The organism is Neptuniibacter caesariensis (assembly GCF_000153345.1).
Taxonomy (GTDB): domain Bacteria; phylum Pseudomonadota; class Gammaproteobacteria; order Pseudomonadales; family Balneatricaceae; genus Neptuniibacter; species Neptuniibacter caesariensis.
This window is the reverse complement of the sequence record NZ_CH724125.1, coordinates 818,344-876,014: the sequence shown is the minus strand read 5'-3', so window position 1 is coordinate 876,014 and position 57,671 is coordinate 818,344. Positions and strand designations below refer to the sequence as shown.

The following is a 57,671-nucleotide window of genomic DNA, read 5'->3' as shown; positions in this document are numbered from 1 at the left end:
CGGTTCGAAGACATGTTCTCAATATACAGCGTCAAGAAGCTCACAAGATGAATTTTTGATATATAGATCATGGATCGCAGGATACATAACAGGTTTTGGAACAGTTTTTACTAAGCATAATGTTTTTCTTAAGGATCTTAAGATAAACAATATGTATAAAAGTTTAGATCGTATTTGTGCCACTGAACCCGAGAGAACTTTAGATGACGCACTCAGTGAAATACTTACCCCAATCGTTTCAGCTGCTGTGACTAAAAACCAACAGAGCAATTAACGTCAGAAAATTCCATAATGATTTCTCGTAGGCTTCGATAATCTGATCTTTCAAAATAACCACTAGTTCCCAGCCTCTGCTTTTCCTCTAGCCATGAAATGGCGTGCTCTAGCAGCGGAGCTGCGTCCTCTAGGCGAAGCCGTCCTCAAGCTGCACAGCAGCGTCCTAAGCGGCTACGCCGCTACTCCCACCTAACTTCTGAAGTGAACATATACCCTGCTCCGTAGACTGTTTTGATCAGCTCGGGTTGCTGGGGGTCTTCTTCGATCTTCTTGCGCAGGCGGGACATGCGCACATCGATGCTGCGGTCATAGGGAACGCAGTTTTCACCGAGAAGCTGGTCTCGTGAGAGGATCTGGTATGGGTGTTTTAGTAATGCAAGTAGCATGTCGCCTTCGGCGCGGCTCAGGGAGTCATCGCCTTTTTCTTCATGCCTTAGGCAGAGGGATTCAGGTTGAAAGCTCCACAATCCAAAGCGGGCAGTTTTTGGCTGATCCACTACTTCGCTTTGGCGTTTGCGCAAGCGGCGGGTCAGGCTTTGTACCCGCGCCACCAGCTCACGGGGCTCGAAAGGCTTAGTGATGTAATCATCCGCGCCAAATTCCAGGCCCAGTACACGGTCGGTTAAACCATCTCGCCCGGAAACGATAATAACGCCGATCTCCTGCTCTTCGAACTGTTTTACCAGCTGCATCCCATCCATATCGGGAAGATTCAGGTCGACGATACAGATATCCGGCGCTTGCTTAGCCAGTTGTTCCAAAGCCGCAGTGCCCGTTGGGCAGTATTCGGTGCGGTAACGAAAGCCATCCAGCGTGGAACAGATCAGTTCTCCCAGGTCGCGTTCATCCTCTATGACATAGATTAACGGCGTGGATATATTCGGAGTCATGAACTCTCCTCCTTCACTTTCTGGAGCTGGGATAACTTAGAAATCGCGCTTTTCAGATGATCAGCGGTAAACGGTTTCTGTAACAATTGGTATTCAAAATCGGTTTCTGGCGGGGTATCGCTATAGCCGGTCATAATGACGGCAAATGCTTTTGGATACAATAGCTTAACCGCGTTAATCACTTCATAACCGGAGCTGGCACCAGGCATAATCACATCCGATACGACCCCGGCCAGGTTATCCAGACCAGTCATCATCGCCAGCGCCTCATCGCCCGAAGTTGCCTCGATCACCATAAAGCCCATCTCCGTTAACTGCGATCTAACCAGCTTGCGTACATCATGGTTATCTTCAACTAACAGCACCAAAGATGATTCGGGCATAAACTCAGTCGGCTCAGCACCCTGCTCGACTTCGGGTACAGCTTCCACTTCTTGCTCATCAACAGCAGGCAGGAGAATATCGACCCGAGCTCCGACATCCGATTCATTATTTTGGAAACGCAGGTAGCCTTGGGATTGTTTAACAAAGCCATACACCATACTCATGCCAAGCCCCGAACCGGCACCGGTTGCTTTAGTGGTGAAGAATGGCTCACAGGCTTTATATAGGGCATCTTCTGAGAAACCTTCGCCGCTATCGATGACCGAGATAAGCACATAGAACCCCGGCTTCACTTCATCATCCCAATGACTGGAGAGCACCTGATGATCGATATGACTAATGCCGGACACAACCAATCTCAGCTCGCCCCCTTTTGGCATCGCATCCACGGAATTTAGTGCCAGATTAACCAAAGCATCTTCCATCTGGGCCGCATCAACATAGACCGCTGGCGTGTTCGGGTTAATCCGTGTTTTAAGCTGAATATTCTCAGGTAGTGGCGCTGCCAACAGATCAATCAGCTCACCAATCAGTTGATCCGGTTTTATCTGCCCGGGTACTAACGGTTGGCGGCGGGAGAATGCCAGCAGGCGTTTAGTCATATCTGCACCGCGACGGGTTGCACGGATGGCTGGCGACAGATTTTTCTGAAGATGTTCTGGCAATGCCTGGTTATTTTGCAGCTCGAGCAGGTTACCCAGAATAATGGTCAGCAGGTTGTTAAAGTCATGGGCCAACCCGCCAGACATCTGACCTACCGCTTTCATTTTGCTCGCTTCTGCCATCCGCTCTTCAACTTCACGCTCGGCGGTAATATCAATAGACAGCGTCAGCATCCCTTCTACCTCTTTGCGCATATTGTAGAAAGGCAAAACGGTACGACGGGTCAGGATCTCTTCGCCATGATGGTTAATCTTATACTCATAAACCGGCGTGTCGCCCTGCTTAGCCTGATCAATATAGGGTTCCAAGGCCGCACTCATCTCTGGGCCCACCACTTCACTGAAGTGTTTGCCGACAATCCCCTCTTTGGTTTGATCGAACATCTCGCGATACTGACGGTTAGCAAAGATGTAGCGCAATTGAGGGTCCAGGTAGGCTACCTGAGCAGGTAGCGCATCCAGAATCAAACGTTGCCGGGTCTCAACCGCCCGCAACTCATCCTGGGTATTCTGCAGGGAATCCACTGCTTCCAGAAGCTGGGCATTGGAGTCAGACAGCTCTTTGGTCCGTTCCTCAACCCTTAAGTTAAGCGTATTGATGTTATCGCCCAACCGTTCGACCATAATATCGAAAGATTCCGCCAGCATTCCCAGCTCATCATCACGATCAATACCGGTTTTCACATTCAGATTACCGCGGCTGATCTTGTAGGCCGTACTCGACAGACTCTTAATTGGCGAGGTGATCCACTCTGCGAAAAAGAACACCGCAACGATCGCGATCATCAGCGCAAAAAAACCCATCGCCATAATTCGCTGACTCAGCTGCACAGAACTGGCTTTCAGATCATCCAGATAGACCGAGGAACTGATGTACCAGTCAAACCCCGATAGGTGTCGAACCAGCGACAACTTTTCATACTCATAGTGACCCGGATCATCCGGGCGATCCCACTTGTAGTAGAGCTCATTGCCGGTATCAGCAACTTCCATCAGATCCAGGTAAATCGGATGTTTAGTCACTGGATTGAGCATGTCTTTGAAATTCAGACCATGAATATTCGGGTTCGGATGAAACAGCATATTGCCGTTAGAGTCGAAGATATAAAGATAGCCATTGGTGGCTATTTTTATCTTCTTCAGTGCCCGGTTTATCTCTTCGATCGCTTTCTGTTTCTGCGCTTCAACCTCTTGCTCAATATCATCGATGTAAACCCCCGCACCCATGACAAAGCCCCATTTCGAGTAGTCTTTGACATAGGAGAACTTATCGATAATGCGGGTCTCGTTAAGCCGGTTCCATTTGTATTTATAGAACCCCTGCCCGTCACTCAGGGCAAGCTGAAGGATACCCGGAATAATCAGGTTGCCATCAGGATCGCTGACCTGTGACATATCCTGTCCGTGATACTTTTCTGAGGGGTGTGAAAGGAGCCGGGCATCGTAATTGGAGATCCAGACATAATCACCATTACCAAACTGGAAGCTGCGCAGGTCGGTAAATATCTTATTCCAGATCTGCTCTTCGCTGAGCCCCTCTTTTCTTCCCTCTCGTAAGGCTACTTCAATATGATTCTCGGTCATATCCAGAACCGAGCTGAGGCGTTGCTCATGAGACTTCAGGGTACGGTCGACATAACTTTCCGTACTGGTGTACATCCGGTTCGCCAGGTCATAAACAATATTCAGCACCTGTCGGTTGCCGTTTAGCTCTAGCCGAAACACATTCTCTTTGATGAGCGGTACAGTAAAGATATAGATAGCCGCAAAGATGCTGCCGATCAGCGCCAGCAGCATCAGGAACAAGCGTATTGTTATGGGAGAACGACGATACATTCGATGAGCTTCTTATCTTTGTTATAGGTGACCCAAATCTGTGCGATGACTTTCAAACACAGCGATTATGGGTAGTCTGCGCCAATGCCCCACCCTAGTGCAATAGCCAGAACAGCAACTCATACGACGAATGTCGTAGAATGTGAACCCCTTTTCAATAATTGTTACATTTCGTTAGATTCTAAAAATAGTTACGCAAAAGTTACTCCCTATTGTGGTTAGCAATAAGAAAAAGAACACAGGGGGATAGCGTAACCGCTCAGGCTATACGCTCTCCTCTGCCACTAAAGAGTAGCGTAAACATGAGCCAGTCTAAGCAGGATTTCATTCTTGAAACCCGTAACCTGACTAAAGCCTTTAAAGGCTTTACTGCAGTTGATGACGTTAACCTGAAAGTACAGCGCGGTAACATCCATGCGCTGATTGGTCCTAACGGCGCGGGTAAAACCACCGTATTTAACCTTCTTACTAAATTCTTGCAGCCAACCACCGGACAGATCCTGTTCAACGGTGATGACATCACGTCGATGAAGCCCGCTGCCATTGCCCGCAAAGGGGTGATTCGTTCTTTCCAGATCTCTGCCGTCTTCCCGCACCTGAGCGTAATGGAGAACGTCCGCGTTGCTCTGCAGCGCAAAGAGGGCAACAGCTTCCACTTCTGGCGTTCAGAGAAAGTACTCGATCGCTTGAATGACCGCGCGGTTGAACTGCTGGAATCGGTTGGCCTTGAAGGTTTCGCCGATACAGTAACCGTCGACCTGCCTTATGGCCGTAAACGTGCACTGGAGATCGCAACCACACTGGCCCTGGAGCCAGAACTGATGCTGTTGGATGAACCAACCCAGGGTATGGGTCACGAAGATGTTGATGTAGTGACCGACCTGATCAAGAAGGTATCTCAAGAGCGCACCATCCTGATGGTTGAGCATAACCTGCATGTCGTTTCCAAGCTGGCTGACCAGATCACTGTTCTACAGCGCGGCGCCATTCTTACAGAAGGTAACTACGAAACCGTATCAAACGACCCTCAGGTTCGCGAAGCTTACATGGGTACTGCCGCGGATGAAGTTGAAGCAGAAAACGCGAAAAAAGCTGAAGAGGTGAGCGCATGAACCAGCCAGCCAATATCCCATCTGCTCAGGAAGCAAACCACCCTAATAGCTGGGAAAAACTACGAATAGATAATCTGCACGCGTTCTACGGTGAGTCTCACATTCTTCACGGTATTGATATCAATGTGAATAAAGGCGAGCTGGTGACACTGCTGGGTCGAAACGGTTCGGGACGTTCTACCACCCTAAAAGCGATCATGAATATGGTCGGTCGTCGTACCGGCAGCGTAGTGGTGAATGGTAACGAAACCATCAATATGCCAGCGCATAAGATCGCTCATCTGGGTCTTGGTTTCTGCCCTGAAGAACGCGGCATTTTCTCCAGCCTGAACGTTGAAGAAAACCTTCTGCTTCCCCCTCATGTTCGCTCTGATGGCATGAGTGTTGAAGAGATCTACGAGATCTTCCCTAACCTATATGAGCGTCGTACCAGCCAGGGCACACGTCTGTCCGGTGGTGAGCAACAGATGCTGGCATTAGGCCGCATTCTGCGTACGGGTGCCAACATCCTACTACTGGATGAAATAACTGAGGGCCTCGCCCCCGTCATTGTGCAAAAACTGGGCGAGGTTCTTAGCCTTCTTAAAGAACGAGGACTCACCATCCTCCTTGTTGAACAAAACTTCCGTTTCGCAGCGCCAATTGCTGATCGTCATTACGTGATGGAGCACGGGCACATCGTTGAAGAAGTGCATGCAGATGAACTGGAAGCCAAAACCGAGCTGTTGAACACCTATCTGGGTGTGTAAGCAAACTCACGATAAGAACAAACCTGTTATGTCTGGCGAAGACCAGACTCGCTGAGCGGAGTTAGAGAATATGAAAACGTTTAACAAATCACTTACAGCAGCATTAGTTTCCGGTGTTATCGCAGCCACTGCAGCGACTTCGGTAATGGCTGAATCAGACGGCAAAGTAAAGCTAGGTATCCTGGCCGATATGGGTGGTGTTTATGCAGATATCTGTGGTCGTGGTTGTGTAACCGCAGCTGAAATGGCTATCGAAGATTTCGGCGGTAAAGCGCTGGGGCAGCCTATTGAACTGGTGACGGCTGATTCTCAGTTAAAGCCTGATATCGCATCTTCTATCGCACGTCAGTGGGTTGAAGCTGATGGCGTTGATGCGATTGGCGGCCTGGTATCTTCTGCGGTATCCGGTGCGGTTTCTAAAGTTAACCTGAACGCTAAAAAGCTAACCCTGATCTCTGGTTCTGCGTCTAACACTTTTACAACTAAGAGCTGTAACCCATTCAACGTTCACTGGACATACAACGTGGTTGCGCTGGCAAACGGTACCGTTAAGCCAATGGTTCAGGCGGGTAAGAAGAAGTGGTTCTTCATCACAGCTGACTACAGCTTCGGTCACGCACTGGAAGGTGTAGCCTCTAAAGTCATCAACGAGAACGGTGGTGAAGTTGTCGGTACGATCCGCGCACCACTGGGCACGACTGATTTCTCCTCTTACGTACTTCAGGCACAGGCATCCGGTGCTGACGTAGTTGCTTTGGCTAACGCAGGTAACGACACAGTAAACGCACTGAAAACAGCAACTGAGTTCGGTCTGACTGAGATGATGGACGTTGCTGGTCTTCTGGTATTCACCCAGAACGCACAAGCGATGGACCCGGCTGTGGCCGGCGGCATGCGTCTGACAACAGGTTTCTACTGGGATATGGATGACAAAGCACGTGACTGGAGCCAGCGCTTCGAAGAGCGTCACGGTTCAATTCCTAGCATGATCCACGCGGGTGTTTACTCTGCAACGACTCATTACCTGAACGCTGTTGAAGCATCAGGCACTGAAGATGCGGCTGTTGTCATTAAGAAGATGAAAGCGACTAAGCCTGAAGACTTCTTCTCTCGTAATGCTGAGCTACGTGCCGACGGCCGTATGGTTCACGACATGTTGTCTGTAGAGATTAAGAAATCTGAAGAGCGTAAAGATAAGAACGACATCTACAAAGTGATCAGCGTGATTCCGGGCAACGAAGCGTTCAGCCCAATGCTGCCACAGTGCAACTTCTCTTAATCGCGAAAGAACCTTGGCATAAAGCAGCAGGAGTAGCCTTTGGCTACCCTGCTCCGCTTTAACATCACTTCGAATAAGAAAAAACGGTAGATGTCCTATGTTCGATATTAACCTCTTTGCCTTGTTCGGCCAGTTACTGGTCGGACTGATCAACGGCTCATTCTATGCTCTACTGAGTTTAGGATTGGCGATTATTTTCGGCCTTCTGAAAATCATTAACTTTGCCCAGGGCGCACTCTATATGCTGGGTGCCTTCATCGCGTTTCTGGCGCTGAAATATATGGGTATCAATTACTGGGCGGCACTGATTATCGTGCCTGTCTGTGTCGGTTTGGTCGGCATCCTGATGGAGCGTTTCCTGATCCGCCCCATTGCTAACGAAGACCACCTATACAGCCTGCTGCTGACCTTTGGTCTGGCGCTGATTATCCAGGGTGCGTTTACCCATATGTTCGGTTCTTCCGGTCTGTCTTATGCGATCCCTGAAGAGCTCAAAGGCGGTAACCGTCTGCCATTTATGTACCTACCAAACTACCGCGCCTGGATCATCATCGCTTCCGTCGCTGTCTGCTTTGGTACTTGGTACATGATCGAGAAAACCAAACTGGGCGCTTATCTGCGTGCCGGTACTGAGAATCCACAGCTAATGCAGGCATTTGGTATCAACGTTCCATTGATCGTAACTCTGACGTTTGGCTTTGGTGTAGCGCTGGCCGGTTTTGCCGGAGTCATGGCCGCCCCTGTTTACTCAGTTTCGCCCGATATGGGTTCCAATATTCTGATTGTCGTATTTGCCATCGTGGTAATCGGTGGTATGGGCTCCATAGGTGGTGCCATCCTTACCGGTTTGGGGATGGGCGTTGTCGAAGGCCTGACCAAGTATTTTTACCCCGAAGCATCTACAACTGTCATCTTCCTGGTGATGGTGATCGTTCTGCTGCTTAAGCCTGCGGGCCTGTTCGGTAAAGAGGCTTAGGAGAATCCCATGACTAATAATCAAAAGCTAAATCTATTCCTTCTGGTATTGGCACTGCTGGCACCTTCAGTTCTTTACCCGGTATTCCTGGCTAAAGTACTTTGCTTTGCCCTGTTCGCTTGTGCATTCAACCTGCTACTGGGCTTTGTTGGCTTGCTATCTTTTGGCCATGCAGCGTTCCTTGGCACCGGTGGCTATATCACCGGTCATCTGATGATTAATAGCGGCCTGACACCTGAGCTCGCCATTCTGACAGGCACAGCTGCTGGCGCGGCCCTGGGTGCCCTATTCGGAAAACTGGCCGTTAAACGTGAAGGTATCTACTTCGCGATGGTAACCCTGGCTCTTGCCCAATTGGTGTTCTTTATCTACCTGCAGGCGCCATTCACTAACGGTGAAGATGGTATGCAAGGTGTGCCACGTGGTGAAGCCTTCGGTCTGATCGACCTGAGCGACAACCTGACCATGTACTACTTCGTACTGGCGATTTTTGTCTTCGGCTACTGGGTCATCAACCGTACGGTTCACTCACCGTTTGGTCAGATTCTAAAAGCAATCCGTGACAACGAAGACCGTGCAACCTCTCTGGGCTATGACGTTAACCGATATAAGTGGATCGCCTTTGTTATCTCTGCGGCTCTGGCTGCGCTGGCTGGCTCGACAAAAACACTGGTTTTCCAGTTGGCTTCCCTGACTGACGTGCACTGGCATATGTCCGGCGAAGTCATTCTGATGACGCTGGTAGGCGGTGTTGGAACCATCTTCGGCCCGGTCATTGGTGCAGGTTTTATCGTAACGATGCAGAACTACCTGTCAGGTGGTGAGCTGGGTAACTACATTCACATCATTATGGGCGTTGTATTTGTCATCTGCGTACTGAGTTTCCGCAGTGGCATCGTTGGCCAGTTGATGAAGTTTAAACGCGACAACTTTAGCTGAGGGAACACAGATGAATACTCCTATTTCTGCCTTCGAAACTGATCTTGATCAGAACCAGGCTAACTACTCCGCGCTGACACCGATCACATTTATCGAGCGTGCAGCCAGTGTTTATCCGAACCGGATCGCGACTGTACACGGTGATGTTCGTCGCACCTGGGCTGAGACCTATACGCGTTGTAAGCAGTTTGCCAGCGCACTGCGCGCTAAAGGTGTAAACCCAGGTGATGCGGTGTCTATCATGGCACCCAACCTGGCTGAGCATTTTGAAGCTCATTTTGCTGTACCTATGTGTGGCGCGGTACTTAACTCAATCAATATCCGTCTGGATTCTGAAGCGGTTGCTTTCATCCTGAAACACGCGGAAAGCAAAGTGCTGATCACCGATCGTGAGTTCAGTTCTGTAGTGAAAGGTGCGCTAGAGCTGCTGGATGAGAAGCCTTTCGTGATCGATATTGATGATCCCTACTGGAGCGAGGGTGAGTTCATCGGAGAAACGAAATACGATGACTTTCTCGCCACAGGGGATGAACACTTCGTTCCGCATAAAGTTGCAGATGAGTGGAACGCTATCACTCTGAACTACACATCCGGCACCACAGGTAATCCTAAAGGGGTGGTTTACCACCACCGTGGCGCTTACCTGAATGCGATCAGTAACTCTATTTCCTGGGGTATGGACCAGCACGCTGTCTACCTATGGACGCTACCGATGTTCCACTGCAACGGCTGGTGTTTCCCATGGACAATTGCCGCGATGGCCGGAGTTAACGTTTGCCTGCGTCACGTACGTGCCGACGATATTTTCAATGCGATTAAGCGGGAAAAAGTCGGTTACTTCTGCGGTGCGCCAATCGTACTGAATATGCTGAACTCGGCTGACGATGAACTGAAGACTGGCATTGAGCATCAGGTTAAAGTGATGACGGCAGGCGCTGCGCCACCCGCCGCAGTTATCGCGGGCATGGAGTCTTTGGGCTTCAGCGTAACCCACGTTTATGGTCTGACCGAGACCTATGGACCTTCCGTTGTCTGTGCATGGCACGACGAGTGGGATGAAAAATCTCTGGACGACAAAGCACGGCTGAAAGCCCGCCAGGGTGTACGTGCACCTATGCTAGACGGTCTTATGGTTGCAGATCCTGTGACTATGAAGCCGGTACCAAAAGATGGCGAAACCATGGGTGAGATCTTCATGCAGGGGAACCTGGTGATGAAAGGCTACCTGAAGAACCCTGATACCACCGAGAAGTCATTCGAAGGCGGCTGGTTTCACTCAGGTGACCTGGCGGTATGGCATGAAGACGGCTATATCGAGATCAAGGACCGCTCTAAAGACATCATCATTTCAGGGGGTGAGAACATCTCCTCTATTGAAGTAGAAGATGTACTTTACCGCCATCCATTGGTTCAGGAAGCTGCCGTGGTTGCTAAAAACCATGAGAAATGGGGCGAAACACCTTGCGCATTTGTCGCGCTGAAAGAGGGTTCAGATCGCGATATCACTGAGAAAGAGATTATCGATTTCTGTCGTGAGCATATGGCCCACTTCAAGGCACCAAAAGATATTGTTTTCGGCGACCTGCCAAAAACATCTACCGGAAAAATTCAGAAGTTCCTCCTTCGTGACCGTGCTAACGGTGTCGAGCAGGACGCATAAATATAAAAACAGAGTGAAAGCCCCGAAGCATAAGCTTCGGGGACCGGGAGCAAAATGATGAAAATACTGGTAAGCGTAAAACGTGTTATCGACTACAACGTCAAAGTACGTGTTAAGTCGGACAACACCGATGTAGATCTGGCCAATGTAAAAATGGCTCTGAACCCATTTTGTGAAATCGCGGTAGAAGAAGCGGTTCGCCTGAAAGAAGCAGGCACAGCCTCTGAAGTCGTGGTGGTGTCTATTGGTCCTAAGCCTTGCCAGGAGCAGATTCGTACGGCGTTGGCTTTAGGTGCGGACCGCGGTATCCAGGTTGAAACTGAAGAGATGCCTGAATCACTGAATGTTGCCAAACTGCTGGCAAAAGTGATCGAAGAAGAGCAGCCAGGCCTGGTGATTATGGGCAAACAGGCGATCGATTCAGATAACAACCAGACCGGTCAGATGCTCGCAGCACTCACCGATATGCCTCAGGGGACTTTTGCGTCTGAAGTTAAAATTGACGGCGATAAAGTCAACGTGACCCGTGAAGTCGACGGTGGTTTGCAAACGGTTGAATTGAATATGCCTGCCATCGTTACGACGGACCTGCGCTTGAACGAACCCCGTTACGCATCCCTGCCAAACATCATGAAAGCAAAACGTAAGCCGCTTGATGTTAAGACGCCCGCTGAACTGGGTGTTGAGCTGAAAGCTCACACTAAGCTACTGAAAGTTACTCCTCCTGCGGAACGCCAAGCGGGTATTAAAGTGGCTAGCGTAGATGAGCTGGTCGAGAAACTGAAAAACGAAGCAAAAGTACTTTAAGGGGGCACACCATGGCTATTTTGATCATTGCTGAACACGATAATCGCACGCTGAAAACTGCCACCCGTAATGCAGTAACCGCCGCAACGCAGATGGGTGATGAATTGCACCTTCTGGTTGCTGGGAGCAACTGTAAAGCGGTTGCTGTTGCCGCCTCTGAAATTGCTGGAATTAACCGGGTACTGCTTTCCGACGACCTGGCTTATGAACATCAGTTAGCAGAAAACATGGGCAAACTGGTGGCTGAAATTGGTAAGGATTACAGCCACATCGTAGTACCTGCGACGACGTCAGGTAAGAACTTCCTGCCACGTGTAGCCGCACTTCTTGATGTCGCTCAGATCTCTGATATTACCGCTGTTGAATCTGAGAATACCTTCCAGCGCCCTATCTATGCAGGTAACGCTATCGCGACGGTTGAATCTCTGGACGCAATTAAAGTGATCAGTGTTCGCTCGACAGCCTTCGAACCGGCTGGAAATGGTCCATCATCTGAAATCAGCGAGCTGAACATCTCTTGCGATTGCAAACTCTCCGCTTTCGTTGAAGAAGTTGTCGCTGAATCAGACCGGCCTGAACTCACCTCTGCTGAAATTATCATCTCAGGCGGACGCGGAATGGGTAACGGTGAGAACTTCACCCTGCTGGAACAAGTCGCAGATAAATTAGGCGCAGCAGTTGGCGCATCCCGAGCAGCGGTTGATGCTGGCTTTGTACCAAATGACATGCAGGTGGGGCAAACAGGCAAGATCGTCGCACCTGAACTTTATATTGCTGTTGGAATCTCCGGCGCCATTCAACATCTGGCCGGTATGAAAGATTCCAAAGTGATCGTTGCGATCAACAAAGATGAAGAAGCACCCATTTTCTCCGTCGCAGACTATGGCCTTGTCGCTGATCTGTTTGACGTGATGCCAGAGCTACAAAAACAACTGTAGCTCCTTCTGCGGGCAGGAGGCTCTACACCCTCCTGCCCGTCTTTTTAAATATTTGTTCCTGCTGACCGTTAAGCCATGTGCGTCAGCCTGATAGAAAGTGCGAGATAGATATGAGTACCTATAATCCACCCCTTAAAGATACCGGTTTCGTTTTAGATCAACTGGTAGGCTTCGATTCACTGTGTGAATCTCTGGATCTGCAAGAAGCTAATATGGAGCTGGTGAACGTTGTAGTAGAGGAAGCCGGTAAACTCGCTGCGGATGTTCTGGCACCGCTTAACAGCGTTGGCGATCAAAACGGCGCAACAGTATCTGAAGGCGCGGTAACAGAGACAGCAGGTTTCGCAGATGCCTACCAGCAATATGTAGAAAACGGCTGGGCAACCCTGACCGGCCCTGAAGAGTTTGGTGGTCAGGCTCTGCCTAATGTTTTAGGAACAGCCGTTAACGAACTATGGCACTCTGCCAATATGGGGTTTGGACTTTGCCCTCTACTAAGCCAGGGCGCCGTAGAAGCACTGATTGCCCATGGTAGTGACGAACTTAAGACACAATACCTGCCACAATTGATCAGCGGTGAGTGGACAGGCACCATGAACCTGACTGAGCCTAACGCCGGTTCTGATCTTGCGGCTGTTTCTGCCAAGGCAATGCCCGACGGCGATACTTATAAAATCAGCGGTCAAAAGATCTTTATTACCTGGGGCGATCATCAGATGGCCTCTAATATTGTGCACTTGGTGCTCGCTCGACTTCCTGATGCGCCCGCAGGTGTGAAAGGGATCTCTCTGTTTATCGTGCCGAAATACCTTCTCGATGAGCAAGGCCAGCCTGGTGCATTAAATGATGTCAGCTGTGTTTCTCTGGAGCACAAACTGGGTATCCATGGCAGCCCAACTTGCGTGATGAGCTTTGGCGATAATGGCGGTGCGACCGGTTATCTGATCGGCGAACCAAACAAAGGCCTGAGCTATATGTTCACCATGATGAACCATGCTCGCCAGTCGGTTGGCCTGCAAGGCTTATCCATCTCGGAGCGAGCTTATCAGCAGGCATTGGAGTACAGCCAGGAGCGTCTCCAGGGCAGTAACCCGGATGGCAGCAAGATCGCCATCATCAATCACCCTGATGTACGCCGCATGCTGATGGCGATGAAATCAGGTAACGAAGCGATGCGGGCACTGGCACTGAGTGCCGCTGCTGACATCGACCGCACACATCATGGTGACGCCGAAAGTAAAACCCGTGTTGAGCTTTACACCCCGATCGTTAAAGGCTGGATGACTGAGCTTGCGCAAGAGATCACGTCTTTAAACATTCAGGTGCACGGCGGTATGGGCTTTATTGAGGAAACCGGTGCAGCCCAACACTATCGCGATGCGCGTATTCTGCCAATTTATGAAGGTACCACGGGTATTCAGGCACTCGACCTTATCGGTCGTAAAACCCTGTTTGATAAAGGTGCTGCACTGGCTCAGTTGCAAACTGATATCCGCTCAACGGTGGAGCTGTTGACCAGTAGTTCTACAGCGGAGCTACAAGAGCTTGGCGTGCAACTAAATCAATCCCTGAATGCTGCAACTGCAGCAAGCAACTACATCCTTGAGAATGCGCCTTCAGATAAACAGCTGATGGGCGCTGTAAGCTTCGATAACCTGATGATGATGGGTTATCTGGTCGGTGGCTGGTTGCTCGCTCAGAGTGCTCTGAAAGCCGACCAGCTAAAGGCCGAAGATAACGCGTATGGCGAAGCATTCCTCAGCGCCAAAATTGCAACTTCGGCGTTCTTCGCTGATCACTATTTACCTCGTGTGGACCAGCATTCAGCCACGATCCGCACCGGACTGGGTAAGACATTCTCAATCGATATTGAGCAGCTTTAACCCCCTAATTCACGATGGTGGTGTACCACTCCGGGGGTCAGGATGACCCCTTTGGCTTAATCGCCTTTTGCCCTCTTTATGAGGGCTTTTTTCTGCCATAAGCACCCAAAACAGAAATAGCTAAATTAGCCAATACTGATCCAAATCAAATCATTTAGTGCTTTAGGGTTATTGCAGTGCAATATAATTTTTTGTAATAATCTGGAAACATTAAGTACGGAAACTATTGATCATTAAAAGGCCGACCGAATGTACGGTCAAGACCGATGACAGGCCAAGGGATTGCGACCAATATAAAAATAAAAAATGTCGCTCCAGAAATAGATAAATACTGGAGAACATTTATGAAAAGCACTCATACCACAGGGGTTGAGCACAAATACCCCGAACATGTTCGCCTGATATCAACCACTGATACTCAGGGAATCATTACCTATGCGAACCCTGAGTTTTGCGACGTAGCCGGGTTCACCCAGGAAGAGCTTATTGGACAACACCATAATATTGTCCGCCACCCCGATATGCCCTCTGCTGCCTTTAAAGATCTGTGGCAGCATATGAAAGATGATCAGCCGTGGATGGGCATGGTTAAAAACCGTTGTAAAAACGGCGACCATTACTGGGTTCAAGCTTATGTGATGCCGATCTATGGCGAAAACGGTGCTAAAACGGGCTATCAGTCTGTTCGCACCCGCCCTACTGAATACCAGATTGAACGAGCGGAAAAAGTCTACTCAAAGCTCAGAACTGCACCACCCAAGCAGGTTAAAAGCCAAAGCCTTGCTGCACGCATTCTGATGATCTCTGCCCTCATGGGTGTGCTGATCGCAGCTGCTACTTTGCTACCTTTTGGCCCGATCGTTCAGTATCTGTCTATGCTTGCGGTTTTTGCAGTGTCTATCTTCTCAATCTACCGCTATACGCAGAACCTGAATAAGATCGGTGATTCCGCAGATCAGATCTATGCCAACCCACTTGCTCAATTAGTGATGGCTGACAACATGCATGAACAAGGTTCCGTTGAACTGGCCACTCGCATGATGCAGGCTCGCCTGAGAACCGTGATAGGCCGTGTAGAAGACAGCATCGAAACCCTCAACGATGTCATGCATGAAACCGACGATGCGGTTAGCCAAACTACCAGCGGTATCCACCAGCAGAATGCTGAGAGTGATATGCTGGCAAGTGCTGCTACACAGATGTCGGCAACCGCACATGATATTGCTGACAACACCGCACAAACCTCATCTGCCACTCAGCACGCATCTGATCTAGCAGATCAGGGTAAGAACAATATCCACGTTATGCTGGAAAGCATTTCTGAACTGGTTGACGATGTTCAGGTTGCATCGGCTTCCTCTGATGAACTAAAACAACAGGCTCATTCGATCGAGCAGATCATCAATATCATCAATGATATTGCAGAGCAGACTAACCTGCTGGCTTTAAATGCTGCAATAGAAGCTGCTCGCGCAGGCGATCAGGGCAGAGGCTTCGCCGTTGTTGCCGATGAAGTGCGAACACTGGCACAGAGAACTCAATCCTCAACTAGCGAGATTCGTACAACCATCGATACCATTCAGAAGCAGGTTGAACAAACGGCGGAAGCGATGGATCGCTGCTCGGAGCAAGCAAACAAAGGCATTCAGCTAGCTAATGAAGCAAGCAACTCTTTTGATCAGGTATCTCACGCTATGACTGAGGTTTCTGATCGCTGTTTACAGGTTGCCAGCGCCTCCGAGCAACAAAGCGCGGTATCCGATGAGATCAGCAACAGTATCCTGAGTATTCGCAATGTCGCTAGCTCCAATATGGATGCGGCCGAAAAAACCAACCATGCATGCGACAACCTCAAAGTACTGGTTAAAGATCTCAATTCTCTGATGAAAACATTTGCTGCATAGGTCTGATGATGCAGTATGAAGTTGTATCAGGGCTGTCCCCCGCAGCCCTGAATTATCTGACTATGCTCAGTACCGTCTTTATGCTGGCGCTACTGCTGATCCCGTTGTGGTACGAAGTTAAACTGGGAAGGTCTCGCGGGCTGGTTGTTAAAATCTCTTCGGAACTGGAAGAGCTACTCGATAATGAATCGGTACCGACTTTGCTCTGTACAGAGGATCAGATACTGGCAATCAATAAGTCTGCCCGTGATTTTTTGACTCTCCCGGCTGATGCTAAAGCCCATAAACTTAAAAGCCTGTTCCATCACCTTCCGGAAGAGATCCACGCTGAGCTGGCGCTGGGCTTTAAGCAAAGCAAAACTTTTAGCCTTGTCAGCACAGCCAACGAAAAGTTGGCGGGTATTACCCTGCACTGCACGCCAAACCTGAACCAACAGCATGATGGCCGGTTTTTAATCCGCTTTCTGGAGACTGAATTAGTTGAGCGACATAATCGTTTTCGCAGAATCAACGATAACATTGACCAACTATCCAGTGGGGCGGTGATCACCGATATCAATCTGAACATTGTGGCAGCGAACCATCAGTTCTCCGAGATTACCGGCTACACTAAGCAGGAGGTGCTAGGTGCCCATATTTCAAAGCTAAGCTCCGACGCTAACAAAGACCTGTATGAATCCATGTGGAATCAGATCAGTAAGACGGGGCTTTGGTCAGGCACCCTCTGGAATAGAAATAAACAAGGCGAAGAGTACTTCCAGCATCTGACTATCAGTGAAATAACCGACAGCGATGGTATGGTGACCCATTTCCTTGGCACACTGTCTGACCTTTCACGTATCTATAACATCGATAGCCTCGAGAACAATTCATCGATGAAACTGATCCCCAGGATCAAACAGCTTGAAGCCGAGTACCAGCTTAGAATGAGCAACGAGGGTAAAGCGAAGCTGATTGTTCTTGATATCCAGCGCTTCAACACTATCCATAATACCTACGGTGCCAAAGCTGCTGAAACGCTCGTCGAATCGGTGGAAAAAAGATTAAAAGAGGCCTGCTCTTCCCAAGACTTTATGGCCCGCATTGGTAAAGATGAGATCGCTATTCTTTGCGGTACCAGCAGCCTGTATCTGAATATGCTCATCCATGAGATACGTCAGGTTATCAGCCGGCCGTTTCCTATTAACAACACGGAGATTTCGATCTCCGCTAATATCGGTGTCGCTACCTCACCTGAACATGGTGATTCTCTGGCCGAAGTTGCGAATGCTGCAACCATGGCTTCCAGCTCAAATAAAAGCCTAGCCCAGGGGCAGGTTGCTGTTTATACACCTGAACTAAGGCAGGCATCGGTAGAAAACCTGAAAATTGAAAACCAGTTAAGAAATGCCATTGAAAGCAGCGGCTTATCCCTGGTCTACCAGCCAATATTTGACCGTAACAAACGCTTAAATAAACTCGAAGCCCTGTTGCGCTGGAGCCACCCTGAACTTGGCCCCATTTCTCCTGCTCGCTTTATCCCTATCGCTGAAGAAACCGGCCTCATCCGAGAGATAGGTGACTGGGTCATTACTGAAGCCTGCCGCCAGTTAAAAATCTGGAAAACCTCAGGTCTTAATGTTGTACCTGTTGCAATCAACCTGTCAGGCCATCAACTCAGTGACTACAGTCTGGTCGATAAGATCAATCGTAACTGTAAGCTCCATGGAATTGAACCTGAGCTGTTAAATCTGGAAGTGACTGAATCTGTGTTAATGGAACAGATGGAAACCGGAAAGAGTATTCTGGAAGATCTGACCAAAGAGGGCTTTACCATTGCAATCGATGACTTTGGCACCGGTTACTCCTCACTGGCGTATTTGAACCAGTTCCCGGCCAGTATCCTGAAAATAGACCGTACCTTCGTCAATGACATAGATAACAAAGCTGATACCCGGGTATTAGACTCCATCATTCAACTGGCTAACAGTTTAGATATGCAGATGGTGGCTGAAGGAATTGAGACTGAGCAGCAGCTCGACTATCTGATGGCGAGCGGCTGCCAGTTCTATCAGGGGTTTCTCTTGGCTAAGCCACTGCCGGCCAACTGCTTGCAGCCATATTTAAGCCCTGACGAGATAAATCATCTCGAACTCTCTCCCTACGCTATCTAAGCCTGGCTAATACCTGAAAGCTGCTCTAACTTGGTTTTGACAGCGGAAAATCTCACCTGCTCGCAGCTGGCAAACCCTGCCAGCTGTCTGGCTTTTAACCGAGTAAAGAGCGGCATACTGATCCCCAAAAGAAAGCGGCATTGAATACCTACCGTTGGCTCTACACTTTTGGCTTCCATCAGCTGATTTAATTCACGGAGATACTCGGTGAGTTGATTGTCATCCGGCAGTTGGGGGGATGAGGAATAACTCAGCTTTGCAACCTCACCCCGGCAAGCAGAGCAATGCCCACAGCGTTCAGGCGCATCCCTATCATCAAAATAACGCGCCAGATTAGCCGTCAGACATCTTTCCAGTTCAAAGAAACGCACTAAGGTTGCTATTCGCTCAACCTCTTTGCTCTCTTTATCCTGAAAATAGTGATTCAGCCTTTCCGCCAGATCTGCAAGATTCAATGCTTGCGTGTTAACTGAAAAGACTTCCGTTATCTTCTTGGTCTCAAGGACAATCAGATTCTCCTCATGAAGATAATCCATAGCAGCGACAACTCGCTGACGATCACACCCATATTGCTGATATAAACTCTCGAAATCTAAAGTGCCCCAAACACGCTTAAAATCGGTATGCTGGATAATCGCTTCAATAAAAGCGCTCCGCTCTCCCTGAAAGCGGTTTAACACCGCGTCCTTATCAACAACAAACTTATATTTAAAATCCGCAAAGTAGGAATAAAGCGGCGTTATTACCCCCATTAACTCTAGCTGAACCAACAAGGTTTTCAGAGGAAGCTGGCGAATGTTGGCACTATTCGCCAGGGTGTTTATCTGCAGTTCCCATTGGCTGTCAGACTGTTCCTCCAGAATACTCTTCAGAACATATTCGATTGCACTCGGTTCCGGGGTATCACCATAGATAAAATTTTCTACCGTATTGATCCCATCCAGACTGGCTAAGGTAATACAGCGTGACAGATTTCCATCTCTGCCTGCCCGCCCGATCTCCTGGCTATAGTTTTCGATCGATTTAGGCAGATCATAGTGAATAACAAAGCGGACATCTGACTTATCAATGCCCATGCCAAAAGCGATCGTTGCCACAACAACCGGGGTTGTTCCAGACATAAAATCATTTTGAATCTTGCGGCGAAGGTCATTATCCAACCCTGCATGATAAGCAACGGCATGGACGCCCTGCTGCTGCAAAAAGCCAGCAACCTGTTCGGCCGTTTGCTGCAGTGTTACATAAACAATGCCTGACACTGGGTTAACTTCAGATGTGCTCTGCTGCATTATCTGGGATAACAGTAACTGGTCCCTGTTTTTGTCAGCGACCGGCAAAACACGAATATCCAGATTGCTTCGATAAAACCCTGTCTGCACGACAGATTCTGGTTTAATTGCAAAACGCTCAGCCATATCGCGCTTTACTTTACGGGTAGCTGTTGCGGTAAGTAACAATACCAGTGGAATATTCAGTTCATTGCGGTAGCTCGGAAGCTTTAAGTAATCCGGCCTGAAATTATGCCCCCACTCAGAGATACAGTGGGCTTCATCCACAACCAACATAGATACCGGCACAGAGCGAATAAATTCCCGGAAACGTTCATTCTTAAAACGTTCCACCGAGATCATCAGAATTTTTATTTTCCCCGAGCGTATATCTGCCATCACCTGTCTGTTTTCATCAGGTGTCAGCGTTGAATCAATACTGGCAGCTGCGATCCCCTTCTCTTTCAGGAAGGCTAACTGATCTTTCATCAAGGCCAGTAAGGGTGATACCACCAAAGTTAGATTGGGAAGGTGCAGGGCAGTAAATTGATAACAGAGCGATTTCCCTGCACCTGTCGGGAAAATTGCCAGGGAGGAGTGACCATCCAGCAATTGCTGTACAACCGACTCCTGCCCTTCGCGAAACTGGTCAAACCCAAAAGTTTGCTGAAGTGACTGATTCAGATCCATTTATAATTCCTCAACGTTAAATCCGTTTAACGGTGTAGAGATAAAAGACCCGCTCACTATACGTGAACCCAGCTTAGCAAAGCAAAGTGCTAAGCCAGAGAGTTCATCTGATTAAGCATTGTTATCTTTCAGGTATGGCAAACAGTCTGCCATCATTAAATTGCTCACAACGCCCCTTCACTGTATGCCCATGGGGCGTGTCAAAGCTCACGGCCTCCCCCTCGGTTCGTCCTATGCAAGCTGTGAAGGCTTCTTCAGGAGGTCCACCGCCCATTGGTCCGCCCCTATTAATCTGAGAAGGCTGGGCCGAAAAACCTCCGCGACCAGGCGGGCCATTTCGACCACCCATTCCTTGCATATCTCCCGCTCTGCCACCTCCCATCATCCCGGGATTTCCCATTCCCCCCGGACCACCGCGCATAAAACTGCGGTCTGGTTCACCATGGAAACAACGGGGAATAAACGGGAATTGACCTGTTAAGACATAATAATAAGTACCCTCAGGGTAATCAGGGGTCACACCAAACCGACCATTGCAATCGTCCAGATCACCAAGCCCCTCGAGATAACCATAATCCTGCACAAAAGAACCATCATAACGACCACCTGGGCCACCATTACGGTTCCCCTGTTTGACCTGGTAGCTACTTCTTAGCTCGACTAACCTGGAGTTCATATCATCAGGATTGCTGTAACCTAAGGGCCCATAAATCGGGAATCCATCGGCAGCATAACCAAGCAGCGCAGGACCACTGTCATGATTAAACTGCTCAAGTAAACCGAAAGGTATTCCATGGTAATGATAAGTTCCATCCGGTTGAACATGGGCATTATTCCGATCGACCCCAAGGTTTACCGCACCGCCTAAAGCCTCATACTGCCAGCCGGAATTGCGATCCCGGCGCCAGAATTCCGCTGCGCCCGGATCAAAAGGGACACCATTAATCGCAACCCCAAATGGCCACAACCCCAGAGCGTAAGTCTGCTTTTTATATACAGGGTTAGCTGCAACTCGATAAGTTTTACTGCGTGCCTGGATACTATTGGGGTTGTTTCGGTTCGGGAACCTCCCCGTTGAATGATCAGGTTTCCCATCAGAGCGAATGACACGGTAGTTTCCTTCAATACTGATACGAGCCGCCGCTTCAGCAGGGTTGATCACAAAGTTCTGAAGTGTTTGTAACCAAGTAGACTCTTCAGCCTCGTGCCCCTGCCAGTCAGTTCCCTCTGGCAGTCTGCTGTCATGAGCGGATACTTGCGATGCTATCAGCAGTAAGATCAGACCTGCGCTTTTCGCGGAATTCATAATTTCTTCTCATTGTCGCCGTTTTAATAACCCAAACTATATACTAGGATTTTGCACAAATTAGGGAGATAGTGTGAAGAAATGAAAACATATGGGTTTTCACCACTGATCAAGATCACCCTGGGCGTAGGGTTAGATGTCGACACATCTTTGCAGCTGTTTGATGAACTTCTGGTAAAAGCGGATGAAAAACTCTATTTAGCTAAAGATAGAGGCCTAAACCAGGTTATTAGTGCCGATTAGAGCCCTAATGCGGGTTTTCAGCTTAAGTCAGAAACGTTAGAATTTTGTTCCTTTATCAAGTGTATGGAATATCGTAATGGGTCGAGCCTATCAAAACCGTAAAGAGTCGATGGCAAAAACATCTGATGCCAAGGCTAAGGTTTACAGTAAATTCAGCCGTGAAATCTATGTAACAGCTAAATCCGGTGGCATCGAAGTTGAAGGTAACCTGGCGTTGGCGGGCTTAATTGAGCGCGCTAAGAAAGCCCAGGTTCCTGCACACGTTATCGACAAAGCGCTGGATAAGGCCAAAGGCGGTGGCGGCGAAGATTTCTCTGAAGCTCGATATGAAGGATTTGGTCCAGGCGGCTGCATGGTGATTGTTGAGTGCCTGACAGATAATCCAAACCGTACTTTTGGTGACGTACGTAACTGCTTTAACAAAACCAAGTGCAAAATCGGTTCTCAGGGCAGCGTAAGCCACATGTTCGATCACAGTGCGATTTTTGTCTTCAATGGCGAAGATGAAGATGCTGTGCTGGAAGCCCTGATGATGGAAGATGTTGATGTAACCGACATTGAGTGTGAAGACGGCAAGATCACCGTATTTGCGCCTCATACGGATTACTTTAAGGCGAAGAAAGCACTTCAGGACAATATCGAAGGGCTGGACCTGGATGTGGATGAGATCCAGTTCGTTCCTCACAACATGTCCCCTGTGTCTGAAGAAGATATGCCGATGTTCGAGAAATTCATCGACATGTTAAATGACCTGGATGATGTTCAGAACATCTACCACAGCGCTGAAATTTAATATTTCACAGATAAAAAAAACCGGCATCTGCCGGTTTTTTTATGTGTAGTGTGATATCTACTTACCTTTCCAAGGCACAAGCTTTCGTTCCAGCCAGCGCATGAGCAAATCAAACAGATAAGCAATAATGCCAATCACCACGATGCCCATAATCACCACATCGGTCACAAGGAACTCGGCAGCATTCAATACCATGAATCCTAACCCGGCCTGAGCCGCGACCATCTCAGCGGCCACCAGCGTAGTCCAGCCAAATCCAATGCCAATGCGCATACCGGTCAAAATCTCAGGTAGTGCACTTTTCATGATGATATGACGGGTTACCTGCCAACGACTTGCACCCATTGAGTAAGCGGCATGGATCTGTTCAATAGCAACTGACTTAACACCCGCTCTGGCACTCAGAGCCATCGGAGCAAAGATTGCCAGATAGATCAAAACCACTTTAGATACTTCACCGATACCCAACCAGATAATGACCAATGGCAAGTAAGCCAGTGGTGGCAGCGGTCGATAAAACTCGATAATAGGGTCAAACAAACCGCGTGCGATACGATTAACCCCCATAAAAATACCGATAGGGATCGCGGTTAACATCGCCAGTGCAAACGCACTGAATACACGGAACATACTCCAGCCGGTGTGCTCCAGTAAGGTCGCGTTGGCAAAGCCTTCGGTTGCAACCTCCCAAAACCTCGCAACCACATCGAAAGGCGATGGCAAAAACAGCGGTTTAATCCAGCCAAGTTCAGTACTAACCGCCCATAACAGCAACAAGCTAATACTTGTCACTACCGAAATCATAGTGCTTTTGCCCTGCCCCGGCGCACCAAAAGCATCACCTGGTTTTACTGGGCCTGCGGCAAAAAGCGCTTTAAAACGCTGAAGTGGTTTAAGCGGCTTCATTACCGGCTTAGCCTGCTCCACCGCAGACTCAACACTTTCTGAAGCGACAATCGCAGCATCCTGATTGATAACATTCATTAGTGCATCCCCCCTTCCTGTTCATCACCATGAATGATCGCCAACACTTTTTCCCTCATCTCAATAAATTCAGGCAGGGACTTCACTTTGCGCGCATCCCGGCATTCGAGGAATTTTTCATTAAAATCCAGTTTAAACTCATGGGTAATTCTTCCCGGGCGCGGTGACATGATAATTAATCGGGAAGCCATAAATAGGGCTTCTTCAACGCTGTGCGTAATGAAGAACATCATCTTCTGCGTTTCTTTCCATACGTCTAACAGCAATTCCTGCAGGACTTCGCGGGTCAGCGCATCCAACGCGCCCAAAGGCTCATCCAGCAGTAACATCTTAGGGTCATTCGTTAATGCGCGAGCAATACCAACACGCTGCTGCATCCCCCCGGAAAGCTGATAAACCGGATGCTGATGGAAATCTTCAAGGCCTACCAACTTGAGAAAATGTGCCGCACGCTCATGGCGCTCTGCCTTAGAAACACCCTGTAACTTAAGCCCAAATTCGGTATTCTCAACAACGTTCAACCAGGGCAAAAGTGCGTGCTTCTGAAATACAACGCCGCGATCCTGTCCGGGGCCAGTGATCTGGTCATTCAGATCCATACCGCATGCAACACGAGGTAAGCCCTCAACATTGTCATGTTCTCCCAGGGTTAGGTAGCCTGCTGACGGCTGGATAAAGCCGGCCATCAAACTGAGCAGAGTGGTTTTACCGCAACCTGAAGCCCCCAGCGCTACAACAAACTCCCCCGGTTCAATCGTAAAGTTAATATCAGACAGTGCACGCACTGGCTCTCCTCCGTTCATCCCCGGGTAGATAACGGAAACATCATTTATCTGTAGCCTGTTCATAAGCTCCCCCTGTCGCCGGCAGCATGGCTGCCGGCTATGATCTCAGTGGTTAAAGTTTTGCCGCAGCGGTTGCGAAAGAAGGGTTAACAAACAGACCATAATCCGCCTGAAGTTTTGGAATTTTGCCCTGCTCTTTCAGGAACTCTGATGTGAACGCAAGTGCTTTAGCTGCACCACCGTCTTTACCACAACCCAACCAGCTGCAGCTCAGCTGCTGATCCAGTGTTGGGAACTCATACAGCGCCAGAACGCCCGGAACGGTATTAACATCACCACCGGTCATTTTTGCAATGCTCTTAGCCATAGGAGAATCGGCATTGAAATCGGCTTTCTGGCTCAGGTATTCACCATCAGCTGTAGCCATTAGTTTGATTAGTTTAGAGACAAACTCCGGGTTTTTAGCACCATACTCTTTGCTGACAACCATGCCATCAAAGGTCGCTTTACCCCAACGGCTCAGTTCACCCGAGCTGATCAGCACTTTCCCATCTTCTTTGATTTTTCCCAGAACCGGATCCCAGATAAAGGCCGCGTCAATATCGCCGCGGCTCCACGCCGCTGAGATCGCATTAGGCTGCATGTTAAGCACTTTGACGTCTTTCTCACTCAGGCCAAACTGCTCTAGCGCAAATAGAGTGTGGAAGTGTGTTGTTGATACAAATGGAACACCAAGGGTTTTACCTTTCAGATCCTGAGGTGATTTGATATTGCTGCTGCCTTTAACCACCAATGCTTCGGCTTCATTAATGTTTTCCAGAATCCATACCAGCTCAATATCAACACCGCGACTGATGGCTGCTGCGATCGGGCTGGAACCTGCTGTTGCAATATCAACATCACCAGATGCCATGGCAGTAATAACTTTCGCGCCAGAATCAAAGCGACGCCATTCGATATCAATACCCGTTGCCGCTTCCAGCTGTTTCTCAGCAATCACATGTTTCCATGGGTTCATCATTCCCTGATAACCAATGGTGACTGTTTCAGCCATAGCGGTCGCGGAAAAAAGTAGGCCTGAAATAACAGCACCAGCTGTTTTGTTAAAACGACTTTTCATAAGAACTCCTGAAGTAGTGGTGAAATCTGTAATTCACCTTAGAAGCCAGACTGAACTAACAGATAGAGCCAGTTCATTCACAAGATTGGTCCAGATGATCAATCTGGTTCTGATCTTGCTTTAAACATGAGCAATCATTGTGCCTATCAGGAAATAAATGGATGGCTGAACAGCTTTTAAACATCGAATTTGATGCAGAACGCACGCTTCAGGATCAGATCAAAGAGCATCTGATCAACCTGATTTTAGGGGGGTTCTTACCTATCAGAGAGCCCCTGCCCTCGTCCCGCAAGCTGTCTGAGGTCTTAGGGGTTTCCAGGAATACCGTATCGCTGATCTACGAGGGTATGGTGGACGCAGGCTATTTGGTGTCAGAAGCACGTCGGGGTTACTTCATTGCACCACTTTATCACCGCAGTGAACAGCTTCGCACCAATATAGAACCGGAAGAGCAAACCCATCCTCCCCAATGGCAAAACCGTTTTTCGATCCGGCCTAGTTCAGATACCAACATTGTTAAACCCAACGACTGGTCCAGTTTCGAATACCCGTTTATCTACGGACAGATACAGAATGATTTTTTCCCTCTCAAGGAGTGGCGCCAATGTTCGCGTAAAGCGCTTTCCGGCAACTGGGCCCATTACTGGATCAATGATCAGGTCGACAGTGATGATCCTATGCTCATCGAACAGCTCAGAACCCATATACTTCCACGACGGGGAATCTACGCTGACAGCAGTGAAATAATTATTACCATTGGCACTCAGAATTCGTTGTACCTTTTAGCAAACCTATTATGTAACTCAGCAACCACTATTGGCCTTGAAGACCCTGGCTTTCGGGATGCTTTCAATATCTTTTCCAGTTTCGGTGCGAATATAAAGCTCCAGCCAGTTGACCAACAAGGCATTGTGCTGGATGAAAGGCTTCACGATTGTGATTACCTGTACGTCACTCCCAGCCACCAGGTTCCGACCGGTGTAGAGCTTTCGGCAGAAAGGAGGCAGCGTTTACTGACGATGGCAAAAGAACAGGACATTGTTCTGATTGAAGATGACTATGACAGTGAGATCAACGTACAAAACAACCCCATACCCGCATTAAAAGCGATGGACCGGGACCAGCGGGTGATCTACACCGGCAGCTTGTCAAAATCGATCTCTCCAGGGTTAAGGCTCGGCTATATGGTTGCAGACGAAGAGCTGATCGCTGAAATAAGGGCCCTTCGCCGATTAATGTATCGGCACCCACCCACAATAAACCAAAGACAAGTCGCGCTGTTTCTGTCACAGGGGCACTATGAAGCATACCTTCGAAAGATTCGCGCACTCTACACACAGAAAGAGAAACGAATGAGCGCCGCCTTAGAAGAATATCTGCCATCGATGATCACCACCCCCATCAGCAACGGTTCAAGCTCGGTTTGGCTTGAAGCATTTAAAGAGATCGACACTGAAAAGCTCTCCTGGCAAGCCAGTAGAAAAAGCATTTTGATCGAACCTGGTGCAAGCCATTTCCTTCGCGAAAGCCCTCCAAGCCACTATTTCAGACTAGGCTTTTCGGCGATTGCAGCCCATAAAATCGAGCCTGGCATCAAAGCGCTGAGTGAAGTCATTGATCACTGCTAACCTCTCTGGACTCATAAAGGTTTATATCTGGCACTAAGGGAAAAAGCGCTCTGCCCACTAAGTTAGTTAGCAACACATCACTTTGGTGAATGCTAATTTAACAACGGGCAGAACTGTGATTACCCAAAATATTGAATATGCCATACCGCTTATCTTTTGCGCGTCAGTTATCCGCGCATACACGGGTTTTGGTTTTGCCGCTTTCGCGATTATCGGTCTTAATCTGCTATGGCCCCCGCAAGTTAGTGTTCCGGTTATTCTGCTAATCGATCTGATCTGTGGTTGCTGGCTGATACCTCAAGCCATTCAACACGCTGACAGATCCCTTTTAAAGCAGCTAGCATCGGGAGCTATCATCGGCGCTCCACTGGGCCTGCTGGTATTAATCTGGATGCCAGAACTGTGGATCAAAGTGGCCACCAGCGTGCTGGTGCTCTATATGAGTATCAATCTTGCGCTACAGCACTCCAAAGACCTGCGCATCCTCAGTCCGGTTAAAAACATAATCATGGGCACTGTATCTGGTGCCATAACCGCTGCGGCCTCTGTGGGTGGCCCTCCACTGGTGGCTTACCTGACGGGGTGTAGCTTACGCCCGCAGCAACAGCGCTCTGTACTGATCATTTTCTTTGCCATAAGTACGATTTTTTCACTCTTACTGATGGGTTTTACCGGCCTGATCTCTACTCAGGTACTTTATGCTGTCGTGCTTTTGATCCTGCCGGCCTTAGCCGGAGCCTATCTGGGCAACCGACTGTTTCACTTCAGACAACCTAAGTCATTCCGGCCATTAGTCACACCGATGTTAGCCCTGCTGGCGCTGGTCAGTTTGATACTGAACCTCAACTTATTCGATTTTGACAGCTTTGATCTGGTGCAGATGGATGCACATCTGGCAATTCTGTCTTGAACTGGAGACTCTTATGAATCAATCAATGCACGAAGTTATAGACCAACTACACCAAGACGATAAAACCCATGTCTGGCACCACCTGACCCCCGGCGCTGCGGCTGAAGCTGGCCTGCCGATGTTTGTTGAAGGTGAAGGCTTAGTCATTCGCGATAGCCAGGGTAAAGAATATCTGGATGCCTCTGCTGGAGGCGTATGGGTGACTAATGTGGGCTATGGCCGCAAAGAAATTGCCGACGCGATGCACGCTCAACTGACCAAACTGAACTTTTTCGCGAGTTCCATGGCAGGGGTACCGGCTACAAAATTTGCAAAGCGCCTGTTAGAAAAAATGCCCGGACTAAGTCGTGTCTACTATTCTAACTCCGGATCAGAGGCCAATGAGAAAGCCTTTAAAATGGTCCGTCAGATTTCTGCGAAACATCACGGCGGTAAAAAATCAAAAATCCTTTATCGTGAAAGGGACTATCATGGCACAACGATCGCTGCGCTAAGCGCAACCGGACAGACCCAGCGTCGCGCACAATATGGTCCCTTTGTACCCGGTTTCGTTGAGTTCCCCCATTGCCATGAATACCAATCTCAGTATGAATTGAGCGAAGACAAAAGCTATGGTGTTCGTGCTGCGCAAGCGATGGAAGAAGTCATTCTTAAAGAGGGCCCGGATACCGTAGGGGCAGTGATTTTAGAGCCGATTACTGCCGGTGGCGGGGTAATTCTGCCGCCAGAAGGATACTGGCAAGAGATTCAGCGCACCTGTAAGAAGTATGAGATTCTACTAATCATGGATGAAGTCGTTTGCGGTATCGGTCGCACCGGTAATTGGTTCGGCTATCAGCACTTTGATATCCAACCTGACATTGTCACCATGGCTAAAGGGGTGGCCTCAGGCTACGCCGCTATCTCCTGTACAGTGACAACTGAAGCGGTGTTTGATCTTCTACAGGAAGAAGCTGGAGATGAACTGGGATACTTTCGGGATATTTCCACATATGGAGGCTGTCAGGCAGGACCTGCAGCGGCGTTAGCAAATCTGGAAATTATCGAACGTGAAGGCCTGATCGATAACTGCCGAATTCAGGGCGAACGTTTATTGGCAGGCCTTGAGAAACTAAAAGCCAAATACCCAATCATCGGTGATGTGCGAGGTAAAGGCCTGTTTGTCGGCATCGAGCTGGTAACAGACCCGGTTAATAAAGCCCCCGTTGCTGATGCCATCACTGTCGGCATTGCCGCAAGGTGCAAAGCGTTAGGGCTACTCATTGGCAGAACCAATCGCAGTTTTACTGCTGCTAACAATATCCTCAACATGAGCCCCGCCCTCATCGCAACGGATGCGGATATTGATAAGATCCTCAGTATTCTGGATAAAGCCTTCGAACTGGAAACAACAAACGAATAGCAACAACGTTGGAGTTGGCACGCTTGCTCCCTACCCTCTGTTGGAACATAAAAAAAGCGCTGTTTATTTTCATAAACAGCGCTCGAAGAAGATCTTTCAGCAACAGAACCCAATTCCCATAAACGCTTGCTGAAGATCGGTCCATCTTACAGGATAGTTAATGGACAAAAGCAAAAGCAGTTAGTTCAAATTTATACGCAGATAACTCAGAAACAGATCAATCCAGATGGATTTTTTGCCAGATTTTCTTGCGGTTTTTCAGAAGAATGATCAGCGACCCTGCAGAACCCGCTATCAGGAACGCCACATAGAATAATTGCAGTGCCGATACATCAGTATACATAGCCTATCCTCCTTAACTTGATGACATTATTATCACGCATCAGCTAGCAAAGGACTGTATCGACATACCCATACAAAAAAGCCGCAGGCCTTTCGGCGTGCGGCTTTTTTAAAGAAGTGAAGATTACTTCATATTGTTCATCGCTTTGAACTTAGCCATCAGCTCAACTGGCTGCTTTTTCTTGTTGCTTTTGTTCAAAACAAAAACAACAGTCTGACCTTGAGGACCAGCAGCGATCTGAGTGAAACGATATGGTGCTTCACCTACTGTGCGAACGTCCTCCATATCTTCCAGAGTGCTGAATACGTAAAGACGGCCGTCTTCACCACGCATCTCACCGTAGAACTCTTCAGCAGCTTCCAGCTTGCCGTTGTACATGTCGATACCAGCAATACCAGACAGCTTCTTCTTATCTTTGCCTGTCAGGCCGAAAACCAGCGTTTCGCCCTTTGGACCACCACCGATGTAAACTTTGCGGTAAGACGTTTCGCCAACCTGTAGGAAAGACTGGTAAGTCGCGAAATCATCAAACACGTAGTGACGACCTTCATGAGACACTTCGTAAAGGTCATCATTGTTCATCTGAACTGCCGCAGCTGCTTTAGTTTCTTCAGGTTTAGCCTGGTTTGTGTGACAACCAGACAGTGCGATCATCGCGCTTGCAACAACAGCGCCTGCGATCAGTTTTTTCATGGGAGGGCCTCTTTATTCGTGTATAAATTTCACTGCGAACTTTACTGAGGCTTTATTACAGAACAATGTCACTTTTACTGAGACTTTGTTACAGAGTGATTTCAGTTTGATTCATCCATCAAACTGAAAGTAATAAAAGTCGTGAACAATAAAAGGGTGACTATCGCCGGAGGGTAAGGAAACAAGAGCATTAGACTCAGAACAGCGATCCATAGCCACTTAGCTTTGCTCCTTTTTGCTTTGTAATCAGAAGTAAAACGTCGTCGATGGAAATGATTAGCATCGGGCGTTTTATCCCTCATCCAGTTTGGAGCGATAAGACTTAAAGTAAATAAGACGAGATATCGAAACACAAAAACACCTATACCGATATAAAAGGCCACACATAATCAGAGCAGTCATGGTGATTAACGCTGGCCTTATATAGCATAGGTAACTGATCAGTAATCTGCCACGCGATAGAGCACCGAATCATGATAGCCGGTGGTCACTTTAATCACCCCAGACAGTAATTTATTAACCTGCGGGTCTCCACTATCAACGATCAAAGGGCGTCCTTCCAATGCCTGTAGCTTAGTTTTAGTCGCTATGACATTGATATTCTGTTTACCCAACCCTTTAAGTAAGGTCGGGCTCAATTGCTGATTACCACGTCCGATAATATGACCCTGACCACCGATCAAAGTGATCACTAATTGAGTCGCATGGCCTTCAGTCAGCTCGAGTAGTTGCTGAGCAGTACAATCAGACGCAATCAGCTCCCCATCCTTAACCAGATCAACCCCTAATAAGGTGTTATCCAGGCCCATCTGTTCCATAACCGCAGCCACAGTTGAACCAGATCCCATCACGTAATAGGCATCCGGGTCCATATTTTCAATCACATCGGCGGCGATATCATCCAGCACCAGCTCTTCTGACTCTTTGCCACCATTCTTAACATGCTGAAGATAGCGATGTTCCTGGGGAACTAACAGTTCCCCATAATATTTCGCCCTTACGCGGCCTTCACGGAAAGCAGCTTCATCTATATCACGCACTTCCTGATCACCCAGTGTAACCAGCTCACCGCGAACCAGCATAGCAACGATCTCGCCTGCTGCCTTAGGGGTTACTGCATAAACACCGGAGTGTATTTTTACACCCGCAGGAACGCCCAGCACAGGAACAGACTCAGCAATCGACTCGCATATGTTTCGAGCCGTGCCATCCCCTCCGGCGAAAAGGATTATATCTACGCCCTCTTCAACAAGGTCTTTTGCCGCCTGGAGCGTATCTTCTGCGGTTGTACTTCCCGATTGGATAGATCCCACAACAGAAGGTTTAAAACCCGCTTCAATTGCGATGTTTTCTCCCATCTCCTGTGGGTAAGTTACTATTTCTAACTCAAGTCCCTTTAAGACCTCCAAAGCCTGCAGGGTTCGCAAACCTGCTTTAGGTTCTGCGCCGAGCTCTATCGCTTTTTTGGCAGTATCTTCACCATCGCTTCCTTTCAATGCGACGCTTCCACCCACACCTGCCAGAGGATTGATAATAAGACCCAGTTTAAACACTAACTATCTCCAGATGACCTGTTTCGATAAGAAACTGCTGATAAACAAAACCAGCTAGTATGAGGTTTGTTTCCTCATCGAGTTCAATAAATTCTACGCCATGGCTAACCACCTTGGTTACACCACCTTCCGTTTGTTGCACACTTCGAATCACTGCAGACAGCAAGACCACTTGATCCACACCTGCAACCTTGAAGCGGGTCGTTACGAATAACTTTTCATCCTGCTTACCCAGCGTCACTGGCGCGTCAATACAGGCACCCTTCAAGCTGATATCTTTGCAGAAAGCATTTAAGGGCCAGTCCAGACGTAACCCTTTACCCGGTTCAAATTCATCAACCGATACCATCAGGTTAACCGGTACACGGGTATGACTGCGGATCCTTCTCACCTCGGTATCCGTTGGATACTCGAGATGCCAGTACGCAAAAGGGGATGATTGGATTTTCAGAACCCGGGCACTGAATGCGCAAATATAGTTACCACTCATTAAACGAACAGTAACCCGTGCGCCTTCATTGATTGCTACCGACTTTCTGGGTGCAGAAACCATCATGCTACCGTTCTCTCGATAACCTAGAAGCTGTACAGCATAGCGACCACGCGGTGTACGTGTCTCTATCTGTACTTTCTCACCAATTCGGGGGTTCAGTTCCGCAAGGGTACGTACTGATTTTAATTGTTCTAGAGCTTCAGCCATTCAAGCGCAACTTATCACTAACCGGGGAGTAAAACAGGTGTTATAGCTTAAGGTATTTAGGCCTAATCCGCTATCTGAAAACCCAGCGCAGCTAACTCTCCAGACGCGTCTGAAGGTAAAACGGTCATAGACCCAAACTCTCTGCGTACTGGATAATTTTTTCTTAAAAGGTCAAAAGCCTTGCGCTGTTCATCACTCTCAAGCCCCAATGTCTCTCTTAAACGCTGATCATCCGCATACGGATCATAAATAAGCTGCATAATTGACAAGGGGGTTCGGGATTCTTGCTCTATAAACGACAGATCGGATTCTGGCAGATAATTTGCCAATGGCTGCGGTACAGATTCATTGAAGAAGCGGCACAGGGCTTCTAACAACATATAAGTACCGCGAATTTTTCCATCAAGGCTATATCCAGCAATATGCGGCGAAACGATCTCACAACGCTCTGCCAGTTTACGATTAACCGCGGGTTCAAACTCCCAAACATCAAGAACGTAAAGAAGATCCGGTCTCTCTTCCCCTACTGTCAGTAACGCCTGGTTATCAATCGCAGGGCCACGGCCAGCATTAATCAATAAACATCCCGGCTTAAGTACACGAAGTTCGGATTCTGACAACAGATGTTGCGTGGGATGCTTTCCATCACAAATAAGTGGTGTATGTAGGCAGATAACATCAGCCTGCTCCAGCAGTTCATTCAGAGGGGCAAAGCCCTCCTCGTTTTCAGCACGCGGGGGATCATTAAGGAGAACCTTAAATCCAAGTCGCTTAAAGCGTTTTTCCAGTCGACCACCTACATTTCCAACACCAATAATCCCGTAGGTTCTCTGTTTCGGATCAAATCCGTGTTTATCCGCTAACGCATAGATGCAACTTAAAACATACTCAACCACGGCATCTGCATTACAACCTGGGGCATTACTGAATCCGATGCCATTCTGCACCAGATAGTTTTGATCAATATGGTCCGTTCCTATGGTCGCGGTCCCAACAAATTTTACTGAACTGCTGTCTAATAAAGCAGCGTTAACCTGCGTGATAGAGCGCACTAAAAGCACATCCGCGTCAGCAACATCTTCAGCTTTCAAATTCCGGCCCGGAGCCCGTGTCACCTTGCCAAAACCGGAAAACATCGCCTCCACCATCGGCATATTTTCATCAGCAAGTATTTTTAGATTTCTATTCTGCAATTTTCACTACTCCGGGCTTTACAAACCGCTCAGCTTCAGGCTCAATCCCCGGTTCGATTTCATTCTCTACGGGTTTTGGCAATTTGATCATTCGCTGGCAAAAAAATCAGGATTACTACATCGTCAGGATGTATCAGGACCTGGTTGGTGACTGGATTGTAAGCCAAAGCTGGGGCAATTGCTCTGAACAGAGCAATTCGTGCAGTCACACAGTAACAACCTCATACCAGGAAGCGAGATTAATCGTTAGAGAGATCCGCTTACGTCTCAAAAAAGAGGGTTTCCGCCACGTTCCAAGGAAAGAAACCCAACTTGGATTTGAGTTCGAACTCTGCCACCTTCCCGAACAGGGAACCCTGATTCCAGCCCCTGCCAACAGCCTGTAATATTTGTTACAGATCAATCCTGCTCAAACTCACGACTAAAGTACAACATTTCCCCCACTCGGCCTAATGCTATATTCGGTCCATATGCACTATAAAAATTAACCTACACTGTTGATAACAATAATAATTTGGGGAAGTAAATGAACGGCTCGTTTACCGGTTTTTATATTAAAAGCTTTATCCCGGCACTATTGATTACAGCCATAGCAGCAGGCATTGCCTTTTATTTAGGAACCACAGGCATTGGGCTTATACTCCTGATTGGCGCGACCATCCTTTCTTCGCTGCTGAGTATCTCCATTCTTCACAGCTCTTTATTAGGCAAGATAAGTGCTGAAGCAAAAGCGATTAAAGACTCACGTAGCGAAAACGTAACGCTTATTCCGTCGCTGTTTGGTGATATTTTCAGAAGCCCTGCAAGTGATGATCTGGGTCAGAAGCTATCCAGCAGCGCCAATAAAAATGCCATTGCAGCCGCTGAAGTTTCCTATTCAGCAGACACCCTGAAAACTAAGTTGGATAATCAGGTTCAGGAAGTTTCGCAGATTGCTCAGAACTCCGAAGAGATGACAGTCACTGTACAGCAGTCGGCGCAACAAGCTGAGTATGCCGCGGAAATGGCCATTCAGGCTAAGACTACCGGCGCAGAGGGCCAACAGGCGCTTACTGATGCCATGGGCAATATCCGCGAGCTTAACTCTCAAGCAGCCGAAACCCTGGTTCTGATTGAACAACTCAATGAGAAATCACTGAAAATCCAGGATGTGACCAAAGTGATCGAAGAGATCGCTGAACAAACCAATCTACTAGCGCTTAACGCGGCTATTGAAGCAGCACGCGCTGGCGATCATGGGCGAGGCTTCGCCGTAGTCGCTGACGAGGTTCGCCAGCTAGCATCACGTACAGCAAGTGCTACCGGTGAGGTAGAAAGCATTGTTGATGAGATCCGCGCAGAAACCAAGCAGGTTGTATCGCGAATTCAGACCCTATCCGGTGATGTTGAATCCGGCACTCAAGCGATGGAACAGATCAGTGAGCAACTCGGGGGAATCTCTGAACAATCTGCCGCTGTAGAGGAACAGATTTCGACAATCGCTGATGGTGCTCGCACGAATCGTCAGAACCTTGAAGTCATTTTTAACTCACTGCAAACGGTCCGTACTGAACTGGAAGAAAGTGACGCAGAGGTCAATCAACTAGCCGTTCAAGCCTCTTCCCTTATGGAAGCGGCCGAGTACTCAAGCGCGGTACTTGCAACCTCTTCTGAAGACAACTTCCATCAGCAGTTCCTTAAGATTGCCCGTAACGCGGCTGACAATGTACAGCAAAGCTTCGAGCAAGCGATTAACAGTGGCCAGATTACTGAATCGGCCCTGTTCGACCGTAATTACGTACCTGTTGAAAATACCAACCCGCAAAAATACGACACCCAGTACGATAAATTTACTGATCGCGTGTTACCGGGTATTCAGGAACCGACCCTGCAAGATTACTCAAAACTGATTTATGCAATTGCGGTAGATAACAACGGCTTTGTTCCTACCCACAATGATCAGTTTGCTCATCCGCTCAGTGGAGACTATGAAACAGATCTGGTGAAGAGTCGAAGTAAGCGATTATTTAATGACCGTACCGGTGCACGTTGCGGCTCTAACACTGAAACCATGCTGCTCCAGACTTATAAACGTGATACCGGTGAAGTCATGCACGATCTGTCAGTACCTATCTATGTGAATGGCCGCCACTGGGGGGGCTTCCGTATAGGCTACAAACCAGAAGATGGCTGATTTCCAGAGCTCATATAAAAGCCGTAATCAGCTCTGTTGATTGCGGCTTTTTAGTTTATGGGCAGTTCCTTTATTAGAACAATCCCTTATAATCGATAACATATTAATAGAATCGGGTTAACCCGTTCGGCCAAGCGTAAACCGACAGGATAGATAATGAGTAAATTTGAATTTGCAGAAATGCCAAACAAAGAAGGATTTTTTGGTGAGTTTGGCGGTCAGGAAATTCCACCTGAACTGAAAGCGATCATGGACGAGATCAATGACGCTTATGAAGAGATCCGTCAGAAACCAGAATTTCAACAGGAACTGGATTCATTATTTGCGGATTATGTTGGTCGCCCTAGCCCGATTTATCATGCGAAGCGCCTGAGTGAAAAACTCGGTGGTGCACAGATCTATCTGAAGCGTGAAGATTTAAACCACACAGGCGCGCATAAAATTAACCACTGCCTGGGTGAAGCTCTGCTGGCAAAATATATGGGTAAAACCAAAGTCATTGCTGAAACCGGTGCAGGTCAGCACGGTGTAGCATTGGCCACCGCTTGTGCTCTGGTCGGTATCCCTTGTGAAATTCACATGGGCCAGGTGGATATTGAGAAAGAACACCCTAACGTTACCAAAATGAAGATACTGGGTTGTAAGCTAATCCCAGTCACCCGTGGTACGGCAACGCTAAAAGATGCTGTAGACAGTGCATTCGAAGAGTACCTGAAAGATCCGGTTAACTTTATCTACGCAATCGGTTCAGTAGTTGGCCCACATCCATTCCCGAAAATGGTTCGTGATTTCCAGAGCATCATCGGTACAGAAGCGCGCGAGCAGTTCCAGGCTAAGAAAAACAAACTACCAGATTACATCACTGCCTGTGTTGGCGGCGGCTCTAATGCGATGGGCCTGTTTACCGCTTTCCTGAACGATGAAAGCGTGAACATTGTGGGTGTAGAGCCTGCGGGCGAAGGTCTGGATACAGAGCGTCACTCTGCAACGCTATCACTAGGTAAGCCTGGCATGATTCACGGCATGAAATGCTATGTTCTGGAAACAGAAGATGGCGAACCGATGCCTGTTCACTCCATTGCATCAGGTCTGGACTACCCTGGCGTAGGCCCACAGCATAGTTACCTGAAAGAGCTAGGTCGCGTTCAATACGAAACTGCTTCTGATAAAGAGTGCCTGGATGCATTCATGACTCTGTCTCAGGTTGAAGGCATCATCCCTGCGCTGGAAAGCTCCCATGCCGTAGCCTGGGCGATGCGTAAAGCGCCAGAACTCTCCAAGGATCAGACCATTCTGGTTAACTTGTCTGGCCGTGGCGACAAAGACGCCGACTACGTTGCAGACAAGCTGGGGCTGTAACTCCAAAATTCTTTAGTCACTTTGAAAAGGCCGGATTGATTCCGGCTTTTTTTGTTACATAATTCTTCAACTGTTTCATATCGATAAGACAAAGTAGGACAAACTACTTAGTGCAATTTTTCTTAGATCCGCTTACCCTCTATCCAGGCCATTGATACCTGTAAAAAATAAAGAGCCTTTGTCAGCAGATAATAAGAATAAATTTATGCGGAAAATTCTCGGTACTCTTGCACTCTGTTTAGCCACTTCACTGCCAGCCAAAGCAACCACTTTCAATGTGGTGGGCACTGAAGTCCCGCCTCTGATGTACAGCGTAGATGATAAAGCCAAAGGCTTTTATGTGGACCTGCTGGAAGCGATGGTTTCTAACCTCGATGACACGGAAGTGAAGATTAGCTTTTATCCAGCAAAACGTATGTTTCAGGAGATCGCGAAAACGGAGAAAACATTCAGTTTAGGGATAACTCGCAATGAGAAAAGAGAAGAACTCTATAAATGGGTAGGCCCTATCTATCCCCGCATATTTGCGCTTTTCAAGAATAAAGACCGTTCCGATATCCAGGTGGATAGTCTTGCGGATATACGTTCTTACCGTATCGGTGTCGGGCGAGGCTATGCTGCGGTGAATGATCTACTAAAAGCAGGCGTTCCGCAGAAGAATATCCACGAGGCAACTGATGACACCCTTAACATCAAAAAGCTGTTCCGCAACCGGGTAGATTTTGTAGTAATGAATGACATTATGCTTGCGGCACTGCTCAAAAAAGAGGGTAAAAACTGGGGTGATGTTGAAAAGGCGCTTATTTTGAATGACCAATATGAGTTCTGGTACGCCTTTAATAAAAACACGGATGACCAGACAATCGCTAAATTTCAACGCGCTCTTGATCAACTTAAAACCGATGGTCGCTACGATCAGATCGTCAAAAAATACTTCTGATAAGCCCGCACAACCAGCAAAAAAGGCTTTCCACTGGAAAGCCTTTTTTGTTACTCCGGTCTCTGAATGATTCCAGAAGCTAGAGATCGCTTCGCGGCGCCCTCACCTTTACCAGGCTTTGAATTCCAGCCCTTCAATCTGCTCGATTAGGATGCTTTCCTGCAGGCTGTCAACCAGTGAAATGCATTCGTTAAGGTTTGTATTTTTGGTGAGCGAACCTTTTTGATCATGCATGGGGATATCGACACAGATCGATCCGTCATCTTCAACCATGAACTGCAGCATAACGTTGTTTTCATCAATGATGCCGATAAAGTTATCCGGCTCCTGTAGCAACGAATTCATTTGGCCGATGATGTTATCCAGGCTTTCAGAAACCGCTTCATCCGAGCGGATATGTTTATCGGTGGAATAATCGGTGTAATAAAATTTATATGTCATTCTGTATGCTCTAACGCTCTCAGCCACGATGTGAATTCAGGCTGCTTACAATGTTCTCTAGTAGGTTTAAAACCTGGTCACTAGAAACTAGCGACCAGACGTTGGCCTCTATAATCCCTTCAACTTGTCTTCCAACAGTTCCAGACGATCCTGCCCCCAGAACTGTTCAACGTCTAGCAGGTAAGATGGCGCGCCTAACACGCCCTGATCTATCGCATCCTGGGTGTTTTGTTCATAAACACTCTGAACCTCGGCAGATTCAGCCTGTTTCATGAGCCCGGCACTATCCAGCCCCAGCGAATCGAGAATCCCCTGGATAACATTGGAATCAGCAATATCCTGCTCTTCTGCCCAGCATGCCGCCAGGACCCTGCCAAGAAATGCGCCAGCGTCCTGACCTGTACTTTGTAATGTGATAATGCAACGATCAGCAAGGCTTGGGTCTACCGGGAAATAGGCGGGATGCAGTGTAAGAGGAAGATTACGCTTTCGGCCCCAGCGTTCCAGTTCAACCAAGCGATAAGCTTGACGAGGTTTAGGACGATCTTTGAGTGCCACCGCGCCTGAATTGGCAAAAACCTGAGAGATAATAAACGGCTTGTAGCTGATCTCAGCTTGAGCTTGCTTAGCCAATTCTAAGAAACGCGTATGGCCTAAATAGGTAAACGGCGAGAGACTGGTAAAGTAGTAATCGATGCTCTGTTTCATCCTAAACTCCCTTAAGAACTAACTCTGGTGCATATGGACACAAAAGAGTTAGAGCTTAAAGGATTATTACGACAAAGCCTATCAACGACGCCAGGCGCATTTTTAACTACTGGTCGCCAGATTCTGTCGGCCCGCCCAGGGCTTCTCATTAACCGGAAGATGAATCAGTGCAGAGAAGGCTCCCACGCCGATACCAACCCACCATACCAGTGTGTAGTTGCCATATAGATCATACATAGATCCGCCCAACCAGACTCCCAGGAAACCACCCAGTTGGTGCGAGAAGAACACTAAACCGTATAAGGTTCCCATATAGCGCAGGCCATAGATCTGGCCAATAAGTCCCGCGGTCAAAGGTACGGTTGCCAACCACAGCGCCCCCATCAAAATGGAAAACAGCACCACTGATCCAGGAGTAATCGGATTGAGTATAAACGCCCCGGCCACGAGAGTACGAAGCATGTAGATAGCCGCAAGCAGGTATTTACGGGAGTAACGGTTTCCCAACCAGCCCGCCAGAATCGTACCACCGATATTCGATACCCCGATCAAAGCGATAGCGACCGCCCCCAGGGCGGAGGTAGAAGAGATGCCCAACGACTGGATAATGCTTCCCGGGGCAACGGCACTGCACATCTCAGTGATAAAGGCGGGAAAGTGCGCCGTAATGAAAGCGAGCTGGTAACCACAAGAAAAGAAACCGACAAAGATAAAGGTGAAAGTTGGATCCTGCACCGCTTTAAACACGACACGCCCCAGACCTTCATCTTTTGCATCTGTCTTTTCCGGGGCTGGCACGCGCATAAAAAACAGCGCGAAAAGAGATAGCAGTATTAAGCCGGCAAAGACCACAAATACGGACTGCCACGCCAGATCCTGAAGCAGGAACTGGGCTAGAGGCGGCCCGACGATCTGGCCTGCCGAACCTGCTGCCGTGGCAATCCCCAACGCCAGTGAACGATGTTTATCCGATGCTGCCCGTCCAACAACCGCAAGGATGACACCAAATCCGGTACCCGCGATTCCAAAGCCCACCAGAATTTCAAGCAGCTGATGCTGCCCTGGTGTGATCGCATAAGATGATAAGACTAAACCCGCAGCATAGGTAATTGCCCCGGCAATAATCGCTTTTCTATCCCCATACTTTTCGGCAAAAGCGCCGAAGATAGGTTGCCCTATACCCCAGAATAGATTCTGCACGGCAATAGCAAAGGAAAAGTCAGCCCGTAGCCAGTTAAACTCCTCTGCGATAGGAATCTGAAAAATACCAAACGAAGACCTGATAGCAAAGCTGATCAGAATGATGATGCAGCCCGCTATAAGGACGGGGTTGAATAATTTCTTGCTTGGCTGCGTTTGCGATATCGTCGTCATAATGCGGCTTTCATGTGTTAATTTTGACTGTATTTTTAGCGATTATCCTACTGGTGACAAACGATTAATTGCCCCATAATGAAATAGTTTTTCTATTTTATAGATACGTAAGCATAACGATGCATAAAACTATCCCACCCCTTCGCGCCCTGGTGGCATTTGAAGCTTCAGTTCGCCATGGCAGTTTCAAGCAAGCTGCTGTTGAACTGAATATTACACCGGGGGCGGTCTCTCAGCAGGTAATCAAACTCGAATCCTGGTTAGGCTACCCTCTGTTTATCCGCCAGGTACGTAAACTGAAAGTCACTGAACAGGGTATGAGTTATTTTAGTCTGATTGCGCCCGCTTTGGAGCAGATCAGTGCTGCCAGCAAAACTTACCGCCAGCAACAGGAGAACAGGGTCGCTATCTCTCTGACTCAGGCCTTAGCTTCAAAATGGTTAGGGCCTCGTCTGGCTGACTTCGTCAGTAAACACCCCGATATTGAGGTGCACATTAACGCATCCAACAGCCCGGTAGATTTTTATACGGATCAGATCGATCTGGCGATCCGCCATTTCAATGGTATCGACCCACAGTTGGAAATCCAGCTTGCGTTTGAGGATGAGATGCGGCTCTTTTGCAGCCCGGATTATCAGCGCCAGCACAAGCTTTTCAGCATGGACACATTGCTGCATACAACCCTTATAGTCACGACACTTCAGCCCTTTTGGGAACAATGGCTGGATCGCTTCACAACCATAAATGCTGAACAACGGAACCGTATCAGCAGATTGCACTTTGACCAGGCGCTACTCTCAATCGATGCTGCCAGGCGTGGTCAGGGGGTGGTTCTGACTAACGCCCTTCTGGTTCAGGAGGAACTGAAGCATGGGGAGTTGATTGAACCCTTCGCAAATAGCTTACCGCTAGAGAAACACTACTACCTGGTGCATCCGAAACAGCAACCGCTTAATACTGCAGCCTGCACCTTTAAAGCCTGGCTACTTGAACAGTTCAGCGCCTAGCCACTAGATTCTAACGACTTGATGAAAGGCTTCTCACCTTCCTTGAGCAATATTGTTCAAAAACTCAGGCATTAATCTTCAATACCTGCGCCGCCCTGCTGATTAATATTTCTATAAGTCAAACAGGAGCCGGAGAACGCTGATGTTTAAAAAAATCATGTCTATTTTGCTGGTTAGTTGTTCCTTAGCCGTTTCCGCTAACGCAAGCAACAATAAGGGTATCGCGATGAAGAAGATTGAACTGAAAACACAGGTAGGCGCATTGGCAGCTGATCTTTATCTGCCTGACGGGATCGACAATCCGCCTGTAGTGATCGTTACAGGTGCCTGGACAACGGTAAAAGAGCAGATGCCAGCTGTGTATGCCAAAGCTTTAGCTGCCCAAGGCTATGCTGCGCTCACATTTGATTTTCGCGGTTGGGGTCAATCACAAGATTCCGCTCGCTTTCTTGAAGACCCAGCACGCAAAACTGAAGACATTCAGGCTGTTATCCGAGCGATCCCCCAGCTAGCAGATGTTGATTCCAGTCGCATTGCTGGCGTAGGTGTCTGTGCATCGTCAGGCTACATGCTGGATGCTGCGTTGAATAACGAGCAGATTCAATCAGTAGCGGTTGTAGCACCCTGGTTGCATGATAAACCCATGGCGACCGCTATCTATGGCGGAGAAGAGAGCGTCGAGGGGCTTTTACAGTCGGCCCACCAGGCTGCAGATAACGCTGATCTGGTTTATATCGAAGCGGCGAGTTTAACGAATGAAAACGCGCTGATGTATCAGGCGCCTTATTACACTGAGACAGACCGTGGTCTTATTCCCGAGTATGACAACAAATTCAATGTGGCATCATGGGATGGCTGGCTGAACTACGATGCTCAACTAAGCGCGACAAAACAAGACAAGCCTGTATTAATGGTTGCCTCTGAAGCGATGGCGCTACCCGCAGGTGCTCACCAGTACTTAGAAAGTGCGAGCGATAATGTCAGCGCAGTTTGGTTTGAAGGGATCTCACAGTTTGATTTCTATGATCAACCTGAAGCGGTTAACCAAGCAGTAACAGCCATTGTTAAGCACTTCGAAGCGAGCCTGTAAGGGAGATTGGTAATGAAACGATTCCTTATCATTTGCTTTCTGGGAGTAATTTCTATGGCTGGGCAGGCTTCAACCATAACAAAAGATGAAGCGATAATTCGCAGTAATCTATACAGTTTCTCGGCTTTAGCTGATCAAGGCGCCTTTGAGTATCTTGGCCGCCTATTCGCCCCCAAACTGACAGTAGATTATAGCGCTCTGTTTGGTGGAGCTCCTGAATCGGTAGCCCGCGAAACCCTGATGAAAAACTGGGCAAACTTCCTGCCCGGTTTTGATACCACCTTCCATGAAGCCGGTCAGATTCGACTATCCATTAACGGAGATCAGGCTGATGCGGCAATGGACTTTACCGCAAGCCACTGGCTGGGAGAACAAGGCTTCTGGCAAGTAGCGGGCACCTATCAATTTACCCTGGAAAAAGCGGCTGACAACTGGGAAATTACCAGCGTGAAGCTGACTAACCCAACTGAAATGGGTAGCCGGGAAATACTCGGGCAAGCACCACTAAAAGCGGCAGAAAACCTTAAGCAACGCCATCACAATAAGGTTAACTTCGAGTAATCTGCATTTATCCAGCAACAGGGCCAGGAATAAATCTGGCCCTGTTTTAGTAACCTGCATAGGGCTTAAATTGGATCTGTGACAACAGATAGACCGACTATTGTTCAATAATGTAGAGTGCAAGTATTCGATTAGCGATAGAGAGTAATCAAGATGAAGTCGCGGCTTAAGTTTGTCGACCATTCTTCAGGTCAGCCTTCAGATTGTGGGCAGGTTCTTGAAATTGAACTCTCCAGCCAAGAGCTTAACTGGCAAGGTGTTGTGCTGGAAAAAGGCACCTCCCCTCACTTCTATCCAACCCATGTAAGCACCCCCTACTTCTACTTTGCGCTTGGTCTGGAAGAGGAACTGCATTGGGAAGCGGAAACAGCAGAAGGGATGGCACCACTCCACACTATTCCTGGAGAGATCTGGATAAACCCACCTGATACACCTTTTACCCACAAGATTGATGAACCTTGTTATTTTGTCATCCTGGCGATTGAGAAAGATATATTTCTTAACCACTGCCCGTTGCAAACAGATGGCAAAGAAATCAGCTTCCTAAAAAACTACAACGTTCAGGATAATGTTCTAAAAAGCATTATCGATCTGTTTTTAATCGAGGTAGAAAACAAAGGGCAAAACGGGCCAGAGTATCTGAAAAATCTGATCTCAATGCTGTCAGTTCATTATCTTAATAACTACTCTGACTTTAGTGATCAAGAAAAACAGTTACCCCCGCCATCACGCTTCAGCGAGCACGATCTTGCCCGGATCAATCAATTGATTAATGACAGAATTGATCAACAGATAAGCGTTGAAGAGATGGCCGATGCTCTGAACTGCAGCAAATATTACTTTCTCAGGGAATTTAAAAAGCTAACTGGGGAAACACCCTATCAACATCTGTTGAACATCCGTCTTGACCGGGCCAAAGACGCATTATTGAATGACAGACAAAACCTCCAGAGTATCGCTCTGGATCTGGGATTTAGTGATCAGGCTCACTTCACTCGGGCCTTTAAGAAAAAGTTTGGTGTGACACCCGGTAAGTACAAAACGGCATAACCGGTTTATTCACCAAGCTCCAACAACTATCGAGGCTGCGTTTCCGCTCTAAGATCGAGCAATTTCCCAACCGTGTGGTTCCAGTTGGCAGCACAATCGGGACCACAGCGGTTGGCCCAACGAGGTAAAATAACCTCCCTGGCTACCCGTGTCCGAACCTCCAGATCCTGTCTTGATGGCGTGACTAGGGTCATATTACCAACTTCGCCCATTTCACAGGGGCCCTTAGCGAGGCATGCAAGCGCCATCGCATCCTCTTTCGCTATCTCATTCCACATCTTTTCACTAAGAGCAGCCAGTTCAGATTGCAGGAGCGCTTTCTGCTCGCTGGTTAATAAATTCCATTTATTTAAATTCATGGCGCCAAAGGCAAGCCCCCACCCTACTCGGAGGGTGTAACCATAATCAGCGACCTTATAAAGCTCTCCCGTGTAAGCGGACATTGTGCCTGTAATTGCACAATCAAAGATCCCTTTCTCCAATGCTTTTGGCACATCATTAAATGAGGCGCTTACCGGAATAGCGCCGACCCCTTCGACAAAATCGCCCAGGGTTGAGAGAAATACCCGGATGCGTTTTCCTTTGAGATCAGTGATAGAGCGAATCTCTTTATTGCACCAGATCATCTGACTATGAAAGGGATAAAGCATCATCAGTTTGGCATTGTACTTCTCCGCAAATGCCAACTCTAAAGTGGGGAAATAAGCTTCAGCGACCTTCTTCTGAACATCAATATTTTGTACCAAAGAGGAAAGATCAGCCCCTTCGAAAATCTCACTTTCAGGTACAACATAGCCTGGCAGCCCAAATGCAAAATCAAAGACACCATTTTTAACCAAACGCATAATTTCGTAGCCCTGTAAGCCGAGTTGCGTATGGGGTTTTATCTCTCCGACAATCTCGCCCTTGGACACTTTGGCAATATGTTCATTCCAAAAAGGGCCTTCATGTTCCTGATAGTTAGTAAAGTACTCCCAGGTACCCACCGCTTTGATAATACGGGTTTCACTTGCCTGCACTTGTATAGTTAAAAGCGAGAGCAGCAGAGCGAGGCAGAAAGAGACAAGGGAGTTACTGAAGCTTTTCATAATCACCGGATTTAGTAGATATCTGATCTCAGGGTAGCGAACATCAGCCAAACTGACCAGATGCGATAAAAAACCGTTATAAGGTTTTTCAGATGGCCCTTTTCAATTTAAGCTAATATTACGCGCAGTTTTAATCAGGCAGCCTTTATATATGAATCGCAGTCAAATGCTCGGGATCAGGGGAAGGTTTTTCTTTGCTTTTGGAGCACTGAGTACGCTAACCCTGCTTGCCAGCATTATCAGTTGGGTCTCCTACAACCGTTTAGGCAATGAGCTTAACCAGATTGTTGAGGGGAATATTCAAACCTTAAGCCTAATGGCAGGTCTTAAGGAACAGAGTACCCGAATTACTCTGTTAGGCCCGACCCTGCTGGCAGCAGAACACGAAGAAAAGCGCCTGAACATCTGGGAAGATCTTGATTTCAATATCACCACCATGTCTGATCTGCTGCCAGAAATCTCAGAGAGCACCCGAAACCAACATGTAGAACGGGCGCTATCGGATCAGATAAAACGGCTGAACAGTTCCCTTTCAGAACTGGATGCCAATGTTCAGGGTAAATTTCTTCTCCAGAAACAAAAATACGCAGAAAACCAGCACCTTCGCTGGGTTGCCTCAAGTTTCCTAAGTGAAATTGACTCACTGACCGAGCAGGCAGAAAGGCACCTTTATAATTACTACAATCAGGATCTGCCTGATTCCTGGATTGTGATCAACAATTACGGCCAGGAAGCTGCAAATTCAATTAATGCCAACCTGCAACGCTTGTACCGCATTAAAGCCGATGTAAATCTGCTGATTAATTTGGTTGACCGTGCCCAGCATCTGCCCGATCTGAATTCCCTGATCGCGACGCGTACCCACTCAAATGTCATCACCGAACGTATTAAGCTTGAGGTGGATTCACTGGAGAATATGGTCGGGATTCAGGCACTGAAGCAAACGATTATTAATGTTGTATCTCTCACTCGGGGTGATAACACGATTTTCCAGATCCGCAGCCGTGAACGCGCCAATAACAATCAGGGCCAGGAACTCCTGGGCCAGTTACAAAACGAGCTGAACAACCTGAATGACTTGATTGCCATTCAGGCGGCAAAAGCTGAAGGTGCCGCTAAAAGCTCGGCTAAAAGCGCTGAAGAGACTATTCAGAAAAGTCAGAACTGGATGCTAATCACCGTGGTGGCCAGTTTAGTATTTTCCATTTTGGTGGTTTGGCTTTATGTAGGCCGATACATGGTAGCTCGTATTACCAGCCTGGATAATAGTATGCGAGCCATTGCAGGGGGTAACCTTAACGAACAAGTTCAACTAAAAGGCAATGATGAGATCACCACCATGGCGCGCTCCCTGATCAGTTTCCGTGATCAGCTGTCTACGCTTCAGGAAGAGTTAGTACAAGCCGGTAAGTATGGTGCCATGGGGCAGCTATCGGCCGGTATCGCCCATGAGATTAACCAGCCCCTTTCCGCTATAGGTCACTACTCTCACAACGGGGTACGATTACTAAACGCAGGGCGCATAGAAGATACAGAGAAGAATCTGCGCCAGATATCCAATCTCACCAAGCGGGCATCGACGATCATCACCCGTTTAAAAGAGCTTGCGCGTAATCAACCTGTCAACCTAATCGCCGTTGACCTTAGAAAAGTGATCGATAACGCCCTGAATATGCTTGAGGGCGATGAGGTCAGAAAGCAAACTCAGATTGAACAGTATTTTGAAGAAGCTGAGGCAGAGGTGCTCGCAGACCCTGTCCAACTTGAGCAAGTAGTTTTGAACCTGCTGACTAACGCACTGGATGCGATCCATAGCCAGGAAGAGAAAAAGGTCACAATACGTTGTAAAAAAATCTCCAGCGGATTTGAGATAAAGGTCAGCGATAACGGTCCAGGCATTACCCCAGAGCTTCAGGAGCAAATCTTTGACCCCTTCTTTACGACGAAACGCAGAGGACAGAGTCTGGGGTTAGGACTGGCGATTTCATTTAATATCATCAACAATTTTGGTGGCAAGCTAAGCGTGAATAACAACACGGAAGGCGGTGCTTGCTTCACTATCCAATTGCAAGAACAGCGGAGTACCTCCTGATGAGTTCAGCCATGAAAAATGGCCAGGTTATCGTTATTGACGATGAAGAGATCGTACGTGAATCTATGATCCAGACGCTTGATCTAGAAGGCTATAACGCCGTCGCATTTGAGGACCCAAGCTGCGCAATCAGCCACTGCTCTATCAATTGGCAGGGGGTTATTATTTGCGATGTCCGCATGGACCTTATGCATGGCTTAGATGTACTGGAAAAAATCCTGGAGATTGACCCGGAAATACCGGTAATCATGTTTAGTGGGCACTCTGACATCGCCGTCGCTATTAAAGCGATTCGTCAGGGCGCTTACGATTTCCTTGAAAAGAACGATGATCCGCAGAACCATCTTAATACCGTTGAACGCGCCTGGAAAAAACGCGAGCTGGTATTGGAAAATCGCCGTTTGCGTAAAGCGATTGATGGTCAGGGTGAAATCACCCGACGCTTAGTCGGTCAGTCTGATGTGGTCACCAAGTTACGCGATACTGTGCTTCAGCTTGCTCAGGTTGATGTAGACCTGATCATTAACGGTGAAACCGGTACGGGTAAAGAAGTCGTCGCAAAGTGCCTGCATGATTTCAGCCCGCGTAAAGACAAACCTTTCGTCGCACTGAACTGCGGCGCAGTGACGGAATCCGTGATCGAAAGTGAGCTGTTTGGCCATGAGGCCGGGTCTTTTACCGGTGCCAGCAAAAAGCGAATCGGTAAAATTGAATATGCCAGTGGCGGCACCCTGTTTCTCGATGAGATTGAAAGTATGCCCGCCTCTCTTCAGGTCCGCTTGCTTCGTGTTCTTCAAGAACGCGTTCTACAGCGTTTGGGGGGTAATTCTGATATCCCGATTGATATTCGTGTTATTGCCGCATCAAAAATGGATCTGCGCATAGCTTCCGATGAAGGGTCTTTCAGAGAAGACCTATATTACCGCCTGAACGTCGGCAGCCTGGATCTGCCCAGCCTCGACCAACGCAAAGAAGATATTCCTCTGCTATTCAGCTTTTTTGTAGATCAGGCTAATCAACGTTTCAAGCGTGAGGAAAAACCGATTCCTGAGCTGCTGTTACAACAGCTCAGCATGCAAAGCTGGCCTGGTAATGTTCGCGAACTGCGTAATGTGGCCGAGCGATGGGCGCTGGGTTTACCACTAACAAACCGCTTAGAACTACCCGAAGTGAAGTCTGAAGGTAACCTGGATGAAATTGTTGCCTGCTATGAGCGAGAGGTAATTCTGACCGCCCTTAAGGCTCACAATGGTCAGATCGAACAGACCGCTCAGTCACTGGGCATTCCGAGAAAGAAGCTCTATCTGAGAATGAAAAAATACGATCTGGATAAGAAAGATTTCATCTAAACACCACATGTGTCAAAACTGACTCAGGCGATAAAATAAGCCTGAGTCAAATCCATCCCAAATAGCTAAGCCCTGAACATTCCCACAACACAAAATAAATTCTAACCAATTGTTTTTAAAGATTTTATCAAAATAAATTCAGAACTGGCCCTCTCCTTGCAATCTCTATTTCAACCAATGCCAACGGTATTGTTTCCGAAAAAAAGACTTGGAGAATAATAATGAATAGTTTCACCAACAAAGCTGCCATTGTGCTGGCATCTGCTCTGACACTTGGCGCTTCAGCCGTTACTTCAGCTGGTGCCCGCTGGGATATGCCGACCCCATACGGTGACGGTACTCACCAAACCCAAGTAGCACGCAGTTTTGCAGAAGAGATCAATGCAAAAGCTGACGGTAAGCTAACGGTTAACATTCACTCTGGCGGTTCTCTGATCAAGCATCCTGAAATTCACCGTGCCGTTAAAACTCGTCAGGTTCCAATCGGCGAAGTATTTATTGGCCGTCTGGGTAACCTGAACCCTATCTACAAGCTGGACAACATTCCGTTCCTGGCAACAGATTTTGATAGTGCTGAGAAACTGTACAAAGCATCTAAGCCTGAAATTCAGAAAGCCCTGGCTAAAGAAAACCTGATGCTTCTTTACACTTCACCATGGCCTGCTCAGGACCTTTACACAAATAAAGAAGTAAACAGCTTGAGCGATCTGCGCGGATCAAAAATGCGTTCTTATAGCCCTACCACTTCGCGTCTGGCTGACCTAATGGGTACGACACCTGTGAATATCCCATTTAGTGACGTTGCTCAGGCATTCACTACTAATGCGGTTGACGCAATGATCACGTCTCCAAGCACCGGTGTAAACGGTCAGAGCTGGGACTACATCTCGCACTTCACCACCGTGCATGCGTGGATTCCAAAAAACATGGTTTTCGCAAACAAGCGCGTATTTGACCGTCTGGACAAAGAGACTCAGCAGGTGATCCTGACTGCTGCGGCAAATGCTGAGAAAAAAGGCTGGGAGATGGGCCGTAAACTAGCCGTTGAGCACACTGATGCTCTGGCTAAAAACGGCATGAAAGTGGTTGAACCTAGCAAACAGCTGATCGGTGAGCTGGAAGCTATCGGCGCGACAATGATTGACGAATGGGAAGCTGAAGCTGGCGAGTCTGGCAAAGCAGTACTGGAAGCATATCAGGCACTTTAATCCCAATCTCTAGCGAGTAAGGCCATAGGGCCTTACTCACTGGGTGCGCACCATTAATTATAAAAACGATAAGCCCGACTCCCTCGGATACTCATTCCGGCATAACAAAATAGGGATGTTGGAGTCAGGTCAGGCAATCGGGTGACACTAAAATGCATACAATCAAACGTTACTTTTATTTATCTTCGGCGATCCTGTCCGGAAGCTGCCTGGTCATTATGACTTTGCTGATTCTGGCACAGATAGCCGCACGTTTTTTCGGCGTTATCATTCCCTCTTCAGAAGATTTCGCAGGCTGGCTACTCTCAGCAACAATCTTCTTTGGTCTGGCTTATACCTTCCATACAGACAGTCATATTCGCGTGACCATTTTGCTATCCCGGTTGCGCAACCGAACCAAACAGATCGTTGAATTTTTCAATCTGACCGCAGGTATCCTGATTACTGGCTACCTGGCTTATTACACCTCATATACCGCTTACGAGTCGTACATCTACGAAGACGTCTCAGATACCTATCTCGCTGTTCCATTATGGATCGTACAAATCCCTATGGCTTTAGGTTCTGTATTTCTAGCGATCTCGGTTGTGGATAGTTTCATTCAAGCGCTTAAGGGTGAAGCGCATGAAGAAGTTAAATCTCAAGAAGAACTGCTGAGCAGTATGGAGTAAATCATGGATATCACATTAATCGGTTTTATCTTAGTGGTTGCCATGCTGCTAATGCTTACCAGTGGCATCTGGGTGGCACTAACACTGACTGGCATCTCTATCATTGGTCTACAACTGATCGGCAACGACAGTATCGGTCTATTGCTGGGTACCTCCTCCTGGAGTGCTGTAACTGGCTGGTCACTCACGGCACTTCCCCTGTTTATCTGGATGGGAGAGATCTTATTTAGGACTCGGTTATCCCAGGATCTGTTTGAAGGCTTATCACCTATTCTTTCCAGATTCCCAGGTAAACTGCTACACGTAAATATTCTTAGCTGCGGTATTTTTGCAGCGGTGTCCGGTTCGTCTGCTGCAACCGCAGCTACTATTGGCCGTATGACCCTGCCTGAGCTTTCCCGTCGTGGTTATAGCGATACGATGGCTATTGGTACCCTGGCGGGTTCTGGCACCCTGGGCTTGTTGATTCCACCCTCCATTATCCTGATCGTGTATGGTGTTTCTGCAGAAGTTTCCATAGCTCGATTGTTCTTGGCGGGTGTGGTACCTGGTCTGCTTCTGATCTGCCTGTTTATGCTGTTCACCGCAGTGTGGACGATCCTTCAGGGCCGTAAAGGTCAAACAGCAGATACAGAAACCTTCACCTTCGGCCAAAAGATTCAGGCACTGAAAAAACTAATCCCGATTGTTCTGTTGATCGGTGCAGTACTGGGCTCGATTTATCAAGGCATCGCGACGCCTACGGAGGCAGCAGCTTTTGGAGTGGCAGGTTCATTTATCCTTTCTGCAGTACTGGGTAGTTTCTCGATCCAGGGCTTTATAGACAGCGTTGCAGGTGCGGTTAAAAACTCCTGCATGCTAGGCCTTATCCTTGTGGGGGCTCACTTTCTGACGCTGGCAATGGGCTTTATTGGCATCCCTAACGAACTAGCGACCTGGATCTCCACTTTAGGCCTGTCGCCATTTGAGCTCATCCTGTATCTCACTGTTTTCTTTGTCGTGCTGGGCTGCTTTCTGGATGGAATATCGGTGATTGTTCTAACAACCTCTGTTGTTCTACCTATGGTCACTCAGGCCAATATTGACCTGCTGTGGTTTGGTATCTTTCTGGTACTGGTAGTAGAGATGTCGCAGATCACACCACCCGTAGGCTTCAACCTGTTTGTTATTCAGGCTTTGACAGGGAAAAACATTCTCTATGTTGCTAAAGCAGCACTACCTTTCTTCTTTATGATCGCCGTGGCCATTGTTCTGATTACGGTATATCCATCTATCGTTCTCTACTTGCCGACGATGATGACTTCATAAAGAAGCGCTTGGCTTTACATGGCTGAGCACAGATTTGATTGCGGAATTGGGACGCTATCAATACACAAGCTGACATAGCTTGTTTCCACTTTGCCCCTCTCTAGAGGGGCTTTTTTTGCTTACGAAATAAAAAAAGGCCCGGCATACGCCAGACCTTTCCTTGAACCTAACTAGCGTTTTTAATCAACAAACTGCTCTAGCTGACGCTTAAGTTCCGCTACCTCATTTTCAAGTTCGGCAACCCGCCTTTCCAGCTCGCTACTGTGACTCCCCATATCTTCAACGGATTCCATCACACTATGGGAAAGATCAAATTCCCCGCTAAACAGATGCGCATAACGAGACTCGCGCTTCCCTGCTTCACGAGGAAGTCGTACAACCAGTGCTCCCGACTCACGCTCAGCTAAACTACTAAGTGTTTTCTCAACTTCGTGAACATCTGAAAATTCACACAATCGATTAGTACGGCTACGTAACTCCCCTGGTGTTTGCGGGCCACGCAGTAACAATACACAGATTACGCCTAACTCCTGCTCCGATAGCTGAAGGTCACTAAACTCAGTGTTACAGAAACGGTGTTTGTACTTTACGACCCGACTACCGAAGCCACTTTCTTCACGAATCAGACGCTTTTCACGTAACTGATCCAACAGGTTTTGCACGTCTGTTTCTGCCAGAGAGAGCACCGGTTCGCGATTACTTTTCTGGTTACAAGCAACGGTCAGGCCGTTAAGAGAGAGGGGGTATTGGTCTGGGGTTGTTTTCTCTTTTTCTAATAAGCAGCCAATGACCCGGGCTTGCTCAAGAGTTAGATTCATATCCACAACTATCTTCCTTCTTCTAAAGGGATATACCTTTACCATAGCAGGCTGGCATTCAATTCCTAGCTCTTTTTGAACAAAGCATAAATAATCTTAAAATTCATAAAGTTGCAACATATCAACAAAGGTTAATTGCCGCGGATCAATATCTGAATAAACACTCAGATCTATACTCCAGATGCTTATCAAGACGGAGGGATGATCATGAAAGGTCAAAAGCTATGGCTAGAATCAGATATTCATGGATCACTCCACCTACATTGGCGCTGTAGCGCTGATTGCTGCGGTAAAGAGATCGAACTACCAATTAGGGATGACAATGAAGCGCTGTTTCTGCTATGTAATTGCGGTAATAAGCTCATGCTCAATGATGAAGATATTCATCTACTGATTGCTGCTTACCGGCTTGGATCCGACTACCTCTTCGATTCAACAAACTTCTCTTCCGGATGCCGTTAAACATAGATTGGGCATACTGTTATTTATCCTCGACAAAGCCCTGTTGGTCTATCTCCTTCTGAAGGGACTCCAACTGATCCAGAATCAGAATAAATTTTTTCCCGAAGTCAGTCACTGAATACTCAACCCTCAGGGGCACCTCATTAAAAGTATGTTTTTGCAAAATACCAAATTCCATATTTCTTCTGAGGCACTCATTGAGCACTTTTGTGCTTAATCCCTCAACAGAACGCACCATCTCCCCTGGCCTGTTTATTCCATTTTCTAATAGCTGGTATACCGTCAACGACCATTTACAACCGACTATGGTCTCGACCATACGCGAAGCCTGTTCAGAGGCAGATTTTCTTTGAAATTTTTTCTCTTTAGTTTTCATTAACATGTACCAAAAAGTACCTACCTAACCAATTAGTACTTACTTTTCATAAAGTTAGTACAACCATACATTGACTCTGTATTCAATAAACACTTTATAGGAGTCAGATTATGAATAGTAGAAAAAAAGCATTAATCATCGGTGGTTCAAGCGGCATGGGGTTGGCAATTGCTGTCAGACTTATCAGGCAAGGCGTAGATGTTTGTATCCTCGGTCGCTCAGAAACCAAACTGCAATCTGCACAATCAATACTCGAATCATACAATAATGGAGCTATCACAACGGCGGTGGTTGATCTGTACCAAAAGGATAGCTATAAGGCTTTTATCGAATCAATTAGTGCAAGTGAGACACCTATTCATTACTTAGTTAATGCCGCAGGCTACTTCTCCCCTAAACTCTTTATTGAGCATAGCGATAAGGATTACGATGCTTACATGGATCTAAATAAAGCAACCTACTTTATTACTCAGGCCGTGGTTAAAAATATGATTAAACAGGGTGGCGGTTCTATCGTTAACATAGGCTCGATGTGGGCAAAACAAGCGATTAAGGCCACACCCTCTAGCGCATACTCAATGGCTAAAGCAGGACTTCACTCGTTAACTCAGCATTTAGCCATGGAATTAGCCGATCATAACATTCGGGTTAATGCGGTGAGCCCTGCGGTCGTTAAGACCCCCATTTACGAGTCATTTATCCCAGCCGAAGATCTGGATTCAGCGTTGGAAAGTTTTGACAGTTTCCATCCTATCGGGCGAATTGGCAGCAGTGAAGATATTGCTGCTACCATTGAGTTTCTATTAAGCGATCAATCCAACTGGGTAACAGGTGCCGTTTGGGATGTTGACGGTGGGGTAATGGCAGGAAGGAATTAGAACATGTTAAATATGGACTTCAAGCAACGCGTCGTTATTAATATTAACGAGCAACCCTGGCAAAAAAGCCCTGCCCCTGGCGTGTGGCGGAAGCCACTTGCCCGCGAAGATAAAGAATCCGGACACGCCACCAGTATTGTTCGCTATGAAGCCGGCTCAAAGTTTGCACCCCATCCCCATCCGAATGGTGAAGAGATCCTGGTTCTTGAAGGTGTTTTCTCCGATGAGACAGGCGACTATCCGGCAGGTAGCTATTTAAGAAACCCGCCCGGAAGTACCCATGCTCCATTTAGCAAAGAGGGGTGTGTCATTTTGGTAAAACTGGAGCAGTTTTCCCCCGGAGACAGTCAAGAGGTTAAGTTCGACACGAACACTGCCACCTGGCTTCCTGGTCAGGGGAATCTTCAGGTAATGCCACTTCATGATTTTCAGGGGGAACACACGGCACTGGTCAAGTGGCCGGCAGGAGAGCGCTTTCAGCCGCATAAACATTTTGGTGGCGAGGAGATACTGGTCCTGACAGGCACCTTCAAGGATGAGTTCGGTGAGTATCCCGCACTCAGTTGGTTACGAAGCCCACATATGAGTCAGCACTTTCCCTATACCGATGAAGAGACGGTTATCTGGGTTAAGGTAGGCCACCTGCCCATCGCCTGATAACGATCGAAAAAATCGACTCAAACAGGATTTATGAGGCTGATGAACTGTCTGAATGATTTGAGCTTGCGCACCTGACACTACCATAGACACAATAAACACAACATTCACCTGGAGGCGTTTCTATCATTTTATGACACGCCTCACACTCATATTCCAATTGACAGAATTGCGTAGTTATCTCTTCAAGCATCTGAAAGCCACAATGGGGGCAGGTCAAGACTGACTCAATATCTGACATCGCACCACCTATAGGTTTAGAAACTATATTCCCTTTTAACTTCTACCACCTGCACAGTATAGGACTGATACCATTTTTCGCGACCCGCTTGTTGCGCTAAGGCGTGTTCAGGATCATTCTTCCAGGCTTGAATAGCTTGTTCATCCGGCCAGTAGGAGATGGCTACTTCCTGTTCTCCTTCCGTTACTGCAATAAAATCGATACATCCGTATTTGCTGAAAGCCAGGTCTCGCATACGACCGACCATTTCAGCATAGCTGGCGTCCTGCTCACCGGCTTTTGCACGAAAAATGACTGCAAACATCCGAACCCTCTACTTCTATAACGATGTTAGGCTTTCTGTCCCATCAGCAACGCGCTGAAGTAGATCATGACTGAACCAGAAAGGCGTTGAACCCAGCGCCCGGCATTGGAATTGCCAGAGCGATGTTTAAGTTTATCGATCATCAGGGTTACCCCGAGAAACCACAGCACAATCAGTACAGCATGAAGCGCTACCAGCACGAATGGCATCGAATACCCTGCTGTGTTGAAATCGACAAATTGTGGAAAGGCCGCCAGATAAAACATCGATACTTTCGGGTTCAATAACTGAGTCAGAAACCCTTCGGTAAAACTTCCCAACAGCCCCTTAGGCAGTTTGCCGTTAAACGAAGGCTTATCTGATTTAGCAGCTTTGGTTTTAAGAAAGGACTGCCAGATTGCTTTTGCACCTATGTAGAAAAGGTATAAAGCGCCTATCAGCTTTACGATAAAAAACAGCTCCGCTGACTGAAGCAAAAGTGCAGATAGGCCAAATATTGAAAACGCGCCATGAAAAAATGTCGCGATGAATAAACCTGAGATGTTGGCAAACGAGGCTTGCCGACCTTGTATTGAAGCTGTCTTAATGATCAGCACTCCATTAGGCCCCGGCGACATAACAAGCAACAGTGCAACGATGGAAAACGTTAGAATCTCTTGCATAACTCCCCTCCTCCTCAGATTGGAGCGCTATTCTAACACAATTGGGTTTGGCTTATTTTTCAGCAAAAAAAACCGGAAACCCTTCGGAATCCGGTTAAGCAATTTGCTTCAATGACAAGAGCCATGTGTTTGAAGAATCTGGGTTCAGACTCTTCGATCAACACCTGCGGAGGCGTAGGTGTTAACACATAAACACGAACATGCAATATCTCTAGTGCGCAGCGAGTTAGCTAGTGAGGGGAGCTGTGTCGCTTGCCGTGTTGGAAACTATATTATACGAATGAGAATGATTTGCAACAATATTTATAATAATTTTTCACTTTTTTAAAAAAAACTTTTCAGACCCAATAAATACGAGGGATTAAGGTAATAAGTAAGGGATATGAAGTGGTTAAAAAGGAGAAAAGCCGGATCAAAAGATCCGGCTTTCTGGGAGAACTGAACAGGTGAGGGTTCAGTTTTGACATCGATGATCGAGGGGAAAATCAATGTCCGCATAAGTTTCCAGTGAGCATTGAAAGTCTTATGCAATCCGGCAATGTGAGTGAGGTCGTTCATTGCCTATCACTTTTGAGCGACATCGATATTAATGCTACTGATAATGATTTGCAACTACATTTATAGAATTTAATGAACTTTTTAAAATTCTATCCCTGCTGAACTACAGGCATTAAAAAGCCGGATCAAAATGATCCGGCTTTGGAGTTTTATACTGAACAGGTGAGGGTCCAGTCGACATTGATAATCGAGGGGAGAATCAATGTCTGCATAAGGATTCAGTGAGCATTGAACTCT

The 57,671-nt window shown here is 47.6% G+C and carries 54 protein-coding genes (1 of these 54 running past the window's edge); 33 read left to right on the top strand and 21 right to left on the bottom strand.

Going from position 1 to position 57,671, the window contains the following annotated elements; all coding sequences use genetic code 11:
* Positions 1–274, top strand: partial view of a hypothetical protein gene (locus MED92_RS04230; protein ID WP_007020259.1) — the 3' portion only. Its footprint begins 98 nt before the window's first position; 274 of the gene's 372 nt are visible here — the last part of the coding sequence; its start codon lies off the left edge, out of view; it ends in the stop codon at positions 272–274.
* A 181-nt stretch (positions 275–455) separates the two neighbouring features.
* Here the strand turns inward: MED92_RS04230 and MED92_RS04225 are convergent, their stop codons facing one another.
* Positions 456–1,166, bottom strand: coding sequence for a response regulator transcription factor (locus MED92_RS04225; RefSeq protein WP_007020258.1), 711 nt, complete (start codon positions 1,164–1,166; stop codon positions 456–458).
* On the bottom strand, positions 1,163–4,048 hold the full coding sequence (locus tag MED92_RS04220; protein ID WP_007020257.1) for a cache domain-containing protein: 2,886 nt from the start codon (positions 4,046–4,048) through the stop codon (positions 1,163–1,165). The genes MED92_RS04225 and MED92_RS04220 overlap by 4 nt, the downstream gene beginning before the upstream one ends.
* 302 nt (positions 4,049–4,350) lie before the next feature.
* On the opposite strand from MED92_RS04220, the gene MED92_RS04215 reads away from it, so the two are divergent.
* The 11 genes from MED92_RS04215 (at position 4,351) to MED92_RS04165 (ending at position 18,448) form a co-directional block, all read left to right on the top strand.
* A complete protein-coding gene (locus tag MED92_RS04215; RefSeq protein WP_007020256.1) occupies positions 4,351–5,160 on the top strand; it encodes an ABC transporter ATP-binding protein in 810 nt (269 codons plus the stop codon).
* The gene (locus MED92_RS04210) at positions 5,157–5,909 is read left to right on the top strand and encodes an ABC transporter ATP-binding protein (RefSeq protein ID WP_007020255.1); all 753 of its coding nucleotides are present in this window, start codon (positions 5,157–5,159) and stop codon (positions 5,907–5,909) included. Before MED92_RS04215 ends, MED92_RS04210 begins: the two co-directional genes overlap by 4 nt.
* A gap of 70 nt (positions 5,910–5,979) precedes the next feature.
* Complete coding sequence (locus MED92_RS04205; protein WP_007020254.1) at positions 5,980–7,188, top strand: ABC transporter substrate-binding protein; 1,209 nt, start codon at positions 5,980–5,982, stop codon at positions 7,186–7,188.
* Between the two features lie 97 nt (positions 7,189–7,285).
* Positions 7,286–8,164 carry a branched-chain amino acid ABC transporter permease gene (locus tag MED92_RS04200; protein ID WP_007020253.1) on the top strand — a complete coding sequence of 293 codons (879 nt, stop codon included), beginning with the start codon at positions 7,286–7,288 and terminating at the stop codon, positions 8,162–8,164.
* A 9-nt stretch (positions 8,165–8,173) separates the two neighbouring features.
* Positions 8,174–9,103, top strand: coding sequence for a branched-chain amino acid ABC transporter permease (locus tag MED92_RS04195; RefSeq protein WP_007020252.1), 930 nt, complete (start codon positions 8,174–8,176; stop codon positions 9,101–9,103).
* Between the two features lie 10 nt (positions 9,104–9,113).
* Positions 9,114–10,763, top strand: coding sequence for an acyl-CoA synthetase (locus MED92_RS04190; protein WP_007020251.1), 1,650 nt, complete (start codon positions 9,114–9,116; stop codon positions 10,761–10,763).
* 57 nt (positions 10,764–10,820) lie between these two features.
* Entirely contained in the window at positions 10,821–11,570 is a 750-nt protein-coding gene (locus tag MED92_RS04185) for an electron transfer flavoprotein subunit beta/FixA family protein (RefSeq protein WP_007020250.1), read from the top strand.
* Positions 11,571–11,581: 11 nt separating this feature from the next.
* A complete protein-coding gene (locus MED92_RS04180; protein WP_007020249.1) occupies positions 11,582–12,508 on the top strand; it encodes an electron transfer flavoprotein subunit alpha/FixB family protein in 927 nt (308 codons plus the stop codon).
* Positions 12,509–12,618: 110 nt separating this feature from the next.
* Positions 12,619–14,391, top strand: coding sequence for an acyl-CoA dehydrogenase family protein (locus MED92_RS04175; protein WP_007020248.1), 1,773 nt, complete (start codon positions 12,619–12,621; stop codon positions 14,389–14,391).
* Between the two features lie 344 nt (positions 14,392–14,735).
* Positions 14,736–16,295, top strand: a complete 1,560-nt coding sequence (locus tag MED92_RS04170; RefSeq protein WP_007020247.1) for a methyl-accepting chemotaxis protein — start codon at positions 14,736–14,738, stop codon at positions 16,293–16,295.
* 5 nt (positions 16,296–16,300) lie between these two features.
* The gene (locus MED92_RS04165) at positions 16,301–18,448 is read left to right on the top strand and encodes a putative bifunctional diguanylate cyclase/phosphodiesterase (RefSeq protein ID WP_007020246.1); all 2,148 of its coding nucleotides are present in this window, start codon (positions 16,301–16,303) and stop codon (positions 18,446–18,448) included.
* On the opposite strand, the gene MED92_RS04160 is transcribed toward MED92_RS04165, so the two are convergent.
* Positions 18,445–20,406, bottom strand: a complete 1,962-nt coding sequence (locus MED92_RS04160) for a RecQ family ATP-dependent DNA helicase (RefSeq protein ID WP_007020245.1) — start codon at positions 20,404–20,406, stop codon at positions 18,445–18,447. The genes MED92_RS04165 and MED92_RS04160 overlap by 4 nt on opposite strands.
* A gap of 121 nt (positions 20,407–20,527) precedes the next feature.
* Complete coding sequence (locus MED92_RS04155) at positions 20,528–21,712, bottom strand: YHYH protein (protein ID WP_007020244.1); 1,185 nt, start codon at positions 21,710–21,712, stop codon at positions 20,528–20,530.
* Between the two features lie 81 nt (positions 21,713–21,793).
* Here MED92_RS04155 and MED92_RS18940 point away from each other — a divergent pair, with 81 nt between their 5' ends.
* Entirely contained in the window at positions 21,794–21,955 is a 162-nt protein-coding gene (locus tag MED92_RS18940; protein ID WP_007020243.1) for a hypothetical protein, read from the top strand.
* A 76-nt stretch (positions 21,956–22,031) separates the two neighbouring features.
* The gene (locus MED92_RS04150; protein WP_007020242.1) at positions 22,032–22,748 is read left to right on the top strand and encodes a YebC/PmpR family DNA-binding transcriptional regulator; all 717 of its coding nucleotides are present in this window, start codon (positions 22,032–22,034) and stop codon (positions 22,746–22,748) included.
* Between the two features lie 57 nt (positions 22,749–22,805).
* Here the strand turns inward: MED92_RS04150 and MED92_RS04145 are convergent, their stop codons facing one another.
* From MED92_RS04145 to tauA, 3 genes are read right to left on the bottom strand one after another with little or no spacing between them, the layout of a single operon-like run.
* Positions 22,806–23,732: an ABC transporter permease subunit gene (locus tag MED92_RS04145; RefSeq protein WP_007020241.1), complete on the bottom strand. Its 927-nt coding sequence runs from the start codon at positions 23,730–23,732 to the stop codon at positions 22,806–22,808.
* Entirely contained in the window at positions 23,732–24,580 is an 849-nt protein-coding gene (locus MED92_RS04140; protein ID WP_007020240.1) for a taurine ABC transporter ATP-binding protein, read from the bottom strand. Before MED92_RS04140 ends, MED92_RS04145 begins: the two co-directional genes overlap by 1 nt.
* Before the next feature lie 49 nt (positions 24,581–24,629).
* Entirely contained in the window at positions 24,630–25,637 is a 1,008-nt protein-coding gene (tauA, locus tag MED92_RS04135; RefSeq protein WP_007020239.1) for a taurine ABC transporter substrate-binding protein, read from the bottom strand.
* A 161-nt stretch (positions 25,638–25,798) separates the two neighbouring features.
* Between tauA and pdxR the strand changes: the two genes are divergently transcribed.
* The 3 genes from pdxR (at position 25,799) to MED92_RS04120 (ending at position 29,577) form a co-directional block, all read left to right on the top strand.
* Entirely contained in the window at positions 25,799–27,265 is a 1,467-nt protein-coding gene (pdxR, locus tag MED92_RS04130; RefSeq protein ID WP_007020238.1) for a MocR-like pyridoxine biosynthesis transcription factor PdxR, read from the top strand.
* Between the two features lie 115 nt (positions 27,266–27,380).
* Positions 27,381–28,175, top strand: coding sequence for a sulfite exporter TauE/SafE family protein (locus MED92_RS04125; RefSeq protein ID WP_050764119.1), 795 nt, complete (start codon positions 27,381–27,383; stop codon positions 28,173–28,175).
* Positions 28,176–28,188: 13 nt separating this feature from the next.
* Positions 28,189–29,577 (top strand): aminotransferase family protein, encoded by a 1,389-nt coding sequence (locus tag MED92_RS04120; protein ID WP_040662090.1) that lies wholly within the window; start codon positions 28,189–28,191, stop codon positions 29,575–29,577.
* A 217-nt stretch (positions 29,578–29,794) separates the two neighbouring features.
* Here the strand turns inward: MED92_RS04120 and MED92_RS19305 are convergent, their stop codons facing one another.
* From MED92_RS19305 to pdxB, 5 genes are all read right to left on the bottom strand, one after another.
* A complete protein-coding gene (locus MED92_RS19305; RefSeq protein WP_007020235.1) occupies positions 29,795–29,920 on the bottom strand; it encodes a hypothetical protein in 126 nt (41 codons plus the stop codon).
* Between the two features lie 123 nt (positions 29,921–30,043).
* On the bottom strand, positions 30,044–30,613 hold the full coding sequence (locus MED92_RS04115) for a hypothetical protein (protein ID WP_007020234.1): 570 nt from the start codon (positions 30,611–30,613) through the stop codon (positions 30,044–30,046).
* Between the two features lie 440 nt (positions 30,614–31,053).
* The gene (locus MED92_RS04110) at positions 31,054–32,166 is read right to left on the bottom strand and encodes an ATP-NAD kinase family protein (protein ID WP_007020233.1); all 1,113 of its coding nucleotides are present in this window, start codon (positions 32,164–32,166) and stop codon (positions 31,054–31,056) included.
* Complete coding sequence (locus MED92_RS04105) at positions 32,159–32,866, bottom strand: flagellar brake protein (RefSeq protein ID WP_007020232.1); 708 nt, start codon at positions 32,864–32,866, stop codon at positions 32,159–32,161. Before MED92_RS04105 ends, MED92_RS04110 begins: the two co-directional genes overlap by 8 nt.
* Positions 32,867–32,928: 62 nt before the next feature.
* Entirely contained in the window at positions 32,929–34,059 is a 1,131-nt protein-coding gene (gene pdxB / locus MED92_RS04100) for a 4-phosphoerythronate dehydrogenase PdxB (RefSeq protein WP_007020231.1), read from the bottom strand.
* 83 nt (positions 34,060–34,142) lie between these two features.
* Here pdxB and MED92_RS04095 point away from each other — a divergent pair, with 83 nt between their 5' ends.
* The 4 genes from MED92_RS04095 to MED92_RS04080 all read left to right on the top strand — a co-directional run bounded on the left by MED92_RS04095 (position 34,143) and on the right by MED92_RS04080 (position 38,531).
* The gene (locus tag MED92_RS04095) at positions 34,143–34,445 is read left to right on the top strand and encodes a hypothetical protein (protein WP_154715136.1); all 303 of its coding nucleotides are present in this window, start codon (positions 34,143–34,145) and stop codon (positions 34,443–34,445) included.
* 140 nt (positions 34,446–34,585) lie between these two features.
* Positions 34,586–36,232: a methyl-accepting chemotaxis protein gene (locus MED92_RS04090; protein WP_007020229.1), complete on the top strand. Its 1,647-nt coding sequence runs from the start codon at positions 34,586–34,588 to the stop codon at positions 36,230–36,232.
* Positions 36,233–36,388: 156 nt separating this feature from the next.
* Positions 36,389–37,591 carry a tryptophan synthase subunit beta gene (gene trpB / locus MED92_RS04085; RefSeq protein ID WP_007020228.1) on the top strand — a complete coding sequence of 401 codons (1,203 nt, stop codon included), beginning with the start codon at positions 36,389–36,391 and terminating at the stop codon, positions 37,589–37,591.
* Positions 37,592–37,796: 205 nt separating this feature from the next.
* Complete coding sequence (locus MED92_RS04080) at positions 37,797–38,531, top strand: substrate-binding periplasmic protein (RefSeq protein ID WP_007020227.1); 735 nt, start codon at positions 37,797–37,799, stop codon at positions 38,529–38,531.
* A 108-nt stretch (positions 38,532–38,639) separates the two neighbouring features.
* Here the strand turns inward: MED92_RS04080 and MED92_RS04075 are convergent, their stop codons facing one another.
* The 3 genes from MED92_RS04075 to MED92_RS04065 all read right to left on the bottom strand — a co-directional run bounded on the left by MED92_RS04075 (position 38,640) and on the right by MED92_RS04065 (position 41,054).
* Complete coding sequence (locus MED92_RS04075; protein ID WP_007020226.1) at positions 38,640–38,972, bottom strand: hypothetical protein; 333 nt, start codon at positions 38,970–38,972, stop codon at positions 38,640–38,642.
* 108 nt (positions 38,973–39,080) lie between these two features.
* Positions 39,081–39,680, bottom strand: a complete 600-nt coding sequence (locus MED92_RS04070; RefSeq protein WP_007020225.1) for a 2-hydroxychromene-2-carboxylate isomerase — start codon at positions 39,678–39,680, stop codon at positions 39,081–39,083.
* 102 nt (positions 39,681–39,782) lie between these two features.
* Entirely contained in the window at positions 39,783–41,054 is a 1,272-nt protein-coding gene (locus tag MED92_RS04065) for an MFS transporter (RefSeq protein ID WP_007020224.1), read from the bottom strand.
* 119 nt (positions 41,055–41,173) lie between these two features.
* Here MED92_RS04065 and MED92_RS04060 point away from each other — a divergent pair, with 119 nt between their 5' ends.
* From MED92_RS04060 to MED92_RS04045, 4 genes are all read left to right on the top strand, one after another.
* Positions 41,174–42,061, top strand: a complete 888-nt coding sequence (locus MED92_RS04060; protein WP_007020223.1) for a LysR substrate-binding domain-containing protein — start codon at positions 41,174–41,176, stop codon at positions 42,059–42,061.
* 142 nt (positions 42,062–42,203) lie between these two features.
* On the top strand, positions 42,204–43,151 hold the full coding sequence (locus MED92_RS04055) for an alpha/beta hydrolase (protein WP_007020222.1): 948 nt from the start codon (positions 42,204–42,206) through the stop codon (positions 43,149–43,151).
* 12 nt (positions 43,152–43,163) lie between these two features.
* Positions 43,164–43,712: a nuclear transport factor 2 family protein gene (locus MED92_RS04050; RefSeq protein ID WP_007020221.1), complete on the top strand. Its 549-nt coding sequence runs from the start codon at positions 43,164–43,166 to the stop codon at positions 43,710–43,712.
* A 153-nt stretch (positions 43,713–43,865) separates the two neighbouring features.
* The gene (locus MED92_RS04045; RefSeq protein WP_007020220.1) at positions 43,866–44,762 is read left to right on the top strand and encodes a helix-turn-helix transcriptional regulator; all 897 of its coding nucleotides are present in this window, start codon (positions 43,866–43,868) and stop codon (positions 44,760–44,762) included.
* A gap of 26 nt (positions 44,763–44,788) precedes the next feature.
* Here the strand turns inward: MED92_RS04045 and MED92_RS04040 are convergent, their stop codons facing one another.
* Complete coding sequence (locus MED92_RS04040) at positions 44,789–45,850, bottom strand: TRAP transporter substrate-binding protein (protein WP_040662084.1); 1,062 nt, start codon at positions 45,848–45,850, stop codon at positions 44,789–44,791.
* A gap of 151 nt (positions 45,851–46,001) precedes the next feature.
* On the opposite strand from MED92_RS04040, the gene MED92_RS04035 reads away from it, so the two are divergent.
* From MED92_RS04035 to MED92_RS04015, 5 genes are all read left to right on the top strand, one after another.
* Positions 46,002–47,942 carry an ATP-binding protein gene (locus MED92_RS04035; RefSeq protein ID WP_007020218.1) on the top strand — a complete coding sequence of 647 codons (1,941 nt, stop codon included), beginning with the start codon at positions 46,002–46,004 and terminating at the stop codon, positions 47,940–47,942.
* The gene (locus MED92_RS04030; RefSeq protein WP_007020217.1) at positions 47,942–49,291 is read left to right on the top strand and encodes a sigma-54-dependent transcriptional regulator; all 1,350 of its coding nucleotides are present in this window, start codon (positions 47,942–47,944) and stop codon (positions 49,289–49,291) included. The genes MED92_RS04035 and MED92_RS04030 overlap by 1 nt, the downstream gene beginning before the upstream one ends.
* Before the next feature lie 221 nt (positions 49,292–49,512).
* Positions 49,513–50,499: a TRAP transporter substrate-binding protein gene (locus tag MED92_RS04025; protein WP_007020216.1), complete on the top strand. Its 987-nt coding sequence runs from the start codon at positions 49,513–49,515 to the stop codon at positions 50,497–50,499.
* Positions 50,500–50,651: 152 nt separating this feature from the next.
* Positions 50,652–51,170 carry a TRAP transporter small permease gene (locus MED92_RS04020; RefSeq protein WP_007020215.1) on the top strand — a complete coding sequence of 173 codons (519 nt, stop codon included), beginning with the start codon at positions 50,652–50,654 and terminating at the stop codon, positions 51,168–51,170.
* A gap of 3 nt (positions 51,171–51,173) precedes the next feature.
* On the top strand, positions 51,174–52,478 hold the full coding sequence (locus tag MED92_RS04015; RefSeq protein WP_007020214.1) for a TRAP transporter large permease: 1,305 nt from the start codon (positions 51,174–51,176) through the stop codon (positions 52,476–52,478).
* A gap of 179 nt (positions 52,479–52,657) precedes the next feature.
* Here the strand turns inward: MED92_RS04015 and MED92_RS04010 are convergent, their stop codons facing one another.
* Positions 52,658–53,302: a YceH family protein gene (locus MED92_RS04010; RefSeq protein WP_007020213.1), complete on the bottom strand. Its 645-nt coding sequence runs from the start codon at positions 53,300–53,302 to the stop codon at positions 52,658–52,660.
* 201 nt (positions 53,303–53,503) lie between these two features.
* Between MED92_RS04010 and MED92_RS04005 the strand changes: the two genes are divergently transcribed.
* Complete coding sequence (locus tag MED92_RS04005; protein ID WP_007020212.1) at positions 53,504–53,758, top strand: hypothetical protein; 255 nt, start codon at positions 53,504–53,506, stop codon at positions 53,756–53,758.
* 19 nt (positions 53,759–53,777) lie between these two features.
* Here the strand turns inward: MED92_RS04005 and MED92_RS04000 are convergent, their stop codons facing one another.
* Positions 53,778–54,134, bottom strand: a complete 357-nt coding sequence (locus MED92_RS04000) for a winged helix-turn-helix transcriptional regulator (protein WP_040661533.1) — start codon at positions 54,132–54,134, stop codon at positions 53,778–53,780.
* Between the two features lie 110 nt (positions 54,135–54,244).
* Here MED92_RS04000 and MED92_RS03995 point away from each other — a divergent pair, with 110 nt between their 5' ends.
* The gene (locus tag MED92_RS03995) at positions 54,245–55,012 is read left to right on the top strand and encodes an SDR family NAD(P)-dependent oxidoreductase (RefSeq protein ID WP_007020210.1); all 768 of its coding nucleotides are present in this window, start codon (positions 54,245–54,247) and stop codon (positions 55,010–55,012) included.
* Between the two features lie 3 nt (positions 55,013–55,015).
* On the top strand, positions 55,016–55,669 hold the full coding sequence (locus MED92_RS03990; protein ID WP_007020209.1) for a cupin domain-containing protein: 654 nt from the start codon (positions 55,016–55,018) through the stop codon (positions 55,667–55,669).
* Positions 55,670–55,700: 31 nt separating this feature from the next.
* On the opposite strand, the gene MED92_RS19300 is transcribed toward MED92_RS03990, so the two are convergent.
* The 3 genes from MED92_RS19300 to MED92_RS03980 are packed head-to-tail and all read right to left on the bottom strand — an operon-like array spanning position 55,701 to position 56,876.
* The gene (locus MED92_RS19300; protein WP_083774894.1) at positions 55,701–55,910 is read right to left on the bottom strand and encodes a GDCCVxC domain-containing (seleno)protein; all 210 of its coding nucleotides are present in this window, start codon (positions 55,908–55,910) and stop codon (positions 55,701–55,703) included.
* Positions 55,911–55,926: 16 nt separating this feature from the next.
* The gene (locus MED92_RS03985; RefSeq protein ID WP_007020208.1) at positions 55,927–56,214 is read right to left on the bottom strand and encodes an antibiotic biosynthesis monooxygenase family protein; all 288 of its coding nucleotides are present in this window, start codon (positions 56,212–56,214) and stop codon (positions 55,927–55,929) included.
* 26 nt (positions 56,215–56,240) lie between these two features.
* The gene (locus MED92_RS03980; RefSeq protein WP_007020207.1) at positions 56,241–56,876 is read right to left on the bottom strand and encodes a LysE family translocator; all 636 of its coding nucleotides are present in this window, start codon (positions 56,874–56,876) and stop codon (positions 56,241–56,243) included.
* Positions 56,877–57,671: the final 795 nt, after the last annotated feature.

Excerpts from the sequence above, each read along its gene's own strand:
- MED92_RS04225 (WP_007020258.1), bottom strand. The coding sequence starts at position 1,166 with ATGACTCCGAATATATCCACGCCGTTAATCTATGTCATAGAGGATGAA.
- MED92_RS04220 (WP_007020257.1), bottom strand. The coding sequence starts at position 4,048 with ATGTATCGTCGTTCTCCCATAACAATACGCTTGTTCCTGATGCTGCTG.
- MED92_RS04215 (WP_007020256.1), top strand. The coding sequence starts at position 4,351 with ATGAGCCAGTCTAAGCAGGATTTCATTCTTGAAACCCGTAACCTGACT.
- MED92_RS04210 (WP_007020255.1), top strand. The coding sequence starts at position 5,157 with ATGAACCAGCCAGCCAATATCCCATCTGCTCAGGAAGCAAACCACCCT.
- MED92_RS04205 (WP_007020254.1), top strand. The coding sequence starts at position 5,980 with ATGAAAACGTTTAACAAATCACTTACAGCAGCATTAGTTTCCGGTGTT.
- MED92_RS04200 (WP_007020253.1), top strand. The coding sequence starts at position 7,286 with ATGTTCGATATTAACCTCTTTGCCTTGTTCGGCCAGTTACTGGTCGGA.
- MED92_RS04195 (WP_007020252.1), top strand. The coding sequence starts at position 8,174 with ATGACTAATAATCAAAAGCTAAATCTATTCCTTCTGGTATTGGCACTG.
- MED92_RS04190 (WP_007020251.1), top strand. The coding sequence starts at position 9,114 with ATGAATACTCCTATTTCTGCCTTCGAAACTGATCTTGATCAGAACCAG.
- MED92_RS04185 (WP_007020250.1), top strand. The coding sequence starts at position 10,821 with ATGAAAATACTGGTAAGCGTAAAACGTGTTATCGACTACAACGTCAAA.
- MED92_RS04180 (WP_007020249.1), top strand. The coding sequence starts at position 11,582 with ATGGCTATTTTGATCATTGCTGAACACGATAATCGCACGCTGAAAACT.
- MED92_RS04175 (WP_007020248.1), top strand. The coding sequence starts at position 12,619 with ATGAGTACCTATAATCCACCCCTTAAAGATACCGGTTTCGTTTTAGAT.
- MED92_RS04170 (WP_007020247.1), top strand. The coding sequence starts at position 14,736 with ATGAAAAGCACTCATACCACAGGGGTTGAGCACAAATACCCCGAACAT.
- MED92_RS04165 (WP_007020246.1), top strand. The coding sequence starts at position 16,301 with ATGATGCAGTATGAAGTTGTATCAGGGCTGTCCCCCGCAGCCCTGAAT.
- MED92_RS04160 (WP_007020245.1), bottom strand. The coding sequence starts at position 20,406 with ATGGATCTGAATCAGTCACTTCAGCAAACTTTTGGGTTTGACCAGTTT.
- MED92_RS04155 (WP_007020244.1), bottom strand. The coding sequence starts at position 21,712 with ATGAATTCCGCGAAAAGCGCAGGTCTGATCTTACTGCTGATAGCATCG.
- MED92_RS18940 (WP_007020243.1), top strand. The coding sequence starts at position 21,794 with ATGAAAACATATGGGTTTTCACCACTGATCAAGATCACCCTGGGCGTA.
- MED92_RS04150 (WP_007020242.1), top strand. The coding sequence starts at position 22,032 with ATGGGTCGAGCCTATCAAAACCGTAAAGAGTCGATGGCAAAAACATCT.
- MED92_RS04145 (WP_007020241.1), bottom strand. The coding sequence starts at position 23,732 with ATGAATGTTATCAATCAGGATGCTGCGATTGTCGCTTCAGAAAGTGTT.
- MED92_RS04140 (WP_007020240.1), bottom strand. The coding sequence starts at position 24,580 with ATGAACAGGCTACAGATAAATGATGTTTCCGTTATCTACCCGGGGATG.
- tauA (WP_007020239.1), bottom strand. The coding sequence starts at position 25,637 with ATGAAAAGTCGTTTTAACAAAACAGCTGGTGCTGTTATTTCAGGCCTA.
- pdxR (WP_007020238.1), top strand. The coding sequence starts at position 25,799 with ATGGCTGAACAGCTTTTAAACATCGAATTTGATGCAGAACGCACGCTT.
- MED92_RS04120 (WP_040662090.1), top strand. The coding sequence starts at position 28,189 with ATGAATCAATCAATGCACGAAGTTATAGACCAACTACACCAAGACGAT.
- MED92_RS19305 (WP_007020235.1), bottom strand. The coding sequence starts at position 29,920 with ATGTATACTGATGTATCGGCACTGCAATTATTCTATGTGGCGTTCCTG.
- MED92_RS04115 (WP_007020234.1), bottom strand. The coding sequence starts at position 30,613 with ATGAAAAAACTGATCGCAGGCGCTGTTGTTGCAAGCGCGATGATCGCA.
- MED92_RS04105 (WP_007020232.1), bottom strand. The coding sequence starts at position 32,866 with ATGGCTGAAGCTCTAGAACAATTAAAATCAGTACGTACCCTTGCGGAA.
- MED92_RS04090 (WP_007020229.1), top strand. The coding sequence starts at position 34,586 with ATGAACGGCTCGTTTACCGGTTTTTATATTAAAAGCTTTATCCCGGCA.
- trpB (WP_007020228.1), top strand. The coding sequence starts at position 36,389 with ATGAGTAAATTTGAATTTGCAGAAATGCCAAACAAAGAAGGATTTTTT.
- MED92_RS04080 (WP_007020227.1), top strand. The coding sequence starts at position 37,797 with ATGCGGAAAATTCTCGGTACTCTTGCACTCTGTTTAGCCACTTCACTG.
- MED92_RS04075 (WP_007020226.1), bottom strand. The coding sequence starts at position 38,972 with ATGACATATAAATTTTATTACACCGATTATTCCACCGATAAACATATC.
- MED92_RS04070 (WP_007020225.1), bottom strand. The coding sequence starts at position 39,680 with ATGAAACAGAGCATCGATTACTACTTTACCAGTCTCTCGCCGTTTACC.
- MED92_RS04065 (WP_007020224.1), bottom strand. The coding sequence starts at position 41,054 with ATGACGACGATATCGCAAACGCAGCCAAGCAAGAAATTATTCAACCCC.
- MED92_RS04060 (WP_007020223.1), top strand. The coding sequence starts at position 41,174 with ATGCATAAAACTATCCCACCCCTTCGCGCCCTGGTGGCATTTGAAGCT.
- MED92_RS04055 (WP_007020222.1), top strand. The coding sequence starts at position 42,204 with ATGTTTAAAAAAATCATGTCTATTTTGCTGGTTAGTTGTTCCTTAGCC.
- MED92_RS04050 (WP_007020221.1), top strand. The coding sequence starts at position 43,164 with ATGAAACGATTCCTTATCATTTGCTTTCTGGGAGTAATTTCTATGGCT.
- MED92_RS04045 (WP_007020220.1), top strand. The coding sequence starts at position 43,866 with ATGAAGTCGCGGCTTAAGTTTGTCGACCATTCTTCAGGTCAGCCTTCA.
- MED92_RS04040 (WP_040662084.1), bottom strand. The coding sequence starts at position 45,850 with ATGAAAAGCTTCAGTAACTCCCTTGTCTCTTTCTGCCTCGCTCTGCTG.
- MED92_RS04035 (WP_007020218.1), top strand. The coding sequence starts at position 46,002 with ATGAATCGCAGTCAAATGCTCGGGATCAGGGGAAGGTTTTTCTTTGCT.
- MED92_RS04030 (WP_007020217.1), top strand. The coding sequence starts at position 47,942 with ATGAGTTCAGCCATGAAAAATGGCCAGGTTATCGTTATTGACGATGAA.
- MED92_RS04025 (WP_007020216.1), top strand. The coding sequence starts at position 49,513 with ATGAATAGTTTCACCAACAAAGCTGCCATTGTGCTGGCATCTGCTCTG.
- MED92_RS04020 (WP_007020215.1), top strand. The coding sequence starts at position 50,652 with ATGCATACAATCAAACGTTACTTTTATTTATCTTCGGCGATCCTGTCC.
- MED92_RS04015 (WP_007020214.1), top strand. The coding sequence starts at position 51,174 with ATGGATATCACATTAATCGGTTTTATCTTAGTGGTTGCCATGCTGCTA.
- MED92_RS04005 (WP_007020212.1), top strand. The coding sequence starts at position 53,504 with ATGAAAGGTCAAAAGCTATGGCTAGAATCAGATATTCATGGATCACTC.
- MED92_RS04000 (WP_040661533.1), bottom strand. The coding sequence starts at position 54,134 with ATGAAAACTAAAGAGAAAAAATTTCAAAGAAAATCTGCCTCTGAACAG.
- MED92_RS03995 (WP_007020210.1), top strand. The coding sequence starts at position 54,245 with ATGAATAGTAGAAAAAAAGCATTAATCATCGGTGGTTCAAGCGGCATG.
- MED92_RS03990 (WP_007020209.1), top strand. The coding sequence starts at position 55,016 with ATGTTAAATATGGACTTCAAGCAACGCGTCGTTATTAATATTAACGAG.
- MED92_RS19300 (WP_083774894.1), bottom strand. The coding sequence starts at position 55,910 with ATGTCAGATATTGAGTCAGTCTTGACCTGCCCCCATTGTGGCTTTCAG.
- MED92_RS03985 (WP_007020208.1), bottom strand. The coding sequence starts at position 56,214 with ATGTTTGCAGTCATTTTTCGTGCAAAAGCCGGTGAGCAGGACGCCAGC.
- MED92_RS03980 (WP_007020207.1), bottom strand. The coding sequence starts at position 56,876 with ATGCAAGAGATTCTAACGTTTTCCATCGTTGCACTGTTGCTTGTTATG.